We start from the raw sequence: 57,671 nt of genomic DNA on the forward strand, positions 1-57,671 counted from the left end.
TTCGCACAACGAAAGTAGATCATTGATGTTTTGATCATCTGTACGGCTCACCATGAGGCGCGAAAAATGGACTATGTGGGACTGGAATCCTGGACGCAGCAAACCAGGGATTATTTTGCCGCTCCTCAAAGGGGAAAGCTTGCCTCCTGTTTTAGGAATGTCTCGGTATGGGAAGCGCAGACAGTTGTTATTGACTTCGAGTTCAACGGTCTGCGGATTGCCGTAGACATAGGCCCTTCCCTCGAAGGTAAACGCGCTGTCGAGCTGGTACTCCGCGCTGACAGTCTTGGACTTGACTGGACCATTTTCGGGGAACGTTCCAGATCTCACGTGAGATTGTTTTCCCATGAAAGCATGGACCGTCTGCCAGACACTCTGAAAAAGATCGAAGATGTCATTCTCAGGGTTATTGATCTCAGCGAAGCTCATCTGCAGGAAATGACCGAGCAATTGACATCCTGGACGCAGCGGGCAACAGACTATTTCGGTAATCCGCAAAGCACAAAATTGGCCTCCAGCTATCGAAAAGCCTGGGTCTGGTCGACACACACGCTGGTCATTGATTTCGAGTTCAACGGTTTACGGATTGGCGTAAACATTGACCCCGCACGAAACGGCGAGCATGCGGTGGACCTCGTGCTACGGACCGAACAGTTGGGGATCGACTGGACGCGCTTTGGCGAGCGAAGAGGCTCACATGTGCGGGTGTTTTCCCACAGTGGCTCTGATGACTTGTCGGTCGCGTTCAAACGTATTGATGACATCCTCCAGCTGATCATGGATGTGAGCAAAGCTCGTCTTGAGGAGTTGGCCTATCATCGTCGGTACGAGGGAACGATCTCCAGCTTTTTTTATCTGAGGAACGAATTTACGTTCTTTGTCTCAAATCCCAATGATGCAATCCAGCGGCACCATGCCCAGGGTCAGCTTTATGAAATTGAGGAATTGAACATCATCAGAGAACACGCCGGCAATGCACGGGTTTTCTACGATATTGGCTCCAACGTTGGAAATCACGCTGTCTTTATGGCGAAGGTCCTGAAGGCGGAAAAGGTTGTCGCGTTCGAAGCCAACCCGCTCACCGTCGAGATGCTGAAACTAAACATTGCTCTCAACGGTGTAGTTGCGTGTTTTGATGCCTCGTATCTCGGCATTGGCCTCGGTGAGACAGAGGGGCGTTTCACGCTTCATACTCCCGTCAACAACCTTGGCGGGACGCGGCTTCGATCCGCACCGACGAACTCAGGGCAAGCCGTTTCCGAGGTTCAGGTTGCCGTTCGCCCACTCGATGCATTGTCACTCGGGCACTTGCCTGACTTTGTGAAGATCGACGTTGAAGGAATGGAGATTGCCGTTTTGAACGGGATGAGGAATACCATTCAGAAGGCAAAACCGCGGATGTTCATCGAGGTCGATAACGTCAATGCAGCGGCTTTCGACCAATGGGTCATTGAGAACGACTACGAGAAAATAGCCCGCTTCAAGCGCTATCCCTCAAACGAGAACTTCATGATTGCTCATCGCAGCAGTCAGCATCTGGTTTAGGCGCGTTATTGGCGGCGCGCGACCACCTCTCGAATGAAGGAGAGAGAGGCTAGACCTTACAGTCTAGCCTCTCCGTTATAAACCCGTGCCAGATCAATCCATCTGGACGTTAGCGTCTTTCACAACAGGCCCCCATTTGGCAATTTCCGCCGAAACATGGGTCTTCAATTCTTCAGGTGATGAGCCAACGATTTTCGCGCTGAAATCGGCCATGCGGGCGGCAACAGCAGGGTCGGCAAGGGCCTTCTTTGCGGCCGCATTGAGCTTGTCGATCGCATCGGCTGGCGTGTTGGCCGGCGCGAAGAGCGCATTCCAGGTATAGGTCTCATAACCCGGCACCGTCTCGGCAATCGTTGGCACGTCCGGGAACGACGATGCACGTTCGGCGGTCGTCACGCCAAGTGCCCGAAGTGTCCCCGATTTGATATGGCTGGAAGACGAGGGCAAGTTGTCGAACATGATCGAGATCTGGTTGCCGAGAAGATCATTCAGTGCTGGCCCGGCGCCCTTATAGGGAACATGCTGCATGCTGACGCCCGTCATGCTCTTGAAGAGCTCGCCTGAAAGATGAAGGGGGGTGCCGTTACCGGATGAGGCGTAAGAATATTTGTCGGGCTCGGCTTTGAGCAGTGCGATCAGTTCCGCGACATTGTTGACCTTGAGTTCCGGGTTGACGACCAGCACGTTCGGCACGACGACGAGCAGCGAGACGGGGGCGAAATCCTTTTCCGGGTCATAGGGCTTTGTCTTGAGAATGAGCGGGTTCAAGGCGTGGGTCGCGACGGTCCCCATCAAGATCGTATACCCATCCGGGTCGGCTCGAGCCACGCGATCGGCGCCGAGATTTCCACCTGCGCCAGCGACGTTTTCAACGACAATTTGCTGGCCAAGCTCATCCCCCATTTTCTGGGCGATGACGCGCGCCACGACATCCGTCGATCCGCCCGCGGCAAATGGCACGACCAGCGTTATAGTTCGTTCTGGAAAACTTTGGGCGCTCGCAGGCATTCCCAGGAAAGATAACGACGCTGCACCAGCGGCAAGTTTCAGCAACATCCGCCGTTTCGAAAACCGGTTATTCATGAACCCTCCTCGTGTGTGGCCTCCTCGCCACGCCAGTATAGTAGCCAAACTTGTCTCAAGGGCAACCCGCAGGAAGTCTTAGCTTCCCACGGGTCCGAGAGATTACCGCTGTGGGCAAACTGGGCTTAAGCCTTTATACGTTCCTCGATGACACGCCAGTTGATCAGCTTGTCGAGAACCGCTGCAATGTGATCGGCCTTGCGGTTTTCATAGTCCACGTAATAGGCGTGTTCCCAGATATCGATACCGAGATAGGCTGGGCGGCCAACGGCGACGGGATTGTTCCCATCTTCATAACCGATAAGCGCGAGCCGATCGTCGTCACCGCGCGTCAACCAGACCCAACCGGTTCCAAATACAGTGTCTGAAACGTCGACTGCGCGCTTGATAAAGCCGTCGTATCCCCCGAATGCGGTGTCTATTGAAGTTGCAAGATCGCCTTGTGGTCTGTTCGGTCCACCTGGAACAAACTGATCCCAATAAGCGACGTGGTTCCAGGCCTGGGCAGCGTTGTTGAAAATCTTGACTTCGCCCTCGGCTTTGGATGTCGCGGCCTGCCGGACAATTTCGTCCAGTTCCATATCGGCATAGCGGGTGCCTTGTGCGAGCGTGTTGAGCTTATCAAAATAGGCCTTGTGATGTTTGCCGTAATGCAAACCCACGGTTTTAGTAGAAATAACCGGAGCCAAGTCCCCTTCCCCGAACGGAAGCGGTGGCTGTTTCAGTGGCAAGGCCGCACGGGCAACATGGGGTTGGGAAAACATCGTGGAAGCTGCCGCTGCCACACCGGCTGCAAGAACTGTTCGTCTTGTGATCGTCATGGGGTCCTCCTGAGGAAACTAAGCCAAGGAGAACCAACAAAGTCAGCACAGGTTGCCTTCACGATCCCGTGCTGGCGTTATTCTAGACATTAAACAGCTATCAAGCACCTCCCTGGCTTCTCGTCCAGGGAGGTGCCCGAAGCATGTTCGCCGAACTTACCAGCGATAATGATCGCGTCCGTCTCTCCAGTCCCTGCGGTCGCGCCATTCGCGCCACTCGCGTCGGGCCTGGCGTTCGCGCCACTCGCGACGGGCTTCCCAACGGTCTCGGCGATCCCAACCACGCTCATAGCGCGGAGGACCATTCGGACGGCAGTAGCCCCGCGGCGAGAGGTGAAATCCACGGCCGCATGCATAGTCCACCTTCTGGATGTGGAATACCGAAGGGGCAGAAGGTTGACCGACGGGCATCGCGTTTGCGGCCGTGCCAAACAGGGTGCCGAACAGCAATCCGGCGGTGATAAACATCTTGTGCATCTCATCTCCCTCCTTGTGGGATGAGTGCGATTTAGCGCTACGGCCAGTGAACTGCAGGTGAATGAAAAGTGATCTTTTCGTGGCACCGCCACCGGACCGCCTCAGTTCCATTGTCGGCATATTTCTGGTGGTGATCTTTGCCAGATTACCCGCGAATACTCCCTAGCGATTGCGAAACACGGTGCAGGATCCACCGCCGTTCTTGATCCGTCCGCACAGCTCGTTGGCCTCTGCTCGAGTCTCGCGGCCAATGCGTGCGGCGTAACGAGGGCGCGAACCAAAATTTCCGCCGCGCTGGCGAACGAGCAGCGCTCGTTCCGCATTCAACGGTTCCGGCAACCTGACGATTGCTCGCGTAAACAGACGGCTTGCGACATGCGGATTATAATGCGCCGAAAGTTGCACACCCCATGGTGCCCAGTCTGCTGACGCCAACAGGACGGGGTCGCGCATTGTTCGGGTCACTGCGAGCCGGACACAGGCTTCAAGAAAAGGCCTATTATCATCGAGAGCGGGAGCAACGCGCTCGGGCGGCATTTCTTTCCAGGTTTCGACGGGATAGCCCGTGATTGCGAAGACATAATCGCGGGTCTCGGTGGGAAGCCGCCCCTTGTCGATGAAGGTCCGTAGTCCCGCCTCGCCGGCGTTATACGCTGCGGCAGCCAGGCCATAGTTTCCGAACCTTGTGTTCAGTTCGGCAAGGTAGGCTGCTGATTTTTCCAACGCCTCGACAACGTTGAAGCTGTTTTCAAGTCCGCGCAATTTCGCAGTCCCGGGCATAAACTGTGCGATACCTTCTGCCCCTTTGGGGCTGACCGCGTCAGCGCGAAACAGGCTTTCACGCCATATCAGCCTCGCAAAGTAATCCGGGGGCACAGCGTGGCGCAAAGCCAGCACCTCGATTGCGTGACAAAGATCATTGTCATAGCTCTCTGCACGGATGCAGAGCTCGGGAGCGACCTCATGTGCCGAAAGACAGGAACCCTCGCTCTCGGTTTTTGGCTCCGAGGCTGCAGCATCTGTAACGATGCCCAGCGCGCAGACGCTCAGAACCAGCAGGCTGCCCGTGAAGCGATTGACCACGCCATCTCCCTATCATTCAAGGCGCAACACGCTCATTATTCAACAATCTTCGGTGTCTGCCTAGTCTTTGCCCGCAACACGGGCCCAGCATCCCATCTAAGAAACCTGCCCTTCCAGGACAAAAAGCCGGATGCGTTTCTTAATCCTCCCGAAACCGGCGTTTTCTATTATGAGCATATGCGAATAAGTACGATCACCAATTGGGCCTATGGCATTACCGTTGTCCTGACTGCCCTGTCGGCAGGGGCATTCATCATGGCGTCTCGAAGCGCCAACGATGAGCGTCTAGCTGTCGAGGAGCGTCTGCGGCTCGACGAACTGGTCGAGGATCTGGAAATCGGCGCTGAAGTTCGCAGCGACGAAGCGCGACTTTATGTGATGCGCGGCGAAAAGCGCCATCTGCAAGCCTTTGAGAGTGGCGAGAATAACGAGAAACGTCTTGAGGAAGCGGCCGCGCGCCTTGAGGAGCACGGCCTCAATCAGGCCGAATCCAACGCATTGAAGCAACTGACGGTCGATGCCGACGCTCTTGATGCGCTCGAGCGGTCTGCAATTGCAGCCTACGGAAACGGCGACACATCCGGCGCCCAACAGGTGCTTTTCGGTCCAGAGCATGAGAGGCTACAATCCGATCTTTTTGGTCAGGTCAACACATTCCGAGCTCTTGTCGATGCGCGCACGGGTGCCGCGTTTAACACTGCGCGCGAATTTGCAGACTGGTGGAGCCTGGCCGCTCGGGCAATCCTTGGCCTGACTGGCGCCCTCTTCCTGGCGGTCCTTTATTTCATCCTGAGACGGCGCATCACCATGCCGCTCGCGCGCATGACCGGGATTGTAAGCCGTCTGGCAAAAGAGGATTACGCCGTCGAGGTACCACAGGACCGACGGCTCGATGAGATCGGCGAGATGAACAAGGCGATCCTCGTTTTCCGGGAAAACGGACTGGAGCGGGAACGTCTGGACGCGGAGCGGCGTGCGGATCAGCAAACGAAAGACCTGCTGCTGCAAATGATGCACAGGCTTCAGGCCTGCCAGACGGAAGCCGAACTCGCAGATATTGTCGCCCGTTTTGCACCGCAGATCTTTCCGGACCATGCCGGCGGCCTCTATATTTTGAGCAACGACAAATCGATGCTCAATAGGACTGGAAGCTGGCTAGACCCGCAACATTCAGATCCCGCGTTTACCACGGATGCCTGCTGGGCCCTGCGTCGCGGTCGCCCACATGTGAGCGGTGTCGCGGCCACAGATGTTCCCTGCCAGCACCTCCACGACGAAGAAGCGGAGACCTTGTGCATCCCGTTGACGGCAATGGGCGACATGATCGGGCTTCTCTATCTGGAAAGGCCAGAGCACAGGCCAACCGCCAATGCCGGTGCACAGCTTTATCTTGAACTGATTGCCGAGAATGTCGGGCTTGCCATCGCCAACCTGCAACTGCGCAACACGCTGACAGACCTCGCTGAACGGGATGCGCTGAGCGGGCTCTATAACCGTCGGTTCCTCAATGAGAGGCTCGAGCACTATAGAAAATCCACGTCGGAAAACAGCCTCGCCTGCCTGATGATCGATATCGACCACTTCAAGCGTTTCAACGACATGTTTGGTCATGATGCGGGAGACATGGTGATCCAGCATGTCGCTCAGATCATCCTCAATACGCTCCGCGATCGCGGCACGGCCTTCCGGTTCGGGGGCGAGGAATTCACCGTCCTCATTCCTGATCGTGGAGAAGATGACTGTTACGCATTGGCCGAAGAACTGCGTGAAAACGCCGGCCGGGCACATCTCTCGCACGACGGACGCCCGCTCGGCCGGATTTCGATTTCGATTGGCCTGGCCATTTCACCCGAAGATGGCCCTGCTCAAACGCTTGTAAGCCGCGCCGATGCAGCGCTCCTGATGGCGAAGGCGAAGGGCCGCAATCTGACGGTCCGCGCGGCCGAAACTGGTGAGCTATCAAGCGGGGGCCATCTTGAAGGGTGATGCATTCTTGCAACTGTATGTGCGAATTTCGTGGAAAACTAATATTTATAGCAGAATTCCCGCTTGGCAGGCCCTCTTCACCACGCAAGTATGAGTCGACCGCGGACGTCTGTATGGAGGTTTTTATGACGTACGATTGGGACGGACGAAAGACACGCAGCCTGAGGGCCGTGAAACTGACGATCATCAGCCTGACAGCACTTTTCGTGCTGACGGCACCTATACTCGCCTACCATTGAGGCGAACCAATTCTGATTAAAAAATTCAGGCAGTCTGACGGCTCGTGGCTCTCGCCCTGAGCCGTTTTTTCAACCACGCCTGTACGGGTTGGTCGTACCAGACCGTGAGAGCCCATGAGAGAACCACGACAGCAGCAATAAAGGCGTAGCCGTAGAGGCTCGCGGTTTTACCTTGGGTAAGGCTGGGCAGAAGGAACACTGTCCAGGCAAGGAGCGGGATATGCAAGACGTAAACCGCGTATGATGCCGTACCAAGGAATGATGAAAAGGCGCCGACAATCTTGTCCGGCACCGTTCTGCTCGCCAGATAAAGCAGGACCGGCCACCCAACCACGACCATAGCCAGATCGTAGAACGGCCGCACGGCGCGCGAGATCGGCAAAGCAAGCACCAGGCACACAAAGGCCAGGTAGAGCAACGCGCTGACTGGCGCGATTTTGGGAACGTGGTCGCGAAAACGATAGATCAACACGCCAACCAGGAAGGAAAAGAACACCCGTCCCATGCCGGCGTACATTTCATGCCAACGGAAACCGGCGTGAAGCTTGCCGAATTCAATGGCGGCAACGACCAGCAGGCAAAGGCTAAAAAACACGACGCCCAGGATGAAGCGCAAACTCGCACGCACACCCCAGCGCGCGTAGAAGGTGTTTACCACCAGTTCGTTGAATAGCGACCAGGCCGGGCTTACGAGAAAAAGCGCGCCGTTGAGAGTAATCGTGAAGGGTGCCGGGAGGAAAAGCAGACCTGTCAGGAGTACAACCCCAAGCTCGGCAAGATTTACTGGCCTGTGGAGGTCATCAATCGGGGTCGGCAGTCCGAGCACATAGAGGCAGACGAAAAACGCAGCCATCAAGAGAAGTGAAAGAACATAAAGCGGATAGAGACGGAAGAAACGCGCTGTCATGAATGTAGCGGGTGACGTCATTCCGTCGGCAAGCTTCTTTCCGTAGGCATGTGCGAGGACGAAACCACTCAAGGCGAAAAACAGGTCGACAGCGAGGTAGCTGGATTCCTCAGGCCTGCCGAAAAATAGCTCTGCATGCCGGTGTACGATGAAAAGGGCAGCCACGCCCCTAATCCCATCCAGCAGAACGAACCGTTCCGGCACCGATATGGCCATCTTCAAAAACCCGAAGCAGAAAGACTGTTGAACAAACGGCGAATGCCTACTTTCGGTTCATTGCACCGTCTCGGCGAACGTTCAAGACACGATCCGTTGTAAATAAAAAAGACGCCGGAAACCGGCGTCTCATGATTTTAAGGTGCCTGTTGGCCGCCATGTCGCATCAGGGACAGTTTATCCCCGTTTGCGGAGTGTTCTGGTGCCGGTATCAACGAGGTTCTGCGCAGCCTCATCGACGCTTGCGCGCCCAAACGCGAGTGAATCGGCAATCGGCCGCATGACACCGCGGTCAAATTCGTTTGCGCCGATCGGTGCGGGTTCCGGGTATGGATCAAGCTTTCCGGAGAGACCTTCAATATAGTCTACCGTCTTGCGCTCCGTCTCGTTGAGGCTCGGCAGAACGGCCTCGCGTACGGTCTTGGAAGGTGGCACGCCACGCTCGACACCGAGGACCTTGCCAGCCGCAACGTCATTGACAAAGAAGCTGATGAACTTCGCCGCCTCTTCCGGTTTGGTTGAAGTTGATGAAATAGACCAGATCAGCCCGGGACGGTAATAGTGCCCGGTCGGTTTGCCTTCACCTTCGCCTGGCAACATGCCCACCGAAAGCGTCTTCTTGTTCAGCTGCTGATACCCGACCAACTGATTGGAGTAGGCAAACCCGATTGCCGAATTGCCAAGTGTCAGGGAATTGGATTCGATCGTATTGTCATCTCGGGTCTGAATGTCGGCCGAAACTGCAAGGCCAGCCTGCCTCAGATCTTCCCAGTAGGCGAACCACTCTTTTGCGTCTTCCTTGTTGAACCCGATGGTTCCGTCCTGGAAGAGCAGCTTGCCGCGCTGGCGCAGCCAAACGTCGAAGACGTAGTGGTAGCGTCCACCGTAGGGGACGGCCCAGTAATTGCGCCGCGCTGGCGCATTTTTCTTGTAGTCCTTTGCCAGTTCGGCAAGCGCTTTCCAGGTGATCTGTTCCTTTGGAATGGAAACGCCGCCCTCTTTCAGCGTCTCGGCGTCATACATCATGCAAAACGAGTTCAAGCCGAGACCGACGCCATAGAGCTTTCCGTCGATGCGGCAAAGGTCGACTTCTGTCTTGCCGAAACCTGACAGATCAAGCGAGGAACCGACGAACTTGTCGAGCTCCATGCAGGCCCCACGGCCGGAATAGTCAGCGATCGTCGAGGGCTCGAGCTGGAAAATATCCGCTACATTGCGACCGGCCATAGAGGTTGCAAGTTTGGTCCAGTAGTCGGAGCCGGCGATCATTTCGCCGCTGATCGCCGTCTTAGGATCTGCTTTCTGATAAAGCGAGATCACCTCATTGGTGCGCCGGCTTCGATCGGCCGATCCCCACCAGACACACCGCAACCGGTTTTCCTGAGCCTGCGCGTTGAAGGCGCCGACCGTTGCACCAAGCCCCAGGGCCCCTACCCCCATTGCCGCTGTCATCAAAAACTTACGTCTGTCGATAGTTTGCATCTGCTCCTCCCGCGTTTTGCAAATTTTGCATAAATAAGTTATTTCTTGCAAATTTTCTATCATTGCAATATTTGCATCATTATTGCTTCGTTTGCAAGCGCAGGAGTCACAATGCCAGACGCCACCGATATCAACCGTCCCCGCCAGGCTGACATTGCCCAGCGCGCGGGTGTTTCGATCAGCACAGTTTCTCGCGTGCTTGCGGGAGAAAAGGGCATAAGCGCCTCTATCCAGACGAAGGTTCTCGGCGTTGCTGCCGAACTCGGATACCCGTTAAGACCGTCAAATTCTGGCGTGGCCATGCCTCTGGATGGCAAACGCATTATCGCCTTCATGTCTGCAGAACGGGCAACGGGCGATATCGGGGCGTTTTACCATGACATCCTCGACACGTTGCGCGGCCTTTCTCAAAGCGAAGGATTTGAACTCGACATCAAACTGCTGCATCAGGCGCAGATCGACGAAACAATGATGCAGCGCGCCTGTGAGGCCGATGGTCTTCTCGCAATCGGCCTTGATCCCGAAGACGACAAGATCAGCCGTATGGCGCAGGGCGTGTTGCCGACGGTGCTCGTCAATGGTGCGGACCCAGCCATGGCGTTCGACTGCGTTTCTCCCTCCAACTTCTATGGTGGACGACTGGCTGGAACCCACCTGACGGAACTCGGCCATCGCAAGGTCGCCTATATCGGTCCCGACCATCGTCACACGGTGCGGGAGCGAATTCGCGGCTTCCGTCACGCCATTCGTACGACAGAAGGCACCGATTATAACGAGATGCTGCTTTCGACGACTGAAAGCGGCTTTGCGCAGGCTGGCGACGCCGTTCGCCGGTTGCTTGCCGAAAAGCCGGAAATAACCGGCCTTTTCTGCATGAACGATGCGATTGCTCTCGGTGCGCTTGGTGCAGTTCAGGAACTTGGACTGAGCGTTCCCCAGGATATTTCGGTGATCGGTTTCGACGACCTGCCATTTGCGGAGCTCTCTACGCCACGGCTGACGACCATTCGCGTCGACCGTCGCGAAATTGCCCGTGAAGCAATCGACCTCATGCGACGCCGGCTGCTCGAGCCGTCCGCCAATTCCCGGCAGGTACAGCTTGCCGTGCATCTCGTCGAAGGTCAGACCGCAGATGTTGCGGGAAAGGCAAAAATCAATGACTGATCCCAACATCCGCTTCAACCCACTCCACGGGAATGCCTTACAAAGCAGAGCCGACGTGAGGAAGGCGCTCGACGATTGCTTTGCACCGCTCCTTCCCTATTTTTCGGAGGGAGCCGGGCGTGTGACGCTCAGCGGAACGGCTGCCCATTTCGATCGGGCGGCAGCGGATCTGGAGGGATTCGCACGTCCGCTATGGGGCATTGCGCCACTTGCACTCAGTGGCGACCATTTCGAACATTGGCCGCTTCTTGCCAAGGGCATAGCAAACGGCACAGATCCGAAACACCCGGACTATTGGGGTGATGTCCGCCAGAAGGATCAGCGGCTTGTTGAGCTTGCCGCAATCGGATTTGCGCTTCGACTTGCACCACAACACCTTTGGGAACCGTTATCCGATGCGCAAAAAGCCAATGTCAGCCATTATTTGCTGACGGCGCGCGAGCGGACCTATGCCGACAACAATTGGAAATTTTTCCGGATCATGGTCGATATGGCGCTCGACCACCTCGGCATTACGTTCAATCGCGACCTCACGGAGACGTTCCAGGCTGAGCTCGACGGCTTCTATATTGACGATGGCTGGTACCGGGACGGAAACTACCGCAGGATCGATCACTACATTGCATTCGCCATGCATTTCTACGGTCTGATTTATGCAAAGCTCTGCAAACCGGATGATGTCTACGGACAACGGTACAGGGAGCGGGCACGCCTTTTTGCCGGTGACTTTGCGCAATGGTTCGATGAAGACGGCGGTACGCTCGCCTTCGGGCGCTCGATGACCTATCGTTTCGCATGCGGCGGCTTCTGGGCAGGTCTTGCCTTTGCCGATGAAGAGGCGCTCCCCTGGGGCAAGATAAAAGGTCAGTATCTACGGCACTTGCGCTGGTGGGCGCAAAAACCGGTCGCCGATCGCGATGGCGTGCTTTCGATAGGATACGGCTATCCGCAACTTACCATGTCAGAAAGCTATAATTCTGCCGGCTCACCCTACTGGGCCTTCAAGGCGTTCCTGCCGCTTGCATTGCCCGAGCATCACCCCTTCTGGCAGGCGAAGGAGGAACCTCTCGAGCGATCGCAAAAAGTGACGCCGCTTCCCCACCCCGGCATGGTGATGATGCGCTCGAACGGTACTGTCACGGCATTGAGCTGCGGCCAGGAAAACCTGATGATGCGTGGCGGGCCGGAGAAATATGCCAAATTTGCATACTCCTCCCGATATGGCTTCGGCGTGGAAGTTGACGAGCGGGGGTTCAAGACCAACGGCTTCGACAACATGCTCGCCTTTTCAGACGACGGTTTGCACTACAGGGTCAGAGAAACCAATGAAACTGCCGTCCTTGCGCAGACAAACTTGCGCTCGACATGGCGTCCCTATCCCGACGTTTCTGTTGAGACCACGCTTGTTCCAGCAGGTGATTGGCACATCCGGCTGCACAGGATCGTTTCCGAGCGACCACTCTGGGTCACCGAAGGCGGTTTTGCGATCGAACGCAATGATGGCGACCGCGATCCTTTCGTCGAGGTGACAGGGCGGGCAACAGCAGATTGCGGTTCGGACCTCTCGGCAATTGTCGATCTCGGCTCGACTGTCGAAAGACAAGGCGTTGCCTTGAAAGCGCTGCCAAACACCAACCTCATTCACGCGAAAACCACGGTCCCGCAGTTGCGGGGAAAAATCCCGGCCGGGGAAAGTTTCCTGGCCTGCGCAGTCTTTGCCGCGAAAAAGGACACACAGAACGGTGACGCTTTGCCAGACGCCCCTGATCTTCCGGACTTGGAAGCGTTGGACAGGGTGTTTTCGCAAGACGGCAGAACCGTGAGCGCGATCGCCGTCATCGGGGATGGCACATGACGAAGAGGCTTGCTCGCCTGAGCGTTGCGATGGCTCCAGAAAGAACCAGGCACGTCCTGGCGCCGGCGACTGTCGAGCGGCTTGCCCGGTCGGTGGATATTCTTGGGGATGCCGCGGTCACCGATTTCCATGATCCGAGATACCGGGCACAGCTTGAACAAACCGAAATCCTGCTGACCGGGTGGGGATGTCCGCAAATCAGTGAGCATGAATTGTCACTGATGCCCAACCTCAAGATGATTTCGCATGCAGCCGGGACAGTGAAATATTTCCTGTCACCGGTCGTATTCAGACACGGCATTATCGTCTCGAGTGCCGCCGAGGCCAATGCACAGCCTGTTGCAGAGTTTTCCCTTGCGATGATCCTGCTTGCCGGAAAACGTGTGTTCAGCTTCCGGCGGATTTACGCGGACGACAGAAGGCGTGAAAACGTCGACAGGCTGCAGTCGGAGGCTATCGGTAATCTCGGATTGACGGTCGGCATCATCGGCGCGTCACGCATCGGGCGGCGCGTTTTGAAGTTGCTTCAGCCGTTTGATTTCGACTGTATTCTTTTTGATCCCTTCCTCACAGACAAGGACGCAAACGCCCTTGGTGCACGTCTGGTCACGCTCGAAGAGTTGATGGCGACAAGCGACGTAATCTCGCTGCACGCCCCATCTCTTCCGCAGACACGCCACATGATCGGCAAAGCCATGTTGTCCCTGATGAAGGACGGCGCAACGCTGATAAACACGGCACGCGGCGCACTGGTGGATGACGACGCATTGCTGGGTGAACTTCAGAAAGGCCGTATCGAAGCCGTGATTGACGTAACAGACCCGGAGGTACCGCCGCGGTCATCACCCTTTTACAGCCTTCCGAATGTCTTCCTGACCCCTCATATTGCCGGCGCTGTCGGGCTTGAGCGCGCCCGCCTCGGGGAAATGGCAGTTGACGAGATCGAACGCTACTGTCGCGGAGAGGCGCTTGCGCAACAAATCCAGATTGAACATCTCGAGATGATTGCATGAGACCATTCGAACCCGGCCTTTGCTCCGTTACCTTCCGATCGATGGAGCCGCAAAAACTAATCGGCCTCGCAGCTGCAAACGGTCTTTCGGCGATTGAGTGGGGTGGCGACATCCATGTGCCTCCAGGCGACCTTGTCAAAGCGAGGGCGGTCGGCGCTCAGACGGCGGACGCCGGCCTTCGGGTATCGTCTTACGGTTCATATCTTTTCGCGCCAGATTTCGAAATTGCAGATGTCGACGCCGTACTCGACGCGGCTGAGGCATTGAACACCCGTCACATTCGAGTCTGGGCGGGCAGCCGTAAACGCCCTTCTGCCGATTATCGCCTGAATGAACGAGAGGCTGCGACAACGGCCCTCGCAAAGATCTCTGAGAGTGCCGCCAAACGTGGCATGACGATTGGCCTCGAATACCACCCGAATTCACTGACGGATAATCTGGTATCATCGCTGCAACTGGCAAATGATCTGCCGTTCGACAACCTCTTCTTCTACTGGCAGCCCGCTCCCGGATTGGCCCTTGAAGAGGCATTAAAGGAGATTGCAGCGCTAGGGTCACGTGTCTGCCATCTCCATGTCTTCGCTTGGCTTGCCGACGCGAGCAGGCTTGCCCTTTGCGAACATGAAAACTACTGGCGCGCCTGCATCAATGCGATGCCTCAAAGCACCTGGCCATCGGCGGCTTATGCCATGCTCGAATTCGTGAAAAGCGACGATATCGCTCAATTCGAGCAGGATGTCGCAACGCTCAAGGCAATCCTTGGGCGATCCTGAGAGCACCGTCAACGCGCCAGGGTCAAACGGAGCGAAGACGCAACGCGGATCAACGCCGCGTTGCGCGTAACGAAGGGTATCAGGTCAGGCTGGCGAGGAAGTGATCAATACCGGCCTGGGCACACTGGCTATCCTGCGCGGGTGTACCGGAACTTAGCCCAATGCCGCCGACAACGTCGCCGTCCACAATCACGGGAAGACCACCGGCGACAACCAGAAGCCTTCCCCCAATTGCCGAATTGATGCCGTAAGCGGGCTGGCCGGGCTGACTTACCGTCCCGTAGCTTTCTGTCGATCTCTTAGCGCCGGCAGCGGTGTAGGCCTTGTCCTGCGCAATGATGCTGCTTGTGAGCTTGCCGCCATCCATACGTTCGAATGCGATCAACTGACCAGATTCATCGGTCACGGCAACGCACATCGGGACGCCGATCTCCTCGGCCTTTGCCACGGCACCCGCAATGAGGACGCGTGCATCCGCCAGACTAAGGCGCTTGATGGTCAGCATGAATTTCTCCTTGGTTCAAATGAAACGTCATTGGAGGGTTCAGGTTACAGGGACCGTCATGCCCCGAATATTGGAGATTATGGAGATTGATTTATTCTAAATCGGAAAGCATCAGCCGTTACAGCGTTCTAGGTCTGTTGACAAAGACAGATGGTGGCGGGGGCGCGGATCACCGCCTTTGCTCGGCTTGGTCCTTGGCCTCGTTGGTGAGATCCTTGGCGGAGATCGACAAGCCCAGACGGCGGCGCTCGGCAATTGCTTCCCGACCGATTTCCTTCAGGGCATCCTTGTTTTCGTCGTACTTTTTCAAAAGCATCTTCGATCTCCTAGGGCCTCAATATAGCGCATCAGTCCGAACGGTAAATCGAGACGCCGCGGCAGGGTAACAGATCGTCAGCTATCAACGTTCGGCCCCGACATCCGCGCTCTTGCGAGTGCGTCTGCCTGATCGTTGCCATCAAGACCGGAATGCCCCTTGCACCATTCTATGATGATCTCAGGGTTCGAAAGGAGGAGCCTGTCCACCTCCTGCCATAGCTCTTTGTCAGGTATCGGCCGTTTGCGCACACGGCTGTTTGCGTTGATACGCTTCCATCCATTGCCTCGCCAGATAGAGCGCCAGCGTTGACATCCCTCGACAACATGACGGGAGTCAGTCCGAATGACAGCACCTGTTTTCTGAGCCTTGTCGTCCAGCCACGTCAGGGCTTTCAATACGGCCAGCACTTCGAAGCCATTGTTGGTGATGCCCGTACCCGCCCCACTGTCTGAATGGATTTCCTGGCCGTTTTGATAAACGACGAATGCCCAACCGCCCGTCAAGGTGGCAGGTTTGCAGGAACCGTCGGCAAAGATAACGAAGGGGTTGGTCATAGAGGAGGTTGTAGCGCACAGATCAAGCCGCGCAATCGTCTGCGATCATGAATGCGACAAACCTCGATCGGAAACCTCGCGTCCGCGACCGCGCAGAAGCAGCGCAAGGCAATTTCCCTTCGGTGGCCGGCAAGGTCCAGCCACCGAAATCTTTGCCTCAAGATCGTGAACGCTGCCATTCGTCAAAATGACGTGGCCCTCGCGCTCAGATGCGCCGCCCATCTGCTCCGAACAGATGCGTCTGCGACAGATCAAAGGCAAAAGGTATCGTCTCGCCGATACGGATCTGCCTTTGGCCATCCAGGAGAACGGTTGCAGGCTGACCATCCGGTGTGTTGGTGTAAATCACCGTAGAACCGCCAAGGTGTTCGACAAGCTGGATCGAAGCGTCACCGAGCGAAGCCGAATGCGACTGCGGGTTCACATGTTCCGGGCGCACGCCAAATGTCAGCGGCTCGTTCTCCTGTGCCATCACCGGCTTGTCGAGGGTGATACGCTGCCCGGCAACCTCAATCGTGCGATGTGAGCTGTCACCAGAAGAAAGTCTGGCGGAGAGGAAGTTCATCTTGGGCGACCCGATGAAGCCTGCGACGAACTTGTTGGCGGGGTTGTTGTAGAGATCGAGCGGCCGTCCAACCTGCATGATCTTGCCGTCACGCAAGACCACAATCTTGTCTGCCATTGTCATGGCCTCGACCTGATCGTGCGTGACGTAGATCATCGTGCTGCCGAGCGCCTGGTGAAGCTTGGCAATCTCGACACGCATCTGTACGCGCAGCTCGGCATCAAGGTTGGAGAGCGGTTCATCGAAGAGGAAGATCTTGGGCTCTCGCACGATCGCCCGGCCGATTGCCACGCGCTGGCGCTGGCCGCCCGAGAGCGCCTTTGGTTTGCGCTGCAGAAGCGGCCCAATCTGCAGAATATCTGCGGCCTTGTTCACGCGCTCTTCGATTTCAGCCTTCGTGTAACCGGCCGTTTCGAGACCGAAGGCGAGGTTCTTGTAGACACTCATATGGGGATAAAGCGCATAGGACTGGAATACCATCGCGATACCGCGCTTGGAGGCGGCGGTCTCGTTGACACGTGTCCCATCGATTTTGAGGTCCCCGCCAGAAATTTCCTCCAATCCGGCGATCATGCGCAAAAGCGTGGACTTGCCGCATCCGGACGGACCGACAAAGACAGTAAATTCGCCTGGTTCGATCTGCAGATCGATACCGTGTACGACAGTCAGTGCGCCATAGCGCTTGACGATTTTCTCAAGAGTGATGCTGCTTGCCATGCTGTTCCTCCCGTCCCGCGTTCAAGGCCGCCAGGTGACGTATTTCGGATGGCCCTGGCCGATCGGCAGGGCAACATCACTATTGGTATCGTTGGAATGATAAACCGCCGCCAGAAGCTCCAGCGAACGATGAGCGTCAGCGCTGGTGACCGGCGGTTTTTCGCCCGTTTCCAACGCCTGATAAAAGGCCTCCATCTGCCCGTTGAAACGTCTGCCGACCGCCGGCATTTCTGAAAGCAGCGCATCGATCTTTTTCCCGACCTCTTCGTTGGCCGGAACGATGCGCCAGGGTCCATCGCCCGGCGAATAGGGCGAGTGATTGCTTTCAAACGTCACGTTCTCAAATGCGAGATGCAGACGGCTCTCTTCCTCCTGCGCCCCAAGGGTTGCGGTTGCCGAGACAACGGCGCCGCTCTGCATGAGAAGGCTCGCAGAGACGCAATCTTCGACCTCGATCGCGTTGACCCGTGTGGTCGTGCGCGCAAATACCCGCGAGACTGGCCCCATGAGATAGGTCAGCATGTCATGAAGGTGGATGGCGTGGGTCATCATCACGCCGCCCAGCTCGGTGGCCCAGCGGCCCCGCCACGGGTTGTCGTAATAGTCTGCGCCACGGTTCCAGAAGGTCTCGGCTGTTGCAACGTAAGCCTTGCCGGCCAGACCGCTTTCGACGATGCGGCGAACTTGCTGCACACCCTCTCCATAACGGTACTGGAAGATGGGCATCAGAACCCCACTCGACTTTTCCTCCGCCGCCATCACCTCGTCTACCTCGGCAAGTGAGCCGGTCAAAGGCTTTTCGCAGACGACATTTTTCCCTGCTGCAAGAGCCTGCAGGATCAGTCGCGTATGCGTCGCCGGTGGCGTGCAGATATCGATGATATCGACATCCTCCATCGCCATGATCTCGTCTGAGGAGAGCGTGCGGCGCGGCACAGAAAACTCATCTGCGACCGCGTTCAGGCGTTTTTCATCGAGATCGCATAGCGCAACCAAATCGAACTTGTCAGCGTGGGGTTGATAGCCTTCGACAATATGCGACTTGCCGATGCCGCAGCCGATAACGGCAACCTTGTAACGTTTAGCCACGATAGGTTCCCTCCGCCATCTGCTGTGCCTTGAGTGCGACTTCCATGGCTGCAAAGCAGCGCGCCTGCGGCATCGCAGTCTCCGTGCGGTTGCGGATATCATGGAGAAGCTGGCCGCCATAAGGCAACTCGACGTTCGAGCAATCGATGTGCTGAACGCCCTTCTTGTCGGTCAGGAAGAGGTGATTACCACCATCTCGCCCGGCAACGTCGATGTTCTTGCGGATTTCTATTGCACCTTCCGTTCCCGTGATGAAGAGACGCCCGTCCCCCCAACTCGGCAAGCCCTCCGGCGTAAACCAGTCCACGCGAATAAAGCCGTCGGCATCGGCGGTCGACAAATGGATGTCGCCGCTATCCTGCAAACCTGGCCATTCCGGGTGAGCGCGATTGGAAACGGTAGCTGACCGTATTTCGACGCTCTCGGCACCAGTGAAGAACAGGAACTGCTCGCACTGATGTGAGGCGATATCGACGAGAATGCCGCCATACCGTTCGCGTTTGAAGAACCATTCAGGCCGGGTTGGCGCACGCAGGCGGTGCGGACCGAAGCCTGCTGTCGAGACGACCTTTCCGATCGCTCCTGCGGCAACGAGTTCGCCTGCCTTCACGGTGGCACGATTTTCGAAATGTTCGGAATAGAGGATCGAGAAGATACGCCCGGTTTCTGCCTGGACGCGCCGCACATTGGCAAGTTCGTCCATCGTGACCATACCAGGCTTGTCGACCATCACATCTTTGCCCGCCCGCATGGCCGCAATCGCAATCCCTGCCCTGTCGGCTGGAATGGCAGAACTGATGATAAGGTCGATGCTGTCGTCATCCAGGAAACGGCGTGCGTCGTCGGTACGGGGACCGCCGGGGAATTTCTCGCCATAAGCCCGGGCCAGGTCGTCTTCCTCGGCATAAAAGCCGACAAATTCGGCACCCGCATTCAGAAGGCAGTTGGTCTGCCCGTAAATGTGGTCGTGATTGATGCCGATCGTCGCAAATCTTACAGGTTTCATCGGAAATGCCCTGGCCTTTCAGCGTTTCATGCCGGTTGTCGCGATGCCTTCGATCAGCAACCGCTGGAAAAAGAGGAAAAACAGGAAGACCGGCACCAAAGAGAGATTGGACATGGCGAAAAGCGAGGTCCAGTCGGAGCTGCCGGTGGAGTCCACGAATGATCGCAGACCAAGCTGAACGGTGTAGGTATTAATGTCGTTCAGATAGATGAGCGGACCAAAGAAATCGTCCCAGGTCCAGATGAAAGAAAAGATGGCTGCCGTTGCAAGGACCGGCATCGACAAGGGCAACATGATCTTCCAGTAGATGCGGAACGGGCTGCAACCATCCATCACGGCAGCTTCGTCCAGTTCACGCGGAATGCCGCGGAAGAACTGTACCATCAGGAAGATGAAAAACGCATCCGTCGCCAGGAATTTCGGCACGATCAGCGGGAGCGATGTGTTCACCCATCCAAGCTCGAGGAACAGGATATATTGCGGGATCAGTACGACATGATAGGGCAGCATCAGCGTGCCGAGCATGAGCGCAAACCAGAAATTTCTCCCTCCGAAGCGCAATCTCGCAAAGGCAAAGGCTGCAAGCGAGCAACCGACGACGTTGCCGATTGTCGCAAAGACTGCAATGAGGGCGGAGTTCCAGAAGAACTGGCCAAAACTGACCTGTAGTCCGGTCCAGCCGCGAATATAGCCACCGATATCGACGGCCGATGGAATAAGCGACGAGGTACCAAAGAGCTCGTCCTGGGGACGGAACGATCCTGAGATCATCCACAGGATCGGATAGAGCATCGCAAACGACACAATGATCAGGGTCGTGTGCAAGAGCACCGAACGCATCGGGGAACGTTGCGGGCCATCGCCTGGCCGGGGGGCGGTAACAGCATCAGTCATCGTAGTGCACCCAGTATTTCGCGCTGAGGAACGAGAAGGCCGTGAACAGCGAAATGATGATGACGAGGATCCAGGCAAGTGCCGAGGCATACCCCATACGGAAGAAACCGAAGGCTTCCTGATAAAGATAGAGCGTATAGAACAGTGTCGAGTTGATCGGCCCGCCGGTACCTTCCGAGATGATGAAGGCAGGCGTGAATGCCTTGAAAGCGTCGATCGTCTGGATCACGGCGTTGAAGAAGATCACCGGTGTCAGAAGCGGCAGTGTAATCCGGAAGAACTGTCTTACCTTGCTTGCACCGTCGATCTCGGCTGCTTCATACATATCTTGCGGCACTTGGCGCAGACCCGCCAGGAAGATGATCATTGGCGAGCCGAACTGCCAGACCGACAGAATGACCAGCGTGTAGATCGAATAGTCGGGGTTGGAAATCCAGCTCGGGCCTTCGTAACCAAAGAGCTGCCAAAGAAGCATGTTGACGAGCCCGTCAGAGGCAAAGAGCTGGCGCCAGAGGACCGCGATCGCAACCGATGAACCGAGGAGCGAAGGCAGGTAGAAGATCGCCCGGTAGAGCGTCAGTCCCTTGATGCCACGATTGAATGCGAGCGCCAGAAGAAGCGCGAAGATCAGCTTCAGCGGAACCGAAAGCAGGACATAGGTGAACGTCACCTTCATCGCGGCTGCGAATTTCGGGTCATCGGTGGCAATTCGGACGTAATTGGCTGCCCCAACCCAATCGGGCGATTGCAGCAGGTCGTAATTGGTGAACGACAGATAGAGCGAGGCCAGCGCCGGACCGAGAGTCAGGCCAAAAAACCCGATCAGCCAGGGCAGGAGAAACAGGTAGGCGTGAATGTTACGGTCGAAAATTCGACGCGCGCCTCCCCGTTTCGGGAGAGCCGCAGCGCGGCTCTCCTCTACGAGAGTTTCAGATCGAAAGGCCATATATCACTTCCGTTTGATAACGGTTTCGGATTCCTTGACGAGCTTGTCGCCACCCTGCTCCGGCGAAATCTTGCCGAAACCAACTTCTTCAGCCGTCCGTTTCAGGACGAAGGCAAATTCCCCTGCGCCTGGAGGAGGAGCTGGCGGCAGGTTGCCGACGCCAGGGGTAATTTCTGCGATGTACTCAACCATGCTCTTGCTGACGTCATCGAGTTTCGCTGTCAGCTGGTTGCGCATGGATTCGGAGGCAGGAACGCCACGCTCGACCCCAAGAATATCGATGCCCTGGGGTTCGGCGACGAGGAAATTGATGAAACCAATTGCCTGTTCGATGCCAGCGCTGCCATTGGCGACACTGATGAGCATCGACGGCTTAAGATAGTGGCCCGACGGCGCATCTTTCGACACCTTCGGATATGACGTCATGGCAAGCTTTGACTTGTTGAGTGCCTGGTATCCAACGAACTGGTTGGAGTGGGCAAACGCTGTGGCAGCCTTGCCGGTCGTCAGCGCGTTGGTTTCAATGTTGAGCTGATCGAGCGCCTGGATATCGGCTGGCACACAAGCCTTGCTCTTGCGAAGATCCGCCCACATGGTGAACCACTTCGTCGCATCAGCTGTATCAAAGCCGATACCACCATCTTCGGTGTAGAGAGCCTTCCCGCCCTGTCGCAACCAGTTCTCAAAGCTCGGCTCGACACCACTGGCATCTGCGGTCGCATAATAATTGGGTTTCGGCTTCTTCTCGGCGAATTTTGCACCGTTTTCGGCAAACTCTTCCCAGGTCTGACCGATCGTCGGCGGGGTAATGCCCGATTTTTCCCAAGCAACCTTGTCGAAGAAGACGGCACTTGAGTTTACGCCAAGATTGACGCCGTAGAGTTTGCCATCGACCCGACCGGAATCGATGTTCATCTTGCCGAAGTCGTCGATTTTCAGGCCCTTGCCGATATGGTCGTCAAGTGGCGCCAGAGCACCACGTCGGGCGTATTCGAAGATGTAGCGATAGTCCATCTGGATAAGATCGGGCGCGTTTCTGCCTGCAACCTGTGTTGCCAGGCGGGGCCAATAATCGCTCCATCCGGCAAACTCGCCAGCGATTTCGAGATCGGGCTTGACCTGCTTGTAGGCGGCGATTGCCTTGTTGGTACGATCGGCGCGCTCCTGCGATCCCCACCACAACATACGCAGGCGGGCGGCCTGTGCTGACGCGGAACCTCCCCCCAATGTTGCGAGTGAAAGGGCCGCAAGCCCGGCCGAAAGCACAGTACGCCTCTGAAGCATCACGGACATTGGCAACTCCTCCCTATTGACTGCCAAATTAATGATGAGAGCAAACGACACTTGCCGTTTTATAACTAATTGGTTACATGGGAACACCGATCGTTAGCATTGTCAAGCGGGTGCTGAAGTGGAAAAAACAGAGAAAATCATCCCGAACGAACCGGCATCGGAGGAAACGCCTGCGGCAAAGCGCAAACGTGCCGTCACGCAGACCAGAAACCCGGAGCGAACCCGGGCAGCCATTCTTGAGGCAGCCCGTCGCGAGGTCGCGGCGAAGGGCCTGGCTGGCGCGCGAATCGATGTCGTGGCTCGCCGCGCCGGCACCAACAAGCGAATGATCTATCATTATTTCGGTGACAAGGACGCACTCTATCTCGCTGTTCTGGAAGACGCTTACCGCCACATCCGCCATGCTGAGCGACGCCTCGATCTGACACGCAAGGCGCCGAGCGAAGGCCTGCGGGAGCTGGCGCTTTTCACATGGCACTATTATCTCGATCACCCGGAATTCCTGAGTATCCTCGCTACAGAAAACCTCAACAGAGCGCGCTATCTCAGGCAATCTCAGGCAATTGCCGAGATGCACTCGAACTTCATCTCCGAACTGGAGGACGTGCTTCGCCGTGGCAGGGAGACCGGCGAATTCCGGACGGGGCTTGATCCGGTTGATGTCTATCTGACCATAGCGTCACTCGGTTTCTTCTATCTGTCCAACCGCTTCACGCTCTCCACGATCTTTCAGCGTGACCTCGGCGCCCCGGCTGAGCTCGAAAGATGGGGTCAACATATCGTCGACACCGTGCTTGCTGCACTGCGTCCAACTTGAACGTTGCGCAGTAAATTCCCCTTTCAGGCCAAGGGGAAGAGAGCGTGTGCGGTTGCGAAGGACATCAGGATTTCTCCCATAACGTTTAGTTGGCGGTGCTGGAAACGGCTCCGCCTTTTTTCACTTTTGCGCGCAAATGCGCCTTGACAGATCGCCCCCATCGCGATCACAAATAACCAAATGGTTACAAATATCCGTTTTGGGAAAAACCGCAGCCAGCGGTAGGCGAGCTGTCTTGGGAGGACAATTCATGAAACGTATCGGCGTCATCATGCACGGAATTACCGGCCGCATGGGCTACAATCAGCATCTCGTGCGCTCAGTACTGGCCATTCGTGACCAGGGTGGCGTGACACTGAAGAGCGGCGAAAAGGTCATGCTCGACCCGATCCTCGTTGGTCGAAACGCAGAAAAGATCGAGGAAATCGCCAAGCGGCATAACGTTGCCCGCTGGACAACAGATATCGACGCAGCACTTGCTAATCCCGAAGACACGCTGTTCTTCGATGCCGGAACCACGCAAATGCGCGGCAGCCTTCTGGAAAAGGCCATCAAGGCCGGCAAGAATGTCTACTGCGAAAAGCCAATCTCCGACACGATGGAGGAAGCGATCGCCATCGCAAAACTGGCAGAGAGTGCCGGGATCAAGCACGGCGTTGTCCAGGACAAGCTGTTTCTGCCGGGTCTTCGCAAGCTCGCCATGCTGCGCGATAGCGGCTTCTTCGGGAAGATCCTCTCGGTGCGCGGAGAATTCGGCTACTGGGTTTTCGAGGGTGACTGGCAGCCAGCGCAACGCCCCTCCTGGAACTATCGTCTCAAGGATGGCGGCGGTATCATTCTCGACATGCTGTGCCACTGGCGCTACGTGCTCGACAATCTCTTCGGAAAGGTTCAGTCGGTCAGTTGCCTTGGCGCAACCCACATTCCCCAGCGCTTTGATGAGCAGGGCCGTCCTTATGCGGCAGACGCAGATGATGCGGCCTATGCCACGTTCGAGCTGGAAGGCGGCGTGATTGCCCATATCAACTCATCCTGGGCAGTGCGCGTGCGCCGTGATGATCTCGTGACCTTCCAGGTCGACGGCACCCACGGTTCGGCGGTGGCGGGATTGACGAAATGCTGGACGCAACATCGTACAAACACGCCCAAGCCCGTCTGGAACCCAGACCAGCCGCAGACAATCGATTTCTACAAGACCTGGCAGGAAGTTCCTGACAACGTCGTCTACGACAACGGCTTCAAGGCCCAGTGGGAAATGTTCATTCGCCACATCGTCGACAACGAACCCTGGCCTTATGGCCTGATGGAAGGCGTCAAGGGCGTGCAGCTTGCCGAACTCGGCATCAGGTCGTGGAAGGAGCGTCGCTGGCTCGATGTTCCGGAAATCGTCTGAGGAGATCGAACATGAGCGAACTCCAGCTTCCCAACGAAGATCGTACGATCGGGCTTTACAAACTCTCCGGCACTCCCATTGCTCTTGAGAAGCGGGATGCAGCCGATTTCAATCGTGTCGCCTTCGCCGCCGCTCACGTGGTGGCGGACCCCTTCGCCGACAATGACCCATGGCTGACCCCCGCCATCGATTGGGACGCTACCTTGCGTTTTCGTCACCGGCTCTGGGACCTTGGGCTTGGCGTTGCAGAAGCGATGGATACAGCACAACGCGGCATGGGCCTGGCGTGGCCGCAGGCTCAGGAGCTAATTTCTAGAGCGCTTAAGGAAGCCGCGACCAGAAAAGATGCGCTGATCGCCTGTGGCGTCGGAACCGATCATCTCAGTGGAACGGATTACAGCCTCAACCAGATTGTTGACGCTTATCTGGAACAGCTTGATTTTGTTCAAGGACAAGGCGGTCGCGTCATCCTTATGGCAAGCCGCGCTCTTGCCGCCGCCGCCCGCTCACCAGACGACTATCTGGAAACATATTCGCGCGTGCTAGAAAAGTCTGACAACAAGGTCGTGATCCATTGGCTCGGTGAAATGTTCGATCCAGCCCTTGAGGGATACTGGGGCTCGGCCGACCACATGACGGCCATGGATACTTGCCTAGCGATGATCAAAGGCAATGCCAGCAAGATTGATGGGATCAAGATTTCGCTTTTGTCGAAGGAGAAGGAAATCGTCATGCGCCGCCGCCTGCCCGAAGGTGTGCGGATGTATACGGGTGACGACTTCAATTATGCCGAACTGATCGCGGGCGATGACCAGGGCCATTCGGATGCACTGCTTGGCATATTTGACGCGATTGCACCGGCGGCCTCCAAGGCGCTTGCGAGCCTGAAGCGCGGGGCAGATAACGAGTTCTTCGACATTCTCGAACCAACGGTCGCGCTTTCGCGGCACATCTTCAAGGCACCGACGCGTTTTTACAAGACGGGTGTCGTCTTCCTGGCCTACCTCAATGGCCTGCAGGATCACTTCACCATGGTTGGAGGGCAGGAAAGCACCCGTTCCACGCAACATTTCGCCGAACTCTTCCGGCTGGCTGACAAGGCGAATGTCCTCTCGGACCCGGATGAAGCCACCCACCGCATGAAGGCGTTTCTCGCCGTGAGGGGTATCCATTGAAATGGCCGCTCCCCACATCTTAAGAGCTGTCGACGCCGAAGTTCTTGAACGCGGTGTGACAATGCGTATGCCGTTTCGTTTCGGGGCTGCGACTGTCACCGAGGCACGGCAGATCTTTCTGCGCCTAACCGTTGAAGACCACACCGGTCGGACAGCGAACGGCTACGCCGCCGAGTTGATGGTACCGAAGTGGTTCGACAAGAACCCGGCGCTGAGCAACACCGACAATGAGGGACAGTTACGGCGCTCACTCGAAATTGCGGTTTCACTTGCGCTTGCGGCAAAGGCCGCAGGCGCATTTTCCATTCATGCCGAGCTGGAACCACAACAGCACCCGAACGCTGCAGAAGAGGGCTTGAACGGCCTCATCGCATCTTTCGGGCTCGCCCTGGTCGACCGTGCGATCCTGGACGGGCTCTGCCGTCTGACCGCCCTACCGGTTGCCGACGCGGTGCGCCAGAACCTGCCCGGCATTGATACCAGCACGACGCCTGATCTTGACGGCTTTGATGTCGGCTTCTTTCTCCGCGACCTGTCGCCAAAACCAACGCTCATGTTGCGTCACACGGTGGGCTACATCGACGCTCTGACACGGGGCGAAATCAAAACACCACCGAGAAATGACGGTTTGCCTGAGTGCCTTGAAGACGAAATCCGGGCCTATGGGCCACGATACTTCAAGCTGAAGGTCTCCGGCAGGCCACAGGACGACGTGGAGCGGCTATCGGCCATTGCGTCTGTCCTCGACACGCTCCCCGATTATCAGGCAACCCTCGACGGCAATGAACAGTTTGAGAATGAAGATGCCTTGATCGACCTCATCGATCGCATTGAGACATCGCCGTCGCTCACGCGTCTACGCCAGTCGGTGCTATTCGTGGAGCAGCCCTTTGCCCGTGCGAGCGCTCTTTCCGTGCCCGTCAGCAAAGTTGCACGTCGGATATCAGTCGAGATCGACGAGTCCGACGGTACCAAGGACGCATTTCTCGAGGCGAAAAAGCAGGGTTATCGCGGTGTTTCGTCCAAATCCTGCAAGGGATTCTATCGCTCCATCCTGAACAGAATGCGGGTCGATGCCTGGAACGAAGAAAAGGATGGCGGCTACTTCATGTCGGCAGAAGACCTGACAACCCAGGCCGGCATCGCGCTCCAGCAGGATCTCGCACTCGCATCAATCATTGGTCTGACGCACATCGAACGCAATGGCCATCATTACGTGGACGGCATGCAAGGTGCCTCACCTGAAGAAGGCCGGGCATGGGTATCGGCACACAGCGACCTTTATCACGAAGAAAAGGGTCGCCCGAGGCTTCAGATCCGCGATGGAGAAATTTCACTCGAGACTACACTGCGGGCACCCGGCCTCGGCATCAACGATGCTGCGGCTCTTGCCACGTTCAAAACACTTCAGGAAAAACGGGAGGATGCCGCATGAGCCTGGAAGGTCTTTCGATCAATTTCGCTACCGTCCGCCAGGGCGGTTCATTCGGTGCCATCGTGGACGCTTGCCTTGCGCACGGAATTACGGCCATCTCTCCGTGGCGTGAACATGTTCATGGCGTCGGTCTTTCTGAAGCAGCCCGCATCGTTGCGGAAAACGGACTGCGCCTGAGCGGTCATTGCCGCGGCGGCTTTTTTCCGGCACCGGATGCGGAAGGGCGTCGCAAGGCGATCGATGACAACAAACGCGCCGTAGACGAGGCTGCCGCCATGAAGGCCGACTGCCTGGTTCTTGTTGTTGGCGGTTTGCCTGCCGGCTCACGCGACATCAAGGGCGCACGGCAAATGGTGGAAGACGGGATGACCGAGCTTTTGCCTTATGCTCGAGCGGCAGGTGTCCCGCTTGCGATTGAACCGCTCCATCCATTTTACGCAGCAGAGCGGGCCTGCTTCAACACGCTCAAACAATCGCTGGATCTTTGCGACAAGCTTGGCGCCGGAACAGGGGTTGCCATCGATGTCTACCATGTCTGGTGGGATCCCGAGCTTGAGGCTCAGGTAGCGCGCGCCGGGCGCAACGGACAGATCCTTGCGCATCACATCTGCGACTGGCTGGTGCCAACGACCGATCCCCTCAATGACCGCGGCATGATGGGCGACGGCGTCATTGATCTGAAGGCGTTTCGCGCCATGATCGAGGCGGCCGGGTTCTTCGGACCGCAGGAGGTCGAGATCTTCTCGCATCGCTGGCAGGCACGCCCCATGGACGAGGTCCTTTCGACCTGTGTCGAGCGTTTCAAAACCGTGTGTTGATTTTGGTTCGGGAAAGCGACAAGCCCGAGCAAGATCAAACAACGCAGACACTACACATCGCACGCGTTCACCTGCCCAACACATGCCAATCACGGCGTCTGCGTTGCGGTGACGCCTCCGCCCTTTAATCGCATTGCCTCCGGCCCGTCCACGTTGTGACGAGGCCGGAGGGATACGATCGGGAGTTTTATTCAGCGGCTATTGCAGCCTTGCCGCTATTGAGCGCAATCAAACGATTGGCTCGCTCGAGGCTTTGCGGTTGTTCGGAACGGTAACGCCGCCCGATCTCCATCATCAGTACGGTTTGCGGCAGGAAGGTCAGCTCCGAAAAGATATCGTCCCAGTCGATATCGCCCCAGCCAAGCGGCATATGCAGATCGCCGATCCCGAGCGCTGTGTTTTCCTGCGGATGATAGGCCGTATAAAAACCCTGCGGACGCCCGAATGAATCATGGACATGCAAGTGACCGGCCACGGGCGCCATGGCGCGAAGCTGGTCACGGAAATCCAGCCCGCGATAGGTGGACTCGATGTAGGCGTGGCTGAAGTCGATGAGCGCGACAAGGTTCGGATGATTGATGGTCCGAACGGTCTCTGCGACCTCTGCAGGCGTTTGACGATATTGACCGGGCTGCGTCGAGAAGATGTTTTCCAGCGCAACACGAACACCATGTTCTTTGGAAAACTCGGCCAGCTCGACGAGCGCGTCACGCTCACGTTTGTCGGCATCGGCACGTTCGGCAATCTGGTCGGGACGCAGTGCACCCCCATGCTGGACGAGAATACCGGCTCCGATGCGCTCACAAAGCACTGCGAGCGCTTTTGCTGCATCGAGCTGATAACGGCAGGTCACAGGATCCATGAAATTGGAAGAGACAAGGCCGTGTACAGTGTATCGGAAATCGAACTGCTTGACGAGTTTGACGAAGCGCTCGGCGCGCTCTTCGATGATACGGCCGCCCGCCACGATATCGAGACTTGTCACGCCGATCTCGACGGTGTCGCAGCCAATATCTGCAAGCGCCCTCAGATCGCTTTCTAGGGTTGCCAGTTCTCCGTCGTCCGAACCAGCGTTGAAGCCGGTGCCAATTAGATTGCTCATCTTCGTTTTCTCCAGGGGTAGGACTATGCTGTTTCGGTAAGCGTGGCGCGCAGACGGAGTGCGAGATCCGGACTGTCGCTGGTCAAGTGACCGATCCCGCGTTGCAGCCAGTCGCGGATCAGAACCTCGTCATTCAGCGTCCAGACGCAGAGGCGCGACAGCGGCAGTTTCGCTGTGATGTTCGCCCATTCCTCGTCCATGAGCTCATGGTGTATCGCAACGATATCGACGAGGCTCTCAACTGTGTCGATAAAGCTCGAAAGGCCACCCTGTCTTTGAGCCCAGTCGCGATTGACGGAAACAAGGCGGGCGATACCCGGGGCTTCAAGACGGCAGTCTTCCAGGATCGATGTGTCGAAGGAGGTCAGGTGGCAACGACCGCCAACTTTGAACCTCTCAATCTCTGCAGCGACTTTTGCGGCAATCCCCGGATAGGGTTTACCCGCGTCATCCACCTTGATCTCGACATGCAGATCTTTGCCTGAAGGCGCAAGGACCTCGAGCACCTCCGATAATGTTGGAACAACGTCCTGACTATCCTTGAGGCGGGTGACAATGCGATCTTCTGGAGAAAGCAGGTGGACAGCTCCCTGCCCTTCTGTTGTCCGGTCCAGGGTCGCATCATGGATCACGATCAACTCGCCTGCATCGGTCAAATGGACATCAAACTCGATTGCGTCGACATCAAGCGAAAGAACGTTTCTGAAGCCGGTCAGGCCATTTTCGGGCCAGAGATTGCGGGCGCCACGGTGGCCGGTGATTTTTGTCATGGGCATATCCTGATCAGGTTGAGGTCAGCGAAGTGTTGGGTCGAGTTTGTCGCGCAACCAGTCGCCCACAAGCGAAATCGAAAGCGTCGTGACCATGATGACAAAGGCGGGAGCCAGCATGATCCATGGCGCGCGGGTGAGATATTCACGGCCAAAGCCGACCATGTTACCGAGGCTTGTCTCCGGCGGCTGAACACCGAGGCCAAGGAACGACAGGCCACTTTCCATGAGGATGATTTCGGGAAACGTCAGTGTCATGGATACGATCAGGGTCGATGCGACGTTGGGCAGGATATGCTTGAGGTAGACGCGCGACGGCGTTGCTCCAAGCTGCACGACGGCTGCGGCGTAACCTTGTGCGCTGGCAGAAATCGCCAGACCACGCGCAATACGGGCGTATCTCTCCCAACCGTAAAATCCCATCAGGCAAATCAGGAGAGGCATGGACGATCCAAAGAAGGCGAGCACCGCAAGCGACATGATGAGAAACGGCAAGGCTGCCTGAAAATCGGCCAGCACGAGCACGAAATGCTCCACCGTTCCCCGGAACTTGGCCGCCAGGAAACCGAGCGTCGTTCCGAAAACTGCGGATATAATCGTTGCGCCGAACGCAATCACCAAAGAGACGCGGATCGACTGGATCAGGCGTGAAAGGACATCCCGTCCAAGCTCGTCTGTGCCAAGCACATGCGGAAACGTGCCCGCCATGGCAAGGCGGGCCCGAAGGTCCATGGCCGTAATCCCATAAGGACGAAGCTGATCGGCAAAGATAGCCACCAGAACCATGAGGCCAAGCCAGAAGAAACCGAAGCCAACGGAGAACGGCAGTTTCCGAAGGCCTTTTCCGACGCGCAGGAGCATATGGTTTTCGGATTTGGTGGGAAGTGAAGTGTCTGCAACCGTCATGATCACACTCCTCAATGGCCGGACTGGCTGCGAAGCCGGGGATCGAGCCAGCCATAAAGCAGGTCGACGACGAGGTTGGAGATGACCATGGCAGCGGCAATGACAAGCAGGATGCATTGCACGACCGCCAGATCGCGGTTAGTGACCGACACGACCAGAAGCCTGCCGATGCCTGGCCAGGAAAAGATGGATTCCACCACCACGGCACCGGCAATCAGGGAGCCGACCATAAAGCCGACAATGGTGACAATCGGTACGGCCGCATTCGGCAGTGCATGGCTCCAGACCACATCATTCCACTTCAACCCTTTGGCGGAGGCCGTCCGGATGAATGGCTGGCTCATGACTTCAATCATTGCTGAGCGGGAGAACCGGGCAAGAATGCCGATACCACCAATGCTCATGGTCAAAGTCGGCAGGATACCGTGCTGCCAAGTGTCCTGTCCGCCCGATGGAAGAAGACCAAGCGTGATCGAGAAGATCAGCACCAGCAACAGTCCCATAACAAAGGACGGAATTGTGAAACCGAGAATGGCGCCAAAGATCACGCCGCGGTCGATCACGCTCTGACGATGCAGGGCGGCATAGACGCCAGCCGGAATACCGATGACCAGTTTCAGAAGCAGCGCCGGTATTGTCAGTTGCAGGGTTGCCGGAATGCGTTCGACGACGAGTTGAATGGCGGAAGCCTTGTCGCGCATCGACACGCCGAAATCACCGGTAAAGATCGATTTCATGTAAGCGAGGTATTGCACCCAGAGCGGCTGATCGAGCCCCCACGCGGCGCGAAAAGCCCGCAAGGATTCCTCGGGAACATCGGGCCCGAGCATAACCTGCGCTGGATCGCCGGACATGCGCAAGACAATAAAGGCGAACGTCAGCACGGCAAGAATGGTCACAAATGCGCGCAACAGGCGGATAAGAACATAACGTATCATCGTCTCTATTCCTCAGGCAGCAACGGCAAGTGCCGGCACCAGGTGACAGGCGGCCGTGCGTCCCGGCGCGATCGCGCGAAGCTCCGGCACCGTGTTGCGGCACTCGGCAGTTGCCATCGGACAACGGGGATGGAATGCACAGCCCGTTGGCCTGCTCGCCGGATTTGGCGGTTCGCCTTGCAGGATCACACGCCCTTCGAGCGGTCTGCCGGGAACCGGAACACTCGACACCAGCGCTTTGGTGTAAGGATGCTGGGGTGTCCGGAAAATCACGTCGGAGGATGCTTCTTCGACAATACGGCCGAGATACATCACGGCGACACGGTCAGCGATATTGCGAACGACCTTGAGATCGTGGCTGATGAAGACCATCGCGATATCGTGATGTTCCTGCAGATCGCGCAACATGTTGACGACCTGTGCCTGGATGGAGACATCGAGCGCTGAAACTGGTTCATCACAAACAAGAAGCCTGGGGCGCGACGCCAGTGCACGGGCGATGACGGCTCGCTGGCGCTGGCCTCCTGAAAGTTCATGGGGATAGCGCCCTGCCTGATCGGCACGCAGACCGACCGCACTCATAAGCTCGTTAACGCGTGAAGCAACGTGCTCTTTCGGAACAAGAGAATGGATCTCCAGAGGCTCGCCGATCTGTGCAGCGATCGTCAGGCGCCGGTCGAGGGCCGAAAGCGGGTCCTGGTAGACGAGCTGCATTTTTGCACGCAGCTTGCGCCATTGCGGTGTCCCGAAAGCTGGCATTGACTGTCCCTCGAAAGAGACCTTTCCCCCCTGTGGCGCGTCAATTCCAAGCAACATCCGACCGAGTGTCGATTTGCCAGATCCGCTTTCACCGACAATCCCAAGTGTTTCACCGGGACGGACCGAGAGCGACACGCCGTCGACTGCCCGCACGGGTGTCTGTTTTCCAAAGACGCCACGCCGCACCTGATAGGTTCTGACCAGATCCTGTGCTTCAATCAGATTTGCCATGTCAGAACGCTCCTTCAAGGACCGGGCTCCGGTTCATTTTTGGCGTTAAACCGAGCGGCCGAAGGCAGGCAATTCTCCGGCCATCGGACGCCGCCGATATTTCCGGCCTTTGTGTTCGACAGGCATCGACGACATTCGAGCAGCGGGGCGAAAACGCGCACCCTTCCGGCAGGTGCCGTGGATCGGGGACGGTTCCGGGGATAGGAACAAGGCGCTTGCGTTCGCCATCGAGGCTAGGAAGCGCATCGAAAAGACCACGGGTGTAGGGATGGCGTGGGTTGGCAAACAAGGCGGAAATTTCGCCCTGTTCAACGACGCGGCCCGCATACATCACGAGTGCACGCTCACAGACCTGCGCAACGGCGCCAAGGTCGTGGCTGATGAACACAGTCGCCATGCCGGTTTCGCGGCGAAGTTCAATAAGAAGGTCGAGGATCTGCGCCTGAATGGTTGCATCGAGCGCAGTCGTCGGTTCATCGGCAATCAGGAGATCAGGCTCGCCGGCTAGCGCCATGGCGATCATCAGACGCTGACACTGACCGCCGGAGAATTCATGCGGAAAAAGGTCGATACGACGACGTGCATCGGGAATTCCGACCATATCCAGCAAACGCAATGCTTCAGCTTTGAGCGCTTCGCCCCTCAAGCCGCGATGAAGAGACAGCGCCTCGGTGATCTGGCGCCCGATGCGAATGACAGGATTGAGTGACGAAGACGGATCCTGGAAAATCATGGCGATCTTGCCGCCACGTACGGCCTCAAGTGCGGCGCGCGGTTGTCCAACAAGCTCGCGACCTTCGACGCTCACCGAACCGGTAACGCTGGCCTTCCCGGGCAAAAGACCAAGAGCTGCAAGCCAGGTGACCGACTTGCCACAGCCTGATTCACCGACGAGACCGATCGCCTCGCCGCGTTTCACGTCGAGATCGATGCCATGCAACACCTGAACGCCATCAAAGGAAACCTTGAGGTTACGCAACTCCACAAGATTGGACGTCATCGCGCTCACCTTTTCTATTGGAAGGGAAGTTCAAGCCGTCCTTAGAAACGGCAATAGAAATGCCGGCCGCTCTTATCGGGCGGCCGGCGCAATTTTTGATCGATCAGGTCGACCAGTTGTTGGAACGGAAGTCCATTGCGAAGGCGGGCGCGGCCTTCCACTTGAGCGACTTCTTCATGCCGGTGAAGACGGCATTCTGGTGCAGAACCTGATAGACCGGATCTTCGCGCTCGCAGATTTCGAGCATGCGCGCGAAGGCCTTCTTGCGCTGATCGTGATCGGTCGAGGTTTCCATAACGACGGAGAGCTTGTTAACCTCCTCGTTTGACCAGTCCTTCTTTTGCTGCACTTCACCGTTCGGACCGAACTGCGTGACCATCGGGGTGATCGGATCGTTGATGGAGTTTCCGGCTGACCAGTCACGCACGCCCTTGACGCCCTGCGGATCGTGAATCTGAGCCCAGTTTTCCTTCATTTCGATTTCGACGTTGAGGCCGACCTGTTTCCACATCTCGACCATGATCTGCGCATTGGCAGTCTGGTTGGTGTAGTAGTTGTTGAGCAGGCGATATGGGATCGGGTCGCCTTTGTAACCGGCGTCCTTGAGAAGCTTCTGCGCCAGTTCCGGATTGAACTCCGGAGCGGCCCAGCCATCGACGAACATCTTCGTTGCGCTGTAGGAATCGAACTGGAGACCGGCCGGGATAACCGTCTGGCCACCCCAGAGCGCCTCGACGATCGCCTGACGGTCGATCGAATGGGTCATTGCACGACGCACGAGCGGATTGGCAAGGATCGGGTTCTGCGTGTTGAAGACCGAAATACGATGGTTCCAGATAACGGAATTCTGCACTTCGAGGCCCGGCGCTGCCGCAATGGTGGCGATCTGGTCAGGTGGGAGGTCACAGGCGAAATCATATTCGCCTGAGAGCAGGCCGTTCACACGCGACGCAACTTCCGGAACCTCGACGAAACGGATCTCCTGAAGTGGCGGACGGCCACCCCAATATTCATCGAAGGCAACGAGCGTCAGAGAAACGTCGGGCTTGTATTCACCGACCATGTAAGGGCCTGTGGTGACTGGCTTGCGCGCCCACTCCGCATAGGACGCAGCCTCATCCCAGGCACGACGGTTAGCGATCTGGCTGCCACCGGAATAGAGACGTCCTTCCAATGTGACGTCCGGCGTGGCGTTGTGAAAACGCACGGTATATTTGTCGACCGCTTCAACACCTGCCAGCGCCGGCCAAAGACGCCTTGCTGCGCCAGGCACAACGGCCGGCAATTCCTTGACGGTCGCAGGTTTGTTGTCGGCTTCGAAGATCGTCTTGCCGCCCTTGGGCTCGGTGTTACCGAACACCCGCTCCTTGGAAAAGGAGAACACCACGTCTTCAGCGGTCAATTCGTCGCCATTGTGGAACTTGACGCCCTGGCGAAGCTTGAGTTCGAGGGTCTTGTCATCGATGCGCTTCCATTCCGTCGCCAGTCCGGCAACAGGTCCCTGATTGCCCATCCAGTCGCGCAGGATCAGGCCTTCCCAAAGGTTCGGGTAAAAGACCCGCTCACCAACGTTCGATTGTTCGTACCAGACATCAAGTGTGTTGTTGTTGGTGATCTTCTGAACAGCGATCGTTACCGACGGCCGCTGACCCTGGCTGAATGACATGCGTGGCAAGATGAGCGTGCCTGCGGCAGCGCCCATCAATCCAAGCGCGTGGCGACGATTGATGGAAAGCATCGTGATTTCTCCTTCGAGAGATGACAGACGACGATGGGCCGAAACGGAAAACCCGTCTCTGCACCGTTTTGATGAAGGGCTTTTTACGGCCCGGTGAAGCTTTGATGACGGCCCCGCGCGGTTACCGCGAAGGGCAGATTTCAGGTGTGAACAGTTGGCCAACCGAAAAAATTACGGACCTTGAGAACACTGTCACAATCGAAAGTTACGAGGTTCATGTGGTCGCCGTTTCGGAGGGCCGCACTATGCTGGATCATTGATTTGGGAAGCATGGACTCTTGCGAACCGGCTGGGCTTGACCACGCCTCCCTCTGCGGCCAATGATTAAGTTACAAATGTTACGCACATGTGACAATTGATACGGGGGATGGTTTGGATAACCGAGACATGATGGTGAAGGCGGCGTGGCTCTATCACGCCGAAGGATTGACGCAGGCGCAGATCGCTGAGCGAATGAACCTCACCCGCAGGCGCGTCAACGAGTTGCTGGCGATGGCCCTGGATCAGGGTATTGTGCGCATCAGCTTTGCATCCCCACTTGCCGAGAGTGTCGAACTCGAATCGAAGCTTTGTTCGGTTTTCGGGCTTGAAGAAGCTGCGGTTGTCATGACACCTGCAGACCCCGGCCAACTGCAGACAGTCATCGGGCGAGCAACGGCAGCCTTTCTCGACAGGCTCATCCATGTTCGCAAACCGGCCTCGCTGGGTGTTGGCTGGGGCACGACGTTGCGCGAAACCGTCGAGCACATGACGCCAGTCAACGCTCCCGACATCAAGGTTCGATCAATGATGGGCGGGCTGACAAGAGGTTCAGAAATCAACACCTTCGAAATCGTACGGCGCTTTGCCAAGGTTCTCGGTGCGGAGTGCCATTATCTCGCCGCTCCGATTTATGTCGACAGTGCAGGCTCTCGCGACATCATCATGGCGCAACCCGCCTTCCGTGATCTTTTGCAGGAAGCCGCGAATGTCGAGGCATCGTGCCTCAGCGTTGGGGACCTGACGAAGGAATCACTCCAGGTGCGCTATGGCCTGCCTTCAAAACAGGTCATCGAAGAGTTGCGGGCAGCCGGCGCGGTGGGAGATATCATCGGGCATTATCTCGATGGGCGCGGCAATCCCGTGGACCACGGCATGAATGAGCGGGTGATCGCGCTCGATCTTGAGGAGTACAGACAGATACCCTGCCGGATCATTACCTCTGGCGGCGAGCACAAACACAACTCGTTGCGGGCAGCCTTGTCGGCAGGCCTGGCAACGGTTCTCGTCACCGACACCGAGAGCGCAAGGTGGCTTCTTGAAAACCCCGTTCCGCCTCCAGCATGAGACGAATGGACGCTCTCAAATTCGCTGTTAATCAGCCAGACGACAGTGCCGCGACCGGATCGAGACGGGATGCGTTGCGAGCCGGCAGGTAACCGAAGACGACGCCAATCAGGGTTGAGCAAACAAAGGCCGCGACGATCGAGGTCCCCGAGTAGACAAGGGCAAAATTGCTGCTGAAGAGGCTGAAAGCTGCTCCGAACCCGAGGCCGCCGAGAATGCCGAGGGATCCTCCGATGATGCAGACGAGTACAGCCTCGATCAGGAATTGCCTTAAAATATCGCTGCGGCGTGCCCCGACGGCCATCCTGACGCCGATTTCGGAGACACGCTCTGACACTGACACGAGCATGATGTTCATGACACCTATGCCGCCTACGAGAAGAGAAATCACCGCGATGGCAGCAATCAGGATCGTCATGGTCCGCGTGGTGCTGGTGATCGTTTCCCTTATGTCGTCAGTGTTGAGAATATAGAAATCCTTGGTGCCGTGGCGTTGTGTCAAAAGGGACGTCACCGCTTGCTCCGCCAATGACGCCTCTACATCGTCGCTCACCTGTACCGTGATACTGCGCAATGAAAGACTGCCGAGAAACCGGGACTGGACGGCGGTGTATGGGAGATAGAGCGACAGGTTCTGGCTCGAACCGAAGCCGCCCTGCTGTGCCTGGGTCACACCAACAATACGGGCTGGAACCTTGCCGATCAGAATGACCTGCCCGACAGGGCTACCGGTGAAGTCGGCAAAGAGCGACTTACGGGTATTTTCGTCAATTACGACGTCCTGTGCCTTTTCGCGGACACTCGCCGCGTCAAAAAAGCGGCCCTCCGACAGCTTCGTGCCCTTGGCAGCAAAATACTGGTCACTGACGCCGTTGACGAGCGCGTTTGCTTCCTTCGCCCCGAAGCGGACTGTACTTGATGTCGATACGGTAGGTGTCACCGCAGCAACATAGGGCTGGCCTGCAAGGGCATCCGCGTCGGAAACCACCAATGTCGTGATTTTTCCCGACCGAATGTCGCCGAAATCCTTGCCTGCAAAGATTTCCAGCGTATTCGTTCCAAGGCTTGAAATATTCTGTAGCACGCGCTGTTGCGATCCTTGCCCAAGCGCAACAACGCCGATGACGGAGGCGATACCAATGATGATGCCCAGCATCGTCAAGAAGGTCCGCAACTTGTGCGCCCGCATGGAAAGAAGCGCCATGCGGAACGCTTCCTTTAGGGATGACCAGATCCCACTTAGGCCACCTTCTGAAGCAGGTTCGAGTTTCGCGGCTAAGGCTCCCGAGACAACTCTATTTTTCGCGTTGTCGCGCTCCGAGCGATCAGAAATGATTACCCCATCGCTGATTTCAATAATGCGGTCGGCGCGCCTGGCGATTGCCATATCGTGGGTCACGATGACAACTGTGCGCCCTTCGGCGTGCAGTTCGCTGAGGATGCGCAGCACTTCCTCGCCGCTCGTGCTGTCGAGAGCGCCTGTCGGCTCGTCAGCCAGGATAATACCGGCGTCATTCATCAAGGCACGGGCGATGGAAACGCGCTGTTGCTGCCCGCCGGAGAGTTGGCCCGGGCGATGATCCAGTCGCGCGCCCATACCGAGGCGGTTTAACAGCTTCGCAGCATTGCTTTTGCGTCCAGCCTGGGATTGCCCCGCATAGATCGCAGGGATCTCCACGTTGCCGAGTGCCGACAGTTCGCCGAGAAGGTGATAGCGCTGAAAGATGAACCCCAGATGTTCGCGCCTGAGCGCTGACAATGCATCCGCGTCGAGATTGGCCGTTTCCTGACCAGCTATCGCATAGGTTCCGGAGGTCGGCCGGTCGAGGCAGCCAAGAATATTCATCAGCGTCGACTTGCCGGAACCGGACGCTCCGACGATGGCGACCATTTCACCGGCCTCGATCGTCAGATTAACATTCTTGAGCACGCTGATCGTGCCATCTCCGGAGGGGTATTCGCGGTTAACCGCCTTAAGCGCAATGAGTGGCTCGCCCATGGCTCAGAACCCCATCGGCGGCGGTCCACCACCTGGGCCACCGACTGCAGTCATCGTGACCTGAGATGACGCCTCGCCCGTTACAACACGCTCATGTTCGGCAAGGCCGGAACGAACCTCGACCGTAACCTTGTTGTTCAGTCCTGTTTCGACCTTGCGGTCGACGACTTTGCCATCGTCGGCGAGGACACGAACCGAATAGGCGCCATCTCCAAGCTGCGCACCGAGAGCAGCAGCAGGGATGGTCAGGACGTTTTTGGCATCTCCTAGGACAATGTGAACCTCGGCAGTCATGTACGTCCGAAGCTTCCCATCCGGGTTCGGCACGTTGAAAACGCCATTGTAATAGATCGCCTCGGACGAAGAGGTCGAACTCGATGAGGAAGACGACGACGTTGAGGAACTGGATGAACTGAAGCTGGAATCGCTGCGCACAGACTCTGGCGCAGGCTCGATCGAGGCAAGCGTCGCCTCGTAGCGTCTGTTGGGTTCTCCGAGCACGGTAAAATAGACAGGCAGATCTGGCTGAACGCGGGTGATGTCGGCTTCGGATATCTCCGTACGAACGGTCATGTTATCGAGCTGGCCAAGAATAACGATGGTCGGTGCAGATTGCGTTGCATTAACCGTCTGGCCTTCCTGACTGACGATAGAAAGCACAGTACCGGCGATCGGTGCAGTAATCTTTGTGTAGTCGAGATTGGCCTGCGCTGTCTCCACGGCGACCTGCGCTTCTTCGATCTGCGCGTCCAGCGCCTGGATTTGCGCTTCGGTGACAGCAAGAGCAGCGGCCGCGCTTTCCAGATCCGCGCGCGACGTCGTATTTTTTGAGGCCATGTCTTTTTGGCGGGCAAGGCTTTGATTGTTGAGAAGCAGCGTTGCTTCTTTTTCAAGGCGCTGTGCCTTAACGTTGGCAAGTGCCGCCTTCGCGGTCCTGAGACTGTTCAGCTGTGTTACGGAATCAATCTCGGCAATCAGATCACCCGCTTTGACAACGTCGCCAAGGGCGATCTTGACTGCCGTAATGCGGCCTGAGGCCTGGGCGCCGACGGCAACCAGGCGAGATGGCTTTAAAGTGCCGGTCGCAAGTACAGTCTGCTCAACATCTCCTCGCGTCACCGCAGCCGTCATGACAATTGGTGTCGCAGCACTGCTATATTGCGAAGAGATCCAGAAGCCGCCTGCCGCGAGGATCGCGAGCGCGATGAACGCGCCTGTCTTGCGTGCCGTTTTCATGTGTCTTTCCTGTCCGATAATTATCGGGTAGCCGCTCTCTTCGAAACTGCCTTGGTGCAGTTGGCTTGGGCGGCCTTTCCATTCGCCATCTTCTGCTTGGCCTTTGCGCAGACAGAAACTGGCTGTTTTTCCTCCTGGCGTGTCTTGGCCGGAGTTAGCGACGAAGGCTTGTCTTTCGCAAAGGCAACCGACAATGCGAGGCTCAGACCGAAGAGAGACGCCAGTGCGCCGTAGAAATATTTCATCGTGATGTCCTTTTGAATTCGCGCGGGGGACCGCAAGTCAGCGATCCCCCGGCTAGACCGTTTCCGGCCGGGTTCCTCCTTTACTGGGGGGCAGTTTTAAAGGAGGAATTTCTGATTTTGTCAGCCTCTCGGCCCGTCGTTGTCATCCCAATCCGCATCCCCGGCGGGCGGCCCCTGCATTGGATCCAGCATTGGATTGCTGGGGCCCATCAGAGCGGGACCAGGAGGAGGCGCAATCAACATCTTCTCTATTCCGGAGAGCTTCGCCAGTTGGTCCGATGTCAGGGCTGTGCGCAACGTTTGGACTGCACCTTGCAGGGCCTTGGCCTTTTCAGCTTTGGAAAGGATTGCACCCGCTAGCCGCTCACCAGGCAGACCGGCTTCAGGAGCTTCGTCTGTCCGGACCTGCGCGGCAGGCAATTTATCCCTGCCGGACGCATCCGCTGCAAAGTCAGGCAACGGCCGCGGCGGTCTGGGACCAAGGGAAAGTACGTCTTGCAAAGCGGTTGTATAGGTGCGCCATGGGCCGAGCTGATCTGGAGTGATGCCGATATAGACTTCCGCCGCAGAAAGCTGTCCTGCGAGCCCAAAGGTGAAATGAACGGCGACGTCGTTCATCGGCGCCGGCGGCGAAAGGTGATCTGGACGGACAGGGGTTGCCTGCTCTTTCGTTCCATTCTGCGGAGGCACATCCTGCGCTACGGCAGGCAAGACCACGGCGGCGCCACATATGACGGCGGAGACGACGGCAGTAATCAACAGAGGCTGTTTCATCTTTCTTTCCTTCCCTTGTGGGGCATGGAAAGAGATTATGGGGACAGAGTTTCCCTCTTTCGTCCCAATGTTTCTGGCCTTGGCCCGATTGGCCATTTTTGTAAACGAATGTTTCCCGACGAGCGTCAGAAAGCTTTCGTTGCAAAAATCCGGCTTTTATTTCTGCCGTTTCGATATAGTGCCGCCAAAAGGTTGGATAAAATGACGGCTCACGCACCCACTCACATATTGATTGTTGACGACGATCTCGAAATTCGCTCGCTTCTTGCAAAATACCTTGGTTCGCAGGGCTTCAGGGTCTCTGCGGCAGCGGATCGCCGCGAATTTGAAGAACGTATTTCGAGCTCTGATCCGGATCTCATCGTTCTGGATGTCATGCTGCCAGACGGTTCCGGCCTCGATATCTGCCGGGACCTTCAGGGCCGCAAGACACGCACACCTGTTATACTTCTCACAGCGTTGAAAGAGGACGTGGACCGTATCGTCGGACTTGAAATCGGCGCAGACGACTATCTCGGCAAACCCTTCAACCCACGTGAACTGACAGCCCGCATCAAGGCGGTGCTTCGCCGTTCAGGTACCCAGGAGCCTGCTGCACCAGGTGCAAACGTCTATAGCTTTGCCGATTTTTTTGCTGACCCTGAACAGCGCTCGGTTACACGCACGAATGGCGAAAAGATCGATCTGACAGGTGCCGAGTTTGATCTGTTGAAAGTATTTCTGGACAGGCCTGGTCGTCTGCTTTCACGCGACCAGATCCTTGACTTGACGCAAGGCAGGGACCGCGGACCGTTTGACCGGTCGATCGACGTCCTGATGAGCCGCCTGCGCAAAAAGCTGGATATGGATGATGCTCCGCCCATTTTCAAAACTGTCCGAAACGGCGGTTACCAGATGACCGTATCCGTTAAATCCCAACCGGTGCAGCGATGAATTCCCTCAGAAACCGGATAGCAGCGCTCCTCATCGCTGCTATCATTGCTGTCGTGGCGCTCGCGACATTCACGGCGCAACAAACTCTGCAGCCACCCTCACCTCTCTCTACGATAGATCCGATCGCGCGCCTCCTTGGATTGGCTGTCACCATCGCAGAGCGCGAGCCGGCATTGCTGCCCGACGAAGGCCTGTCGGTCCAGGCCGAACCACCGGCCGGCCATGTCGACGGCATGCTCTCCGAATTTCTTGGCAAGGCGCTCGCGATCCAGGGGAACGGTCGGGCCGCAATGGTGGTCCGCGTCGAGAACCATCCGGCACCGGTTGCCGCTGTCGCGCTCGAGAAAGGCGGTTGGCTGGTGGCAGAGGTCCCTAATCTTGGCCCTCCTCCCGGCGGCTGGAAAACGTTTGGCATGTGGATCGTGCTGATCGTCCTGGGTAGCGCTCTTGTTTCAATCTTCGCTGCGCGAAAAATCACGCGCCCGCTCGACCTGCTGGAAAACGCGGCGGAGAGCATCGGGCCTGACGGATCTTTGCCACATCTGCCTGAGACAGGTCCGGGTGAAATTCGCGCCACGGCGCGTGCCGTGAACACGTTGACGGCACGCCTCAAGACAGCCGTTGAAAGCCGGATGCGCCTCGTTGCCGCTGCAGGACACGACCTCAGAACACCAATGACCCGCATGCGGCTTCGAGCAGAGTTCATCGAGGATGATGCCGAACGGGCAAAGTGGCTCGCAGATCTCGAAGAACTCGACGCGATTGCCGATAGCGCCATCATGCTGGTTCGCGAAGAGGTCAGTCAGGACCCGGTTCGCGACGTTGATGTCGGCAAGATGCTGGAGGAAATCACCAGCGAACTCGGCGACCTTGGTCACCAGGATGCAATCGACTTCCATAAACCGGATAACTCGACCGTAATCCAGGCTGCTCCGCATGCGCTAAAAAGAGCGCTGCGCAATCTCATCCTGAACGCTGTCACCCATGGGAAGGGTGCCGATATCCACCTGACACAGGATGATAGTGAGGTCGTCGTGATAATCACAGACGATGGACCTGGCATTCCCGAGGAGCTGATCGGACGCGTGTTCGAGCCGTTTTTCCGCGTCGACCCTGCGAGGCGAAAATCAGTCCCGGGTGCAGGACTTGGGCTGGCGATCGCCAAGGAGATTATCGAGCGTTTCGGCGCGACAATCTCGATCGCAAACCGCAAGAAGACGGGCCTGGCGCAAACAGTGATTTTCCCAAAGTCTGCAAAATAAAAAGCGCCGGGTTTCCCCGGCGCTTCTTCGAATTCAGCTCAGATGATGGCGTTGTTGCAAGCCGTAGACGGGGGTATCGAGCCCCACCTGACGTGCCTTGAGCTGGAGGGACAAGTATTGGGAGTAATGGCGCGACTGGTGGAGATTTCCGCCGTGGAACCAGAGGGCATCCTGCTGGGTCGGCTTCCACATATTGCGCTGCTCGCCCTCCCATGGTCCCGGGTCTTTTGGCGTGTCGGAGCCAAGCCCCCAGCACTTTCCAACCTTGTCGGCAACCTCCTTGGAAATGAGGTCGGCGGCCCAGCCATTCATGGAACCATAGCCGGTCGCGTAGACCACGAGGTCTGCCTTGAGCTCGCTGCCATCTTTCAACACAACCGCATCTTCCGTGAGATGTGATACGTCTGAACCGGACTTCAGTTTGATTGAGCCGTCGATGACAAGATCGCAGGCGCCGACGTCGATGTAATAGCCTGACCCGCGCCTCAGATATTTCATGAAGAGACCGGAGCCGTCAGCACCCCAATCCAGCATGAAGCCTGCTTTCTCGAGTGCCGCATAAAAATCGGCGTCTTTCTCACGCATCCGATCGTAAAGCGGTATCTGAAACTCATGCATGATCCGGTAGGGCAGCGAAGCGAAAATCAGGTCGGCTTTCCTCGTCGTCATCCCCGCGGCAACCGCCCGTTCCGAATAGAGATCACCCAACCCGATTTCCATCAGGGAATCTGAACGGACAATATGTGTTGAAGACCTCTGCAACATCGTGACATCGGCTCCAGCCTCCCACAGTGCCGCGCAGATATCGTGGGCGGAGTTGTTCGAGCCGATGACGACGACCTTCTTGCCGGCATATGCGTCTGGTCCAGGATGCTGTGACGAATGCTGTTGCTCGCCCTTGAAGAGATCCTGCCCAGGTATCTTTGGAACATTAGCCTTGCCCGACATGCCGGTGGCAAGCACCAGTTGCTTCGGCCGCAGCACGACGTCCTCGCCGTTTCGCTCGACGACAACCGTCCATTCCCTTGCGGCGTCATCGTAGGTAGCCGATTTGCAGGTCGTTGAGCCCCAATAGTTGAGCTCCATAACCTTCGTATACATTTCCAGCCAGTCGCCGACCTTGTCCTTCGGGGTAAAAACTGGCCAGTTTTCCGGGAAGGGAATATAGGGGAGATGGTCGTACCAGACCGGATCATGCAGGCAGAGTGATTTGTATCGCTTGCGCCAGCTATCTCCTGGCCGCTCGTTCTTTTCGATGATGATCGCCGGGACACCCAATTGGCGAAGCCGGGCGCCGAGAGCAATACCACCCTGTCCGCCGCCAATGATCACAACATAGGGCTGCGTCTTGTAACCAAGTTCTTCGGTTTCCTTCTCGCGCTTTTCCTTCCAGTTCGTCCGGTTTTTGCCATGACCATGTTCCGCCCCCATCGGACGGCGAAGCCCCTTTGGTTCTTCATGTCCTTTGATTTCGCTCATCGTCGTCAGCAACGTCCAGATCAGGCCGTTTTTCAGACGAATATGACCGTAACCACGTGTCGTCGCCGTTTCGAACTCGAACCAGCCATCCGTAACGCCGCCTGCGTCACCTGCGGCTTCGTTGGTATCCTGTACGAAATTGCGAGGTTTGATACGAGACAGCTGGCTTTGCAGCATGTCCCTGACCTGCGGGCGTCCTTCCATGGTTTTCAGGTTCCAGGTGAACGTCACGAGATCGCGCCAGTAGCACTCATCCTGAAAGAGGTTGACGGCGGCTTCGACATCTCCTCTTTCCAGGGCCTCACTCAACTTGGAAAGTACGGCATCGATTTTTGTCGCAGGGCTAACGTCAAGCATATCATCTCCTCCATGGTTGCTTGATGGACTTCTTAAGTCGTCGTCCGTTTCGCGGGCGCCGACCAAAACCTTTGACCACAAGCGCCGGGCTCCTCTCCCGGCGCTGGTAGCATGATGCTTACTTCGAGAGATCGATCAGGATCTTGAGATGCGTTCCGGCCGGATCAAGCAAGGCATCAAACCCCTCTTTGACGGCGGTATCCAGCGTGATGCGTTTGGTGACGACCTTGCTCGCCGGAAGCAGTCCAGAGGCAATCAGCCTGATCACCCTGGGCCAATAATGTGTGGGATAGGCCCATGAGCCCTTAACCTCCAGATCGCGGAAAGTGACCTGGAACCAGTCGAGCGGGTTTTCGTGCGGGTGCAGGCCGGTTTGAACGACGACACCCTGCTTGCGCACCGCGTCCACACATGCCTTCAACGCGTGTTCGTTGCCGACGCATTCAATGGCGACATCACAACCGACATTGCCCTCGGTCCGGGAACGAACGACATCACCAACGTTGTCGCGCTTGGGATTGATGGTAATGACGTCGGGCAAAATCTCTCGTGCGTAGTCGAGACGTTTATCGTTGAGGTCTGAAACGAAAAGCTGTGCGGCACCGGCGGCACGCGCAGCAAGCAGGGTCAGCATGCCGATCGGTCCGGCTCCAGTGACCAGCACACTATTGCCGGCGGTGACGCCACCGCGATCGCAGGCGTAGACGGCAACGGCGGTTGGCTCAACCAGGGCTGCCTCCTCATCCGTCATGTCATCCGGGATCTTCTGGACGTTATAGTCATTGACGAGCGCAGCTTGCGCCATCCCTCCACCGATCCAGCTCAAACCGACCAGGGCCAATTCAGGGCTAAGGTGAAACAATCCGCGATCCGAGAAATAGTCACCGGACCGGGGCATGACGAGTGGCTGGATCGAAACGCGATCGCCCACCTTGACGTTGCTTACGCCCTCACCAACTGCCTCGACAACACCACCAAATTCGTGGCCGAGGACCTGGGGACCATGGGCGCCGGTAAACGGATGTGGTTCTTTGGGAATGAAAATTGGGCCGTAGCTATATTCATGAAGATCTGTTCCGCATATTCCGACGAACCTGTTGCGGACAACGACCTGACCGGGACCCGGCTTTTCCGGCTCGGCAATATCTTCGATCCGCAGATCCTTGGCCGCATGAAACCTGAGCGCGCGCATGTTTTCTCCCATTGGCTGCTTTTAATGCCAATTGGGCAGCAAGAGGCATGCCAGCAGGTCCGAAAGGCCGAAAACCCCTTCCCCGCCGGGCAATCCGGATCATTGATAGTTTTTTTGGATCACCGAGATTGCAACACCTGTGGCGCAACAGGTGTTGCAGTCTGCATCAGTGGAGCCTTCCAATACCGTACCGCTTCATTTGCCGATGAAGCGTTGAACGATCGATGCCGAGGCGGCGTGCAGCCTCAGAAATATTGCCTTGGCAGGCCGACAACACTGCCCGCAGTTCCTGCTCGCGGTTGCCCTGTGCATTCACCGGTTGATGCGGCATGACGCTTTCGGGGAGATCTTCCACCTCGATTACACCATTTTCACAAATTGCCCCTGCAAATGCTATGACGTTGTCGAGTTCACGGATATTACCCGGCCACTGATAGGCAGAAAGCACCGTCTCCGCGTCGCTCGACAGGGAGAGCGGTCCTCGTCCGGGCGCATGTTTTTCCAGCAAGCGTTTAACTACCCAATGGAAATCGCTCCGCTCGCGGAGCGATGGGAGGGTGAGAAGTGCCGTGTTCAGCCGGTAATAAAGATCGCTCCGAAAACGGCCATCCGCGATCATATCCGCTAATGGCCTGTGAGACGCCGACATCACACGGAAATCGACCTTCCTGGCGACCAACCCACCGACCGGTAGCACCTCGCCTTCGGCCAGAACACGCAGAAGCCGGCTCTGCGCAGCAAGCGGCATGTCACCAATTTCGTCCAGGAAAAGGGTTCCGCCCTCCGCCTCCTCGATCAAACCTTTTCGTCCTTTTGCAAGCGCCCCGGTAAACGCGCCTGGCAGATATCCGAACAGCTCACTTTCGATCAATTGTTCGGGGATTGCTGCACAATTGACAGCCACAAAACGGCCAGTGACACCGCTTGCCTCGTGCACGATGCGAGCAAGATGTTCTTTGCCGGTTCCTGTTTCTCCCTGAATCAGGATTGGCAAAGCTGTTGGTGCGAGCTTTCTCACCTTGCGGCGCAGCGTCTCGATGTCTGGTGTCTGACCACCGAGGCGGTCCATGGCGGACAAATGCGGCACACCCCGCCGAATTTTGATGCCAATGGGGCGCTGTTGCGGTTCGATCGCATGCACGTAAAGCGTTGAACCATCGCGGACAGCGATGCGTCTGTCCTGCGGCAAGCGGCTTCTGGTCAGGGATGCGAGGTCGTCGACCTCCGCTTCGAAAAATCGAGACACCGGTTGCCCGATCAGCGCGTCGATGTTTCTCCAGTCAAGACCGCATGACGACGCCAGGATACGGGCCCCGCCGTGCGTCATGCCGGTGATGAGCCCACCGCCGTCCAACGAGATTGCCGCCTCAGGGTCCACATCGAGGAATTCCGGTGCGCCAGCAAACCGCAAGACAAGGTCGTGGCGGCTATGCGCCATAAGGTTCGCAAGTTCGATACGCCGGACGGTAGACGAAACGAGATGGCGCGCCATGTTCTGGCTCGCCTTGAGGATCGGTGAACTCAGAAGCGAGATGTCTAAAACCGCGGCCAGCGATCCGTGCATGTCGTAAATCGGCGCTGCTGTGCATGAGAGAGGCGTATGTGTCATGTCGAAGTGATCCGACTGATGGATTGTCAGCGCTTCGCCTGTTGCGATGCACGCTCCGACTGCACAGGTTCCTGCACGCGGCTCGGACCATTCTGCGCCTAGATAAAGACCTGCCTTTCGCAGATTGTTATTGAACGACGGATCTCCCAAAAACTCGACAGTGACACCCTGACGATCAGAAAGAAGCAGAACGTAATTTTGCTCTGCGACCTGACGGTAGAGCCTTTCCAGGCCAGATCTTGCGATGTGGACGAGATCCTCGGCCTGCTGGCGATGTTCCCGCAGGCGCGTCTCAGAGACGATGACCGCCTCGCGTGCCTTGGCAGGATCAAGGCGGTACTCTTCCAGACATCGCCGCCATGACTCGACAACAACGTCATCACGTCCGGTATTTGCGCCATGCCCGACGTTTTCGATTTCCCTGATGTGATCAGCAAATTGCATCGAGACTGTAGCGGCTCCTCCCGAAAGCCACCCTCCCTTTCAATCCATGTCTCTCGTCTAGCACAGATGATGCACCATGGCGACGGCCGCCTTCGGTCGGTTGACTGAAGGGATTATACCGCCTCTTGGTCGAGGTAGCGTTCCACGAGACGCGCCCACATTGCAGCCCCGGTCGTCAGGTTGCCATCGGCAAAGTCGTATTTCGGATTGTGCAGCATGGCTGAATTCTCGCCGTTCCCCATCCGCAGGAAACTTCCCGGCTTGCGCTCCAGGAAATAGGAGAAGTCCTCGCTTCCAGGAATGAGATCGGAGGTCGCTACCTTGTCGGCACCGACCAGTTCCTCTGCCACCAGACGCGCAAATTGCGTTTCGGCATCGGAATTGACGACAACCGGATAACCACGCTCATAGTCCACCTCGACAGTTGCCCCGTGCCCCTCTGCAACTGACCGCGCAAGCTTCTTGATACGCTCTTCGAGGAGATCCCTGATTTTAGGATCGAACGAACGGATGCTGAGCCCCAGTTTTGCGTATTCGGGGATAACATTGACCACTTCGCCGGCATGGATGGTTCCCACCGTAACGACAGCGGTCTGTGTCGGATCGATACTACGCGAGACAACTGTCTGCAGTGACACGACGAGATTGCAGGCGACTACGATCGGATCGACAGCCAGATGGGGGCGCGACGCATGACCACCCTTGCCCCGGATTGTGATGTGCGCCGTGTCGGACGAAGCCATCATCGGACCAGACCGCAGACGGAATGTGCCTTCCGCAAACCCCGGATGATTGTGCAGGCCAAAAATCGCGTCGAAAGGAAAACGCTCAAACAGGCCGTCAGCAATCATCTTTTGCGCACCACTCGGTTTTCCCGCCTCCTCGGCTGGCTGAAAAACCAGTGTGACCGTACCGTTAAAGCGCCGGGTTTTTGCAAGATACTGGGCTGCACCGAGGAGGACCGTGGTGTGGCCATCGTGCCCGCAGGCATGCATTACGCCTGGTCTCGTGCTCGCATAGGCAAGGCCCGTGTCTTCTAGAATTGGCAGCGCATCCATATCCGCACGAATGGCTATGCCCTTGCCGCCATTTCCTGCACTGAGACGGGCAACAACACCGTGCCCACCGATATTGCGCGTCACGTCATAACCCCAACCTTCCAGCTTGTCAGCAACGTAGCGCGCCGTTTCGGCCTCCTCGAAAGAAAGCTCCGGGTTGGCATGAAGGTGCTGGCGGGTCTCCTTCAGCTCCGCTTCCATGTCGTCGAAATCAGAAAGACGCGCATAGGCATTGTCAAAAGTCGGCATGGGATCCCAGCTCTGGTTAGCGATTCAGGTTCTGCCTCGTACCTTTGCCGCTGAACTTCGCTGGATCAAACAAAAAGCATCATGCCTTGCCTCGAAAATTCATCTGCGAGGATTTGGCCCACACAAATACATGATCATAATACTCATGTTTATTGCCATCCTGCCGATTTTCCCCTATGGACCGCTCATCAGTACAGTCTTTTCCGTTCGGAACCCGCCTCATGTGGAGCAAACCCACGTCCCGCACCCTCATCGATGACGCTCTGCAGCTTCACTATGAAGATCTTTGCCGGGCGATGGTCCGGCGTGGGCATACGGCGGGTATCTCGCAGGAGATCGTCCACGATCTGTATCTGCGTCTGACCGGAAAACCGAGATTGCCTGAAAACCGTTCGCTGATACGCGCATTTCTGGTTCGGGCCTGCGCCAATCTCGGCATTGACCGTCTTCGCCGCGAACAGTTCGAAAGGAAGCTCTTTTCCGGGAGCGCCGAGGAGGCACTCGCTGTTCCCCAACCCGTAATCGATGCCGAAAGTCTTGCGGACAGGGAGCACCGGCTGAACATTTTGCGTCAGGCAATCATGAAGATGTCACTGCAGAGAAGACAGGTCTTCCTGGCGAGCTGTATCGGCGGCCTGAATTCGGAAGAGATTTCAAAGCGAAGCGGCATTACAAAAAACATGGTGGACCGTCATCTGCGCAAAGCCTACCTCCATTGCCTGGAGTGCCTTGAGGACACGTTATGACAGGCACATCCGTGAAAACAGCGACTGCACTTCGCGCGCAGGCTATCGACCTCTTCCTTCAGCAGCGTGACCGGCCGGATGACATGGTCCTTGCCGCAGATCTTGAGGCATGGCTTGCGGCCGACGAACAGCACGCGGCAGCTTTTGAGCGTGTTCGATGTCTTATGGGCGATGCGGGTCTTCTGGTGACGAACGACCATGCCTTTGTTGTTCGGGCAACGCGTAAGAGCAGCCTCACCAGTGGCAAGATCGCGACAACCCTTGCATTCGCCGTTACGCTCGCTGCGGGTCTCTATCTTGCCGACATCCCGATGCGGCTGCGTGCAGACCACATGTCCGACACGGCGGAACGGCAAATCGTCACGACGCCAGATGGATCGACTATAACGCTCAATGCCAACTCCGCCATTGCCTTGCGCTTCACCGCAACCGAGCGCCAGGTTCTGCTGTTGCGTGGAGAGATCTTTGCCCAAGTTGCTCCCGATGCTATGCGACCGTTCTCGGTCGTGGCGGCAGGTGGCACGACCACCGCGCTCGGCACCGCATTCGACGTCAACATGCAAGACGGCATGACAAACGTTGCTGTTCTTGAGCACAGTGTTTCTGTTGATCTGCCGGGACCGCATGATGTCAGCCGACTGCAGGAAAATCAGCAGGTGAGCTACAAATCGGATGGAACGATTGGCGCGATCGAAGCGGTTGATCCGACATCGATCGGTGCGTGGCGACACGGCCGCTTTGTTTTCGAGGACAAGTCGCTGGCGGAGGTTGTCGGAGCGTTCCAGCGCTACATTCCAGGTCGTATTATCGTGACGCAGGAAAAGCTTCGTCAAAAACGCCTGTCGGGTAATTTTGACTTGTCGGATCCGCACACAGCTCTCTTCGATCTGGCCACAGCGCTCGACGTGCGGGTGATGACTGCTGGTCCCTTCCTCACAGTGCTCTATTAATTTTTTCCTCGGGGTGTCCTTAATGAACCGGCTCATTCGTTCGGGAAGCAGTAACATATCTGCTTCACCCGAAAGGTGCCCCTGATGGAAAGAAACAAGCCAGTTGCAATCCGCAAGAGCGGAGCAACTCTTTTTCCGCTTCTGTTTGCCAGCGTCGCGATCTTGGCCGTTCCACACAGCGCCGATGCGCAGCAAATGCAGACGGTTGCCATCGACCTGCCAGCTGGCACCATGGCAGGCGCGCTCAACCGTCTTGCCAGCCAGTCCGGGCTCCAACTCGTCTATGATGCATCGATCGCAAACGGCCTCCGAACTGCTCGTGTCAGCGGAACAATGACACCGACAGAAGCGCTCGACAGACTGCTTTCAGGCACCGGTATTCACTACCGCGTCATCGGTGGCAAAACGATCAAGATGGAGAAAACAGCGTCTTCCGCAGATACATCCACCGAACCCGGCGAGACGGCTCTTGCGCCAATCACGATCAAAAGCGGTCGTGTCTTCAATGGTGATGCTCCAAGTGTCAGCGAAATCAGTTCAGAAAAAATTGAGGCGGCCCAAGCCAACTCCTTGCCACAGCTTCTGTCACGCACGCCTGGCGTGACCGCCGGAGGCGGTGTGAGGGCGCAGGGGCAGACCTTATCCATTCGTGGGTTCGCGCGCCAATCCGACACACGCATCCTCCTCGACGGCGCGCCCAAGAACTTCGAACGGTATGATCAGGGAACTGTCTTTATCGATCCGGAACTCTTAAAGCGCGTAGAGATCCAGAAAGGCGCGACGTCCGTTCGTTATGGCAACGGCGGCTTCGGCGGCACCGTCATCTTGGAAAGCAAGACAGCCTCGGACATGCTGAACAAAGGTCAGACGTTCGGCATGTGGGGCAAGACTAGTTATCAAACAGCAAACCGCCAGTTTCTTGAATCCGGTGCCATTTATGGAAAATCGGATTTCGGCGGACCTGTGACCTATGACGCACTGGCATCCGCGATCTGGCGCAAGAGCGATAATGTTCGCGTGGGTGGCGGCCAGGTTTACGACGCCTCGAACGACAAGCTGACGTCCTTCTCCGCTAATGCAGGGGCCGCCTACGATGGTCATGAACTGCGTGGTTCGGTGATTTACGGAAAATCTGCTGACTACGGCCCACTTGCGGCCAATCGCGGCGATCTTGGCGTTACGGCTTTCAGCATTTCACGCTACGGCGCTGAGCAAGCAAGATTGCGTGCGTTGGCTTGGCGCGACATGAAAGACTTCTCCTCCACCTTGAAGTACGCCTACGACGGGGACAGCGACCTTGTGAATTTCAAGGCGATGGCAAGCTTCTCGGCGACCAGCCTCGATATGACACGCCCGACAATTGCCGGCTTTGTACCTACAGCCTCACTTGGTGGCATGAACGACGAGACGAAATATACAGACTTCAAACTTGAAGCAGAAAACACCTCCAATTTCGAACTCGGTGGTGTCTCGCACGTCGCCAATTACGGCGTCCAGTACATGCGCCATGACCGCGATTCGCTAATGTTTGACATCGGCAACCGAACGAGTGCCCAGTACAACTATGGACATTATGCGTCCTGGATCAAACCTGAGGGCACGCAGGAGACGATCTCAGCTTTTTTCCGGGATGAGATCGGCTTCACCGACACCTTCAAGGTAACACCGGGGATACGCTTCGACCACGTTCGCTCCGAGGGAGTTCCGAACGCAGCCCCCCGTTACAACAATCCTCTTGCTGGTCATGATTACTCCGCCGTTTCCCACAGCGGGGCGACGCCAGCACTCAGCGCCCGTTGGGAGTTAACACCCAATACGACATTCTATGCTGACTGGGCATACGCGATGCGCGCGCCGGTCATTGATGAACTCTACTCAAGCCAGAGCGTGGCAAGCACGGCATCTGCGACATCGCGCAATTTGGAGGTCGAACGAAACAACAACTTCAATCTGGGCGTCTCCCAGCAGTTCGACGATGTATTCACCAGTGGCGATACCGTACGTGCATCGATTGGTGGGTTTTACAATCACGTCACGAACCCAATCACGCGCCGTTTCGGTAGTGCTAACCTCGCACGTGTAAACAATGTCCCATTCTACTGGAACACGCCTTCTTACAAGATTTACGGACTCGAGTTCTCGACCAGCTACGATTCGGAATATGTGTTCGGAAATCTTGGTCTTTCATGGATGAATGGATCGCGCCATGGTGCGATCAACGATGTCTACGGTCCCGATACCTACGCAAATGATCTTTCGCCGTTTACGGCGACGGCGCAACTTGGCTACAAAATTCCGGATTGGGATCTGTCACTAAGCTGGAATGGTCTGTTCGTGGCCCATCAAGAACGCACTCCCGTCAATCAGGGTACGGGGTACTTCTACGCCCGCCCGGAAAGCCTCGGATATGCAGTTCACGGCATTGCGCTCGATTGGACACCAAAGGAGGGTAAATTTGCCGGCACCGAGGTCCATGCCTCAATCGATAACCTCTTTGATAAGTATTACATGCCTTATCTGAGCGATGGCATCGCTGCGATGCCAGGGCGCAATTTCAAGCTGTCGATCAGCCGCAAATTCTAGGTCGTGCAACAAACCGACTGGCCGAACATGAACTGCGGGATCCACTTCCGCAGTTCCAGTCAAAACGCCTCCCTTTCACGACAAAACTCCCCGTCGGCGCGCACAGGAAATCGTTTACCGAAGCGTCCATGCACCTTCCTGACGAGTTGCTCGTACGAGCAGCCGATGTCCCTAGTGAACAGATCCCGTGGCGTCGACAACATCTGACGGCCACTCCCAGAACACCCTGAAGGAAAACGGCTGATTTCAAGGCATAACAGCGGCCTATCATGCGGATTTATCCAAGGCTACAAGCGCCGTTGTGACAAGGACGGCCACCGGCTAGCGCCGATGGTCCAAACCCTACAGCTCAATCTGCAATTCCAAGGTCGTCGTCAACTTCGACTCCAAGGCAACGAACGGTGCTTTACAGCTTCGTACGACCGAGCAGAATCTGGACTGCGCGAAGGTTGCCCATTTTCTTTTCAATCTGCGCTGCCTTGGTTCTCCTCATGGATTGGTTCGGTAGGCGTTGATGTCCAGACCAAGGGACGCGACCTATCGCTAGACGATCAGCGCATACTGCCTCGTTGACAGATGTTGCTACCTGTTTCGGCGGCTTGGGAAGTGATAGCTGCCACCTCCTTCTAATGAAGGGAAGCCACGCCACGAGTGCTGTCTTAGTCTGCTCGGTGACTTCTCCCAGCAGTTGACAGAAGAGGAACCGATCCCGGTAGAGGACGGCCCTCCCCTCCCGTCTCTCGCCATCCACCTAGGCCGCACCAAGACGGCCAGCGGTAAGGAGGATGAGGTCGTTTATCTAACCGGTTGACCGGTCGAGGCTCTCAAAACCTGGCTGACGGCGGCGAAGAATGACGGTGGTAGCGTGTTTCGCGGGATCGGACGATGGGGGACCGTTTCCTACCACGGCCTTGATCCGCAGTCGGTCAACGCTATCCTCAAGCAGAGGGCAGTCATGGCCGGATTAAATCCGGAAGACTTTTCCGCCCAGGGCTTCGGTCCGGCTATCTGACCGAAGCCGCCAATCGTGGCGTTCCCCTGCCCGAGGCGATGGAGCAGTCACGCCACCGTTCGGTTCAGCAGGCCTCCAGCTATTTCAACGCCACGAGGCGGACCGGTAAGGCAGCGCGCTTGATTTGAGACTAGAGCTTGTGGCGGAAATGCTCCTACTCGTCGATGTCGTGCGATCCGAAAACGCTGTCGATGTCGCGGTGCCCTTAGATGATGTTCACCACCTCAAAGTAGTTATCGTGATACCGGAAGAAGATGACATATCCTCTGAATGCGAAGCTCCGGATATCGGCATGTAGTTCGGGCCGCGTTCGACCGAGTGTGGCTGGCAGTCACGCAAGTGAGCGGCACTTCTGGCGAATTTCGCCCACAAAGCGCCGACCGACGACGACACTACCGCTCTGTCGAGTGACATATTCAAAAATAGCAACAAGATCTCCAAGCGCCGATGGCAGCATTCTGAACTTCGGCACCCTCAAAAGCCTTCTTTCGAAAGCTGGGCTGCTTTTGCTTCAAGAGCGTTGTCAATGTCGGCCTCCGACGCCTCACCGCCTTCATCGATCGATCTATTGAGCATCGCCGAGAGTGCACGAAGCTTTTGTTCGCGTTCTTCAACGAGACGCAAACCTTCTCGAACGACTTCGCTGGCAGATCCGTATCGTCCATCTTTCACGATATTGGACACGAAGGTTTCCCAGCGGTCACCGATTGAAACATTCATATTCAAAACTCCGTTTGTAGGACTTTCGGATAGTAACATAATATGCGCTATTTGTGACATAAAGCGTGTCGGTCACAGTTTGATTTTTGTGCGTAAAGCCGACAAGATCCTATTGCCGGTGGCCGATTGATTTCGGCCAGGGGAAACCGGTCGAACTTCCTAAATGAGCGAAAAGTTTGCCAATCGTGCAAAAAACCCGCCCAATCAGTCATTTCTGTCTCATTGGGCGTACGTCCACCTTCAGAGAATTTGGACTAAGACTGGATGACACTATCGAGGGCACGGTCCAGCCAATAGGGCTGTTGGAACAGAGAGGAAGTCCACATTCGGCCCTGCAGACTGAATATAAACTGCGGAAGGCACCTCCCGCAATTCAACTCAAGGCACGATGTCATCGCAGGAGCAAACTTTCCGCGTAAGCCATCATCAACGGCCCAACGCCTTTTGCGTCGTCAGAAACAACCGGCTCAGTCAGGTAATATTCCGGAGTACCGCTCCGGTAATTGCCTTCGAAACCGCCTAGTCCAGCTACGTGCACGATGCCGGACAGCCTTGTAATACCGTCCTCATCCTGCACCAGCTTCGTACGAAGGAGTGCATCGAGTGCGCGTCTGCCCGCAACGACTAGCGCTTTCGCCTCCTCTCCTTCGACAAGATTGAGACGGGCCGCTCTTAACAAGGCGTATGAGAACATCGCAGAAGCAGATGTCTCTTCATAGTTTCCGACCAAATCAGGCGCGTCGAGCACCTGCATCCAGAGACCATTATTCGTCTGCCGCGCCACGATATCCGCAAGAAGGTGACGTGTACGCTTGCGCAGGGACGCCGTTCCCGCATCGTCAGGCAAAATGGCAAGTACGTCGACAAGCGCCATCGACAGCCAGCCAACGGCACGTGCCCACAATGCCGGCGAATGCCCCGTGACGGGGTCAGCCCAACGCTGATCGCGACTGTCGTCGTAGCCATGCACATAAAGCCCGGCAGGATTAGCGGTCAGGGCAAGCGCAGTCGAGAACTGCTGCAAGGCATCGACGATGAGTTCGGGCCTGCCGGTCGCTTGGGCATATTCGATCTGAAACGGAAGCCCCATATAAAGCCCATCCAGCCAGACCTGATGCGGATAGCGCTTTTTGTGCCAGTAATTTCCCGAGCGGATACGCGGATGATTTGCCAACTGTCCCGCTAGGTGATCGGCCGCTACAAGATAGCGTGAATCCTTTGATTCTTCCGCCAATGGGAAGAGCACACGACCGGCGAGAATATGGTCAATGTTAAACTCCTCCGGCGAATATCCCGCAAGCGTTCCGTCTTCGGCGATCTGCGCGTCTGCGAGGCGATGCAGATGGTTCTTCCAGTGTGCCTCGCCCGTCGCATCGGCGAGAAACTGGAGACCGCGATAAACGCATCCATCCTCGTAACACCAGCTCCCACCTTTGTAATGCTGGTAGCGATTGGCAAACTTGTCAAAGTAATCAGTTGGTTTCATATCTTTGCTCAATCATTTTCTGATGTCACGGTGGCCGAACTTAGCAATGCGGGATCATCGCATGTGACCTCCGCCTGTTCGAAGACGATTGCCTCATGCTGCATTGGGCGGATCCGGTCCGCCATGATGGGGGGCGTCGGTACAGCGGATGGGTTACGAGATAGAATGGTGAGGCCGCGAATATCGACGTTGCGAATGGGGGCTTCCGGAAGCCCGAGAAACGCACCCGCAGCGTGAGCCAGCTTTTGGATTTTGACATCCTCGACAACAATACCGTCAATGACCGGCGTTCCCTTGCCGACAGCAGCCGGTTCTCTGGACTGTACCCAATCATCATGCCCGTCAGCATCGCAATGGTAATGCGCATTGGCTGACAAGGCGGTTTGGACACCGTTCA

General features: G+C 56.8%; 50 protein-coding genes and 1 pseudogene (1 of these 51 cut by a window edge). 19 read left to right on the forward strand and 32 right to left on the reverse strand.

Features of this window, described 5'->3' with window-relative positions; genetic code table 11:
* Window positions 1–66: 66 nt before the first annotated feature.
* Window positions 67–1,545, forward strand: a complete 1,479-nt coding sequence (locus FY156_17035; protein ID UXS03271.1) for an FkbM family methyltransferase — start codon at window positions 67–69, stop codon at window positions 1,543–1,545.
* Between the two features lie 93 nt (window positions 1,546–1,638).
* Here FY156_17035 and FY156_17040 read toward each other — a convergent pair whose 3' ends face one another.
* The 4 genes from FY156_17040 to FY156_17055 all read right to left on the reverse strand — a co-directional run bounded on the left by FY156_17040 (window position 1,639) and on the right by FY156_17055 (window position 4,982).
* Window positions 1,639–2,628, reverse strand: coding sequence for a tripartite tricarboxylate transporter substrate binding protein (locus FY156_17040; protein UXS03272.1), 990 nt, complete (start codon window positions 2,626–2,628; stop codon window positions 1,639–1,641).
* Window positions 2,629–2,753: 125 nt separating this feature from the next.
* Window positions 2,754–3,449: a superoxide dismutase gene (locus FY156_17045; protein UXS03273.1), complete on the reverse strand. Its 696-nt coding sequence runs from the start codon at window positions 3,447–3,449 to the stop codon at window positions 2,754–2,756.
* Window positions 3,450–3,605: 156 nt separating this feature from the next.
* On the reverse strand, window positions 3,606–3,926 hold the full coding sequence (locus FY156_17050) for a hypothetical protein (GenBank protein ID UXS03274.1): 321 nt from the start codon (window positions 3,924–3,926) through the stop codon (window positions 3,606–3,608).
* A 162-nt stretch (window positions 3,927–4,088) separates the two neighbouring features.
* A complete protein-coding gene (locus FY156_17055; GenBank protein UXS05130.1) occupies window positions 4,089–4,982 on the reverse strand; it encodes a lytic transglycosylase domain-containing protein in 894 nt (297 codons plus the stop codon).
* Window positions 4,983–5,186: 204 nt separating this feature from the next.
* On the opposite strand from FY156_17055, the gene FY156_17060 reads away from it, so the two are divergent.
* The gene (locus FY156_17060; GenBank protein ID UXS03275.1) at window positions 5,187–6,995 is read left to right on the forward strand and encodes a diguanylate cyclase; all 1,809 of its coding nucleotides are present in this window, start codon (window positions 5,187–5,189) and stop codon (window positions 6,993–6,995) included.
* Between the two features lie 264 nt (window positions 6,996–7,259).
* On the opposite strand, the gene FY156_17065 is transcribed toward FY156_17060, so the two are convergent.
* Entirely contained in the window at window positions 7,260–8,357 is a 1,098-nt protein-coding gene (locus FY156_17065; GenBank protein UXS03276.1) for an acyltransferase, read from the reverse strand.
* 177 nt (window positions 8,358–8,534) lie between these two features.
* On the reverse strand, window positions 8,535–9,839 hold the full coding sequence (locus tag FY156_17070; GenBank protein UXS03277.1) for a carbohydrate ABC transporter substrate-binding protein: 1,305 nt from the start codon (window positions 9,837–9,839) through the stop codon (window positions 8,535–8,537).
* Between the two features lie 111 nt (window positions 9,840–9,950).
* Here FY156_17070 and FY156_17075 point away from each other — a divergent pair, with 111 nt between their 5' ends.
* The 4 genes from FY156_17075 to FY156_17090 are packed head-to-tail and all read left to right on the forward strand — an operon-like array spanning window position 9,951 to window position 14,644.
* Window positions 9,951–11,003 (forward strand): LacI family transcriptional regulator, encoded by a 1,053-nt coding sequence (locus tag FY156_17075; GenBank protein ID UXS03278.1) that lies wholly within the window; start codon window positions 9,951–9,953, stop codon window positions 11,001–11,003.
* Window positions 10,972–12,858 carry a DUF2264 domain-containing protein gene (locus tag FY156_17080; GenBank protein ID UXS03279.1) on the forward strand — a complete coding sequence of 629 codons (1,887 nt, stop codon included), beginning with the start codon at window positions 10,972–10,974 and terminating at the stop codon, window positions 12,856–12,858. Before FY156_17075 ends, FY156_17080 begins: the two co-directional genes overlap by 32 nt.
* Window positions 12,855–13,871, forward strand: coding sequence for a hydroxyacid dehydrogenase (locus FY156_17085; GenBank protein UXS03280.1), 1,017 nt, complete (start codon window positions 12,855–12,857; stop codon window positions 13,869–13,871). Before FY156_17080 ends, FY156_17085 begins: the two co-directional genes overlap by 4 nt.
* A complete protein-coding gene (locus FY156_17090; protein ID UXS03281.1) occupies window positions 13,868–14,644 on the forward strand; it encodes a TIM barrel protein in 777 nt (258 codons plus the stop codon). The genes FY156_17085 and FY156_17090 overlap by 4 nt, the downstream gene beginning before the upstream one ends.
* A gap of 79 nt (window positions 14,645–14,723) precedes the next feature.
* Here the strand turns inward: FY156_17090 and FY156_17095 are convergent, their stop codons facing one another.
* The 8 genes from FY156_17095 to FY156_17130 all read right to left on the reverse strand — a co-directional run bounded on the left by FY156_17095 (window position 14,724) and on the right by FY156_17130 (window position 22,532).
* On the reverse strand, window positions 14,724–15,149 hold the full coding sequence (locus FY156_17095) for a heme-binding protein (GenBank protein UXS03282.1): 426 nt from the start codon (window positions 15,147–15,149) through the stop codon (window positions 14,724–14,726).
* 393 nt (window positions 15,150–15,542) lie between these two features.
* Window positions 15,543–16,022, reverse strand: a complete 480-nt coding sequence (locus FY156_17100; GenBank protein UXS03283.1) for a ribonuclease HI — start codon at window positions 16,020–16,022, stop codon at window positions 15,543–15,545.
* A gap of 205 nt (window positions 16,023–16,227) precedes the next feature.
* On the reverse strand, window positions 16,228–17,304 hold the full coding sequence (ugpC, locus tag FY156_17105) for a sn-glycerol-3-phosphate ABC transporter ATP-binding protein UgpC (GenBank protein UXS03284.1): 1,077 nt from the start codon (window positions 17,302–17,304) through the stop codon (window positions 16,228–16,230).
* A gap of 21 nt (window positions 17,305–17,325) precedes the next feature.
* A complete protein-coding gene (locus tag FY156_17110) occupies window positions 17,326–18,393 on the reverse strand; it encodes a Gfo/Idh/MocA family oxidoreductase (protein UXS03285.1) in 1,068 nt (355 codons plus the stop codon).
* Window positions 18,386–19,399 (reverse strand): Gfo/Idh/MocA family oxidoreductase, encoded by a 1,014-nt coding sequence (locus tag FY156_17115; GenBank protein UXS03286.1) that lies wholly within the window; start codon window positions 19,397–19,399, stop codon window positions 18,386–18,388. Before FY156_17115 ends, FY156_17110 begins: the two co-directional genes overlap by 8 nt.
* 18 nt (window positions 19,400–19,417) lie before the next feature.
* Entirely contained in the window at window positions 19,418–20,293 is an 876-nt protein-coding gene (locus FY156_17120) for a carbohydrate ABC transporter permease (protein UXS03287.1), read from the reverse strand.
* On the reverse strand, window positions 20,286–21,239 hold the full coding sequence (locus FY156_17125) for a sugar ABC transporter permease (protein ID UXS03288.1): 954 nt from the start codon (window positions 21,237–21,239) through the stop codon (window positions 20,286–20,288). The genes FY156_17120 and FY156_17125 overlap by 8 nt, the downstream gene beginning before the upstream one ends.
* A gap of 3 nt (window positions 21,240–21,242) precedes the next feature.
* Entirely contained in the window at window positions 21,243–22,532 is a 1,290-nt protein-coding gene (locus tag FY156_17130; GenBank protein ID UXS03289.1) for a carbohydrate ABC transporter substrate-binding protein, read from the reverse strand.
* 118 nt (window positions 22,533–22,650) lie between these two features.
* On the opposite strand from FY156_17130, the gene FY156_17135 reads away from it, so the two are divergent.
* From FY156_17135 to FY156_17155, 5 genes are all read left to right on the forward strand, one after another.
* Entirely contained in the window at window positions 22,651–23,349 is a 699-nt protein-coding gene (locus FY156_17135; GenBank protein UXS03290.1) for a TetR/AcrR family transcriptional regulator, read from the forward strand.
* A gap of 250 nt (window positions 23,350–23,599) precedes the next feature.
* The gene (locus FY156_17140) at window positions 23,600–24,742 is read left to right on the forward strand and encodes a Gfo/Idh/MocA family oxidoreductase (GenBank protein ID UXS03291.1); all 1,143 of its coding nucleotides are present in this window, start codon (window positions 23,600–23,602) and stop codon (window positions 24,740–24,742) included.
* An 11-nt stretch (window positions 24,743–24,753) separates the two neighbouring features.
* Window positions 24,754–25,917, forward strand: coding sequence for a dihydrodipicolinate synthase family protein (locus FY156_17145; protein UXS03292.1), 1,164 nt, complete (start codon window positions 24,754–24,756; stop codon window positions 25,915–25,917).
* A 1-nt stretch (window position 25,918) separates the two neighbouring features.
* Window positions 25,919–27,352, forward strand: coding sequence for a mandelate racemase (locus tag FY156_17150; GenBank protein ID UXS03293.1), 1,434 nt, complete (start codon window positions 25,919–25,921; stop codon window positions 27,350–27,352).
* A complete protein-coding gene (locus tag FY156_17155; GenBank protein ID UXS03294.1) occupies window positions 27,349–28,170 on the forward strand; it encodes a sugar phosphate isomerase/epimerase in 822 nt (273 codons plus the stop codon). The genes FY156_17150 and FY156_17155 overlap by 4 nt, the downstream gene beginning before the upstream one ends.
* Before the next feature lie 187 nt (window positions 28,171–28,357).
* Here the strand turns inward: FY156_17155 and FY156_17160 are convergent, their stop codons facing one another.
* The 7 genes from FY156_17160 to FY156_17190 all read right to left on the reverse strand — a co-directional run bounded on the left by FY156_17160 (window position 28,358) and on the right by FY156_17190 (window position 35,614).
* Window positions 28,358–29,272, reverse strand: a complete 915-nt coding sequence (locus FY156_17160) for a TIM barrel protein (GenBank protein ID UXS03295.1) — start codon at window positions 29,270–29,272, stop codon at window positions 28,358–28,360.
* A gap of 23 nt (window positions 29,273–29,295) precedes the next feature.
* Complete coding sequence (locus FY156_17165; GenBank protein UXS03296.1) at window positions 29,296–30,042, reverse strand: glycerophosphodiester phosphodiesterase; 747 nt, start codon at window positions 30,040–30,042, stop codon at window positions 29,296–29,298.
* A gap of 24 nt (window positions 30,043–30,066) precedes the next feature.
* Complete coding sequence (locus tag FY156_17170; GenBank protein ID UXS03297.1) at window positions 30,067–30,948, reverse strand: ABC transporter permease; 882 nt, start codon at window positions 30,946–30,948, stop codon at window positions 30,067–30,069.
* Window positions 30,949–30,959: 11 nt separating this feature from the next.
* Window positions 30,960–31,886, reverse strand: a complete 927-nt coding sequence (locus tag FY156_17175) for an ABC transporter permease (protein ID UXS03298.1) — start codon at window positions 31,884–31,886, stop codon at window positions 30,960–30,962.
* A gap of 12 nt (window positions 31,887–31,898) precedes the next feature.
* Entirely contained in the window at window positions 31,899–32,876 is a 978-nt protein-coding gene (locus FY156_17180; protein UXS03299.1) for an ABC transporter ATP-binding protein, read from the reverse strand.
* 1 nt (window position 32,877) lies between these two features.
* Window positions 32,878–33,876, reverse strand: a complete 999-nt coding sequence (locus FY156_17185; GenBank protein UXS03300.1) for an ABC transporter ATP-binding protein — start codon at window positions 33,874–33,876, stop codon at window positions 32,878–32,880.
* Window positions 33,877–33,979: 103 nt separating this feature from the next.
* Complete coding sequence (locus FY156_17190) at window positions 33,980–35,614, reverse strand: ABC transporter substrate-binding protein (protein UXS03301.1); 1,635 nt, start codon at window positions 35,612–35,614, stop codon at window positions 33,980–33,982.
* A 104-nt stretch (window positions 35,615–35,718) separates the two neighbouring features.
* Here FY156_17190 and FY156_17195 point away from each other — a divergent pair, with 104 nt between their 5' ends.
* Together FY156_17195 and FY156_17200 are read left to right on the forward strand one after the other, a co-directional pair.
* The gene (locus tag FY156_17195; GenBank protein UXS03302.1) at window positions 35,719–35,874 is read left to right on the forward strand and encodes a hypothetical protein; all 156 of its coding nucleotides are present in this window, start codon (window positions 35,719–35,721) and stop codon (window positions 35,872–35,874) included.
* Window positions 35,875–35,986: 112 nt separating this feature from the next.
* Window positions 35,987–36,940 (forward strand): sugar-binding transcriptional regulator, encoded by a 954-nt coding sequence (locus tag FY156_17200; protein ID UXS03303.1) that lies wholly within the window; start codon window positions 35,987–35,989, stop codon window positions 36,938–36,940.
* Window positions 36,941–36,971: 31 nt separating this feature from the next.
* Here the strand turns inward: FY156_17200 and macB are convergent, their stop codons facing one another.
* The 4 genes from macB to FY156_17220 form a co-directional block, all read right to left on the reverse strand.
* On the reverse strand, window positions 36,972–38,939 hold the full coding sequence (gene macB, locus FY156_17205) for a MacB family efflux pump subunit (protein UXS03304.1): 1,968 nt from the start codon (window positions 38,937–38,939) through the stop codon (window positions 36,972–36,974).
* A gap of 3 nt (window positions 38,940–38,942) precedes the next feature.
* The gene (locus FY156_17210) at window positions 38,943–40,175 is read right to left on the reverse strand and encodes an efflux RND transporter periplasmic adaptor subunit (protein UXS03305.1); all 1,233 of its coding nucleotides are present in this window, start codon (window positions 40,173–40,175) and stop codon (window positions 38,943–38,945) included.
* A gap of 20 nt (window positions 40,176–40,195) precedes the next feature.
* Window positions 40,196–40,420, reverse strand: a complete 225-nt coding sequence (locus FY156_17215; protein UXS03306.1) for a hypothetical protein — start codon at window positions 40,418–40,420, stop codon at window positions 40,196–40,198.
* Window positions 40,421–40,540: 120 nt separating this feature from the next.
* The gene (locus tag FY156_17220; protein ID UXS03307.1) at window positions 40,541–41,194 is read right to left on the reverse strand and encodes a hypothetical protein; all 654 of its coding nucleotides are present in this window, start codon (window positions 41,192–41,194) and stop codon (window positions 40,541–40,543) included.
* Window positions 41,195–41,302: 108 nt separating this feature from the next.
* Here FY156_17220 and FY156_17225 point away from each other — a divergent pair, with 108 nt between their 5' ends.
* Together FY156_17225 and FY156_17230 are read left to right on the forward strand one after the other, a co-directional pair.
* Window positions 41,303–42,127, forward strand: coding sequence for a response regulator transcription factor (locus tag FY156_17225; protein ID UXS03308.1), 825 nt, complete (start codon window positions 41,303–41,305; stop codon window positions 42,125–42,127).
* Complete coding sequence (locus tag FY156_17230) at window positions 42,124–43,389, forward strand: HAMP domain-containing protein (GenBank protein ID UXS03309.1); 1,266 nt, start codon at window positions 42,124–42,126, stop codon at window positions 43,387–43,389. The genes FY156_17225 and FY156_17230 overlap by 4 nt, the downstream gene beginning before the upstream one ends.
* A 33-nt stretch (window positions 43,390–43,422) precedes the next feature.
* On the opposite strand, the gene FY156_17235 is transcribed toward FY156_17230, so the two are convergent.
* From FY156_17235 to FY156_17250, 4 genes are all read right to left on the reverse strand, one after another.
* The gene (locus FY156_17235; GenBank protein ID UXS03310.1) at window positions 43,423–45,225 is read right to left on the reverse strand and encodes an NAD(P)/FAD-dependent oxidoreductase; all 1,803 of its coding nucleotides are present in this window, start codon (window positions 45,223–45,225) and stop codon (window positions 43,423–43,425) included.
* A 118-nt stretch (window positions 45,226–45,343) separates the two neighbouring features.
* The gene (locus FY156_17240; protein ID UXS03311.1) at window positions 45,344–46,417 is read right to left on the reverse strand and encodes a 2,3-butanediol dehydrogenase; all 1,074 of its coding nucleotides are present in this window, start codon (window positions 46,415–46,417) and stop codon (window positions 45,344–45,346) included.
* 166 nt (window positions 46,418–46,583) lie between these two features.
* Window positions 46,584–48,470 carry a sigma-54-dependent Fis family transcriptional regulator gene (locus FY156_17245; protein UXS03312.1) on the reverse strand — a complete coding sequence of 629 codons (1,887 nt, stop codon included), beginning with the start codon at window positions 48,468–48,470 and terminating at the stop codon, window positions 46,584–46,586.
* Window positions 48,471–48,583: 113 nt separating this feature from the next.
* Entirely contained in the window at window positions 48,584–49,777 is a 1,194-nt protein-coding gene (locus FY156_17250; protein ID UXS03313.1) for an amidohydrolase, read from the reverse strand.
* Between the two features lie 221 nt (window positions 49,778–49,998).
* On the opposite strand from FY156_17250, the gene FY156_17255 reads away from it, so the two are divergent.
* The 4 genes and pseudogenes from FY156_17255 (at window position 49,999) to FY156_17270 (ending at window position 55,196) form a co-directional block, all read left to right on the forward strand.
* The gene (locus tag FY156_17255; GenBank protein ID UXS03314.1) at window positions 49,999–50,523 is read left to right on the forward strand and encodes an RNA polymerase sigma factor; all 525 of its coding nucleotides are present in this window, start codon (window positions 49,999–50,001) and stop codon (window positions 50,521–50,523) included.
* Window positions 50,520–51,473 (forward strand): FecR family protein, encoded by a 954-nt coding sequence (locus FY156_17260; GenBank protein UXS03315.1) that lies wholly within the window; start codon window positions 50,520–50,522, stop codon window positions 51,471–51,473. The genes FY156_17255 and FY156_17260 overlap by 4 nt, the downstream gene beginning before the upstream one ends.
* Window positions 51,474–51,614: 141 nt before the next feature.
* Window positions 51,615–54,056 carry a TonB-dependent receptor gene (locus tag FY156_17265; protein UXS05131.1) on the forward strand — a complete coding sequence of 814 codons (2,442 nt, stop codon included), beginning with the start codon at window positions 51,615–51,617 and terminating at the stop codon, window positions 54,054–54,056.
* Window positions 54,057–54,738: 682 nt separating this feature from the next.
* Window positions 54,739–55,196, forward strand: a pseudogene (locus tag FY156_17270) (tyrosine-type recombinase/integrase).
* A 346-nt stretch (window positions 55,197–55,542) separates the two neighbouring features.
* On the opposite strand, the gene FY156_17275 reads toward FY156_17270, so the two are convergent.
* The 3 genes from FY156_17275 to FY156_17285 form a co-directional block, all read right to left on the reverse strand.
* Window positions 55,543–55,788 (reverse strand): type II toxin-antitoxin system ParD family antitoxin, encoded by a 246-nt coding sequence (locus FY156_17275; protein ID UXS03316.1) that lies wholly within the window; start codon window positions 55,786–55,788, stop codon window positions 55,543–55,545.
* 391 nt (window positions 55,789–56,179) lie between these two features.
* Entirely contained in the window at window positions 56,180–57,274 is a 1,095-nt protein-coding gene (locus tag FY156_17280; protein ID UXS03317.1) for a di-trans,poly-cis-decaprenylcistransferase, read from the reverse strand.
* 8 nt (window positions 57,275–57,282) lie between these two features.
* Window positions 57,283–57,671 carry the end of a glycoside hydrolase family 28 protein gene (locus FY156_17285; protein UXS03318.1) on the reverse strand. The gene runs 1,165 nt beyond the window's last position, so the window shows 389 of its 1,554 coding nt (coding positions 1,166–1,554); the start codon falls outside the window, past its right edge; the stop codon is at window positions 57,283–57,285.

This window comes from Agrobacterium tumefaciens, assembly GCA_025559845.1.
In the GTDB taxonomy this organism is placed as follows: Bacteria; Pseudomonadota; Alphaproteobacteria; order Rhizobiales; family Rhizobiaceae; genus Agrobacterium.

Bases quoted from the DNA above. Each gene is read 5' to 3' on its own strand.
- FY156_17085 (UXS03280.1), top strand. From the start codon at position 12,855: ATGACGAAGAGGCTTGCTCGCCTGAGCGTTGCGATGGCTCCAGAAAGA.
- FY156_17120 (UXS03287.1), bottom strand. From the start codon at position 20,293: ATGACTGATGCTGTTACCGCCCCCCGGCCAGGCGATGGCCCGCAACGT.
- FY156_17170 (UXS03297.1), bottom strand. From the start codon at position 30,948: ATGACGGTTGCAGACACTTCACTTCCCACCAAATCCGAAAACCATATG.
- FY156_17230 (UXS03309.1), top strand. From the start codon at position 42,124: ATGAATTCCCTCAGAAACCGGATAGCAGCGCTCCTCATCGCTGCTATC.
- FY156_17045 (UXS03273.1), bottom strand. From the start codon at position 3,449: ATGACGATCACAAGACGAACAGTTCTTGCAGCCGGTGTGGCAGCGGCA.
- FY156_17275 (UXS03316.1), bottom strand. From the start codon at position 55,788: ATGAATGTTTCAATCGGTGACCGCTGGGAAACCTTCGTGTCCAATATC.
- FY156_17185 (UXS03300.1), bottom strand. From the start codon at position 33,876: ATGACGTCCAATCTTGTGGAGTTGCGTAACCTCAAGGTTTCCTTTGAT.
- FY156_17065 (UXS03276.1), bottom strand. From the start codon at position 8,357: ATGGCCATATCGGTGCCGGAACGGTTCGTTCTGCTGGATGGGATTAGG.
- FY156_17040 (UXS03272.1), bottom strand. From the start codon at position 2,628: ATGAATAACCGGTTTTCGAAACGGCGGATGTTGCTGAAACTTGCCGCT.
- FY156_17280 (UXS03317.1), bottom strand. From the start codon at position 57,274: ATGAAACCAACTGATTACTTTGACAAGTTTGCCAATCGCTACCAGCAT.
- FY156_17080 (UXS03279.1), top strand. From the start codon at position 10,972: ATGTTGCGGGAAAGGCAAAAATCAATGACTGATCCCAACATCCGCTTC.
- FY156_17075 (UXS03278.1), top strand. From the start codon at position 9,951: ATGCCAGACGCCACCGATATCAACCGTCCCCGCCAGGCTGACATTGCC.
- FY156_17175 (UXS03298.1), bottom strand. From the start codon at position 31,886: ATGATACGTTATGTTCTTATCCGCCTGTTGCGCGCATTTGTGACCATT.
- FY156_17220 (UXS03307.1), bottom strand. From the start codon at position 41,194: ATGAAACAGCCTCTGTTGATTACTGCCGTCGTCTCCGCCGTCATATGT.
- FY156_17115 (UXS03286.1), bottom strand. From the start codon at position 19,399: ATGAAACCTGTAAGATTTGCGACGATCGGCATCAATCACGACCACATT.
- FY156_17125 (UXS03288.1), bottom strand. From the start codon at position 21,239: ATGGCCTTTCGATCTGAAACTCTCGTAGAGGAGAGCCGCGCTGCGGCT.
- FY156_17165 (UXS03296.1), bottom strand. From the start codon at position 30,042: ATGACAAAAATCACCGGCCACCGTGGCGCCCGCAATCTCTGGCCCGAA.
- FY156_17250 (UXS03313.1), bottom strand. From the start codon at position 49,777: ATGCCGACTTTTGACAATGCCTATGCGCGTCTTTCTGATTTCGACGAC.
- FY156_17210 (UXS03305.1), bottom strand. From the start codon at position 40,175: ATGAAAACGGCACGCAAGACAGGCGCGTTCATCGCGCTCGCGATCCTC.
- FY156_17195 (UXS03302.1), top strand. From the start codon at position 35,719: ATGACGGCCCCGCGCGGTTACCGCGAAGGGCAGATTTCAGGTGTGAAC.
- FY156_17180 (UXS03299.1), bottom strand. From the start codon at position 32,876: ATGGCAAATCTGATTGAAGCACAGGATCTGGTCAGAACCTATCAGGTG.
- ugpC (UXS03284.1), bottom strand. From the start codon at position 17,304: ATGGCAAGCAGCATCACTCTTGAGAAAATCGTCAAGCGCTATGGCGCA.
- FY156_17130 (UXS03289.1), bottom strand. From the start codon at position 22,532: ATGTCCGTGATGCTTCAGAGGCGTACTGTGCTTTCGGCCGGGCTTGCG.
- FY156_17095 (UXS03282.1), bottom strand. From the start codon at position 15,149: ATGCTGACCATCAAGCGCCTTAGTCTGGCGGATGCACGCGTCCTCATT.
- FY156_17245 (UXS03312.1), bottom strand. From the start codon at position 48,470: ATGCAATTTGCTGATCACATCAGGGAAATCGAAAACGTCGGGCATGGC.
- FY156_17150 (UXS03293.1), top strand. From the start codon at position 25,919: ATGGCCGCTCCCCACATCTTAAGAGCTGTCGACGCCGAAGTTCTTGAA.
- FY156_17070 (UXS03277.1), bottom strand. From the start codon at position 9,839: ATGCAAACTATCGACAGACGTAAGTTTTTGATGACAGCGGCAATGGGG.
- FY156_17155 (UXS03294.1), top strand. From the start codon at position 27,349: ATGAGCCTGGAAGGTCTTTCGATCAATTTCGCTACCGTCCGCCAGGGC.
- FY156_17215 (UXS03306.1), bottom strand. From the start codon at position 40,420: ATGAAATATTTCTACGGCGCACTGGCGTCTCTCTTCGGTCTGAGCCTC.
- FY156_17255 (UXS03314.1), top strand. From the start codon at position 49,999: ATGTGGAGCAAACCCACGTCCCGCACCCTCATCGATGACGCTCTGCAG.
- FY156_17235 (UXS03310.1), bottom strand. From the start codon at position 45,225: ATGCTTGACGTTAGCCCTGCGACAAAAATCGATGCCGTACTTTCCAAG.
- FY156_17240 (UXS03311.1), bottom strand. From the start codon at position 46,417: ATGCGCGCGCTCAGGTTTCATGCGGCCAAGGATCTGCGGATCGAAGAT.
- macB (UXS03304.1), bottom strand. From the start codon at position 38,939: ATGGGCGAGCCACTCATTGCGCTTAAGGCGGTTAACCGCGAATACCCC.
- FY156_17225 (UXS03308.1), top strand. From the start codon at position 41,303: ATGTTTCCCGACGAGCGTCAGAAAGCTTTCGTTGCAAAAATCCGGCTT.
- FY156_17260 (UXS03315.1), top strand. From the start codon at position 50,520: ATGACAGGCACATCCGTGAAAACAGCGACTGCACTTCGCGCGCAGGCT.
- FY156_17060 (UXS03275.1), top strand. From the start codon at position 5,187: ATGCGAATAAGTACGATCACCAATTGGGCCTATGGCATTACCGTTGTC.
- FY156_17050 (UXS03274.1), bottom strand. From the start codon at position 3,926: ATGCACAAGATGTTTATCACCGCCGGATTGCTGTTCGGCACCCTGTTT.
- FY156_17190 (UXS03301.1), bottom strand. From the start codon at position 35,614: ATGCTTTCCATCAATCGTCGCCACGCGCTTGGATTGATGGGCGCTGCC.
- FY156_17160 (UXS03295.1), bottom strand. From the start codon at position 29,272: ATGAGCAATCTAATTGGCACCGGCTTCAACGCTGGTTCGGACGACGGA.
- FY156_17090 (UXS03281.1), top strand. From the start codon at position 13,868: ATGAGACCATTCGAACCCGGCCTTTGCTCCGTTACCTTCCGATCGATG.
- FY156_17035 (UXS03271.1), top strand. From the start codon at position 67: ATGGACTATGTGGGACTGGAATCCTGGACGCAGCAAACCAGGGATTAT.
- FY156_17145 (UXS03292.1), top strand. From the start codon at position 24,754: ATGAGCGAACTCCAGCTTCCCAACGAAGATCGTACGATCGGGCTTTAC.
- FY156_17140 (UXS03291.1), top strand. From the start codon at position 23,600: ATGAAACGTATCGGCGTCATCATGCACGGAATTACCGGCCGCATGGGC.
- FY156_17100 (UXS03283.1), bottom strand. From the start codon at position 16,022: ATGACCAACCCCTTCGTTATCTTTGCCGACGGTTCCTGCAAACCTGCC.